General features: G+C 53.6%; 41 protein-coding genes and 1 rRNA gene (1 of these 42 running past the window's edge). 23 read left to right on the top strand and 19 right to left on the bottom strand.

The annotated features are described in order from the left end of the window. Together AYI87_RS12610 and AYI87_RS12605 are read left to right on the top strand one after the other, a co-directional pair. Positions 1–747, top strand: the 3' portion of a protein-coding gene (locus AYI87_RS12610) for an ABC transporter permease (protein WP_144202551.1). Its footprint begins 72 nt before the window's first position; the window shows 747 of its 819 coding nt (coding positions 73–819); the start codon falls outside the window, past its left edge; its stop codon occupies positions 745–747. Continuing rightward, a complete protein-coding gene (locus AYI87_RS12605) occupies positions 747–1,283 on the top strand; it encodes a nitrous oxide reductase accessory protein NosL (protein ID WP_260865135.1) in 537 nt (178 codons plus the stop codon). The genes AYI87_RS12610 and AYI87_RS12605 overlap by 1 nt, the downstream gene beginning before the upstream one ends. 34 nt (positions 1,284–1,317) lie before the next feature. Here AYI87_RS12605 and AYI87_RS12600 read toward each other — a convergent pair whose 3' ends face one another. After that, complete coding sequence (locus tag AYI87_RS12600; protein WP_144202549.1) at positions 1,318–2,934, bottom strand: DHA2 family efflux MFS transporter permease subunit; 1,617 nt, start codon at positions 2,932–2,934, stop codon at positions 1,318–1,320. Beyond that, a complete protein-coding gene (locus AYI87_RS12595; RefSeq protein ID WP_144202547.1) occupies positions 2,931–4,007 on the bottom strand; it encodes an HlyD family secretion protein in 1,077 nt (358 codons plus the stop codon). The genes AYI87_RS12600 and AYI87_RS12595 overlap by 4 nt, the downstream gene beginning before the upstream one ends. Before the next feature lie 110 nt (positions 4,008–4,117). Here AYI87_RS12595 and AYI87_RS12590 point away from each other — a divergent pair, with 110 nt between their 5' ends. The 3 genes from AYI87_RS12590 (at position 4,118) to AYI87_RS12580 (ending at position 7,304) form a co-directional block, all read left to right on the top strand. Then, positions 4,118–5,053, top strand: a complete 936-nt coding sequence (locus AYI87_RS12590) for a LysR family transcriptional regulator (protein WP_144202545.1) — start codon at positions 4,118–4,120, stop codon at positions 5,051–5,053. A 108-nt stretch (positions 5,054–5,161) separates the two neighbouring features. After that, positions 5,162–5,887, top strand: coding sequence for a YebC/PmpR family DNA-binding transcriptional regulator (locus tag AYI87_RS12585; protein ID WP_011867204.1), 726 nt, complete (start codon positions 5,162–5,164; stop codon positions 5,885–5,887). A 385-nt stretch (positions 5,888–6,272) separates the two neighbouring features. Then, positions 6,273–7,304: a DUF4382 domain-containing protein gene (locus AYI87_RS12580; RefSeq protein ID WP_144202543.1), complete on the top strand. Its 1,032-nt coding sequence runs from the start codon at positions 6,273–6,275 to the stop codon at positions 7,302–7,304. Positions 7,305–7,406: 102 nt separating this feature from the next. Here the strand turns inward: AYI87_RS12580 and AYI87_RS12575 are convergent, their stop codons facing one another. Both AYI87_RS12575 and zntR read right to left on the bottom strand, forming a co-directional pair. Continuing rightward, positions 7,407–8,834 carry an SO_0444 family Cu/Zn efflux transporter gene (locus AYI87_RS12575; protein WP_144202541.1) on the bottom strand — a complete coding sequence of 476 codons (1,428 nt, stop codon included), beginning with the start codon at positions 8,832–8,834 and terminating at the stop codon, positions 7,407–7,409. A 3-nt stretch (positions 8,835–8,837) separates the two neighbouring features. Beyond that, on the bottom strand, positions 8,838–9,314 hold the full coding sequence (gene zntR / locus AYI87_RS12570; protein ID WP_011867207.1) for a Zn(2+)-responsive transcriptional regulator: 477 nt from the start codon (positions 9,312–9,314) through the stop codon (positions 8,838–8,840). 296 nt (positions 9,315–9,610) lie between these two features. Between zntR and purH the strand changes: the two genes are divergently transcribed. The 3 genes from purH (at position 9,611) to AYI87_RS12555 (ending at position 15,868) form a co-directional block, all read left to right on the top strand. Further along, on the top strand, positions 9,611–11,224 hold the full coding sequence (purH, locus tag AYI87_RS12565) for a bifunctional phosphoribosylaminoimidazolecarboxamide formyltransferase/IMP cyclohydrolase (RefSeq protein ID WP_144202539.1): 1,614 nt from the start codon (positions 9,611–9,613) through the stop codon (positions 11,222–11,224). A gap of 51 nt (positions 11,225–11,275) precedes the next feature. Then, positions 11,276–12,577, top strand: coding sequence for a phosphoribosylamine--glycine ligase (gene purD, locus AYI87_RS12560; RefSeq protein WP_144202537.1), 1,302 nt, complete (start codon positions 11,276–11,278; stop codon positions 12,575–12,577). A 288-nt stretch (positions 12,578–12,865) separates the two neighbouring features. Continuing rightward, on the top strand, positions 12,866–15,868 hold the full coding sequence (locus AYI87_RS12555) for a hypothetical protein (RefSeq protein WP_144202535.1): 3,003 nt from the start codon (positions 12,866–12,868) through the stop codon (positions 15,866–15,868). A 120-nt stretch (positions 15,869–15,988) separates the two neighbouring features. Here the strand turns inward: AYI87_RS12555 and AYI87_RS12550 are convergent, their stop codons facing one another. Together AYI87_RS12550 and AYI87_RS12545 are read right to left on the bottom strand one after the other, a co-directional pair. After that, entirely contained in the window at positions 15,989–16,795 is an 807-nt protein-coding gene (locus tag AYI87_RS12550; RefSeq protein WP_144202533.1) for an SDR family oxidoreductase, read from the bottom strand. 89 nt (positions 16,796–16,884) lie between these two features. Then, on the bottom strand, positions 16,885–19,458 hold the full coding sequence (locus AYI87_RS12545; RefSeq protein ID WP_144202531.1) for an EAL domain-containing protein: 2,574 nt from the start codon (positions 19,456–19,458) through the stop codon (positions 16,885–16,887). Between the two features lie 323 nt (positions 19,459–19,781). On the opposite strand from AYI87_RS12545, the gene AYI87_RS12540 reads away from it, so the two are divergent. The 4 genes from AYI87_RS12540 to AYI87_RS12525 all read left to right on the top strand — a co-directional run bounded on the left by AYI87_RS12540 (position 19,782) and on the right by AYI87_RS12525 (position 23,537). Then, positions 19,782–20,483: a spondin domain-containing protein gene (locus AYI87_RS12540; protein WP_144202529.1), complete on the top strand. Its 702-nt coding sequence runs from the start codon at positions 19,782–19,784 to the stop codon at positions 20,481–20,483. 6 nt (positions 20,484–20,489) lie between these two features. After that, the gene (locus AYI87_RS12535; protein ID WP_409928973.1) at positions 20,490–21,221 is read left to right on the top strand and encodes a spondin domain-containing protein; all 732 of its coding nucleotides are present in this window, start codon (positions 20,490–20,492) and stop codon (positions 21,219–21,221) included. Between the two features lie 97 nt (positions 21,222–21,318). Then, positions 21,319–22,047 (top strand): response regulator transcription factor, encoded by a 729-nt coding sequence (locus tag AYI87_RS12530; protein ID WP_144202527.1) that lies wholly within the window; start codon positions 21,319–21,321, stop codon positions 22,045–22,047. Between the two features lie 2 nt (positions 22,048–22,049). After that, the gene (locus tag AYI87_RS12525) at positions 22,050–23,537 is read left to right on the top strand and encodes a sensor histidine kinase (RefSeq protein ID WP_144202525.1); all 1,488 of its coding nucleotides are present in this window, start codon (positions 22,050–22,052) and stop codon (positions 23,535–23,537) included. A gap of 8 nt (positions 23,538–23,545) precedes the next feature. On the opposite strand, the gene AYI87_RS12520 is transcribed toward AYI87_RS12525, so the two are convergent. Further along, the gene (locus tag AYI87_RS12520) at positions 23,546–23,761 is read right to left on the bottom strand and encodes a hypothetical protein (protein WP_144202523.1); all 216 of its coding nucleotides are present in this window, start codon (positions 23,759–23,761) and stop codon (positions 23,546–23,548) included. Positions 23,762–23,937: 176 nt separating this feature from the next. After that, positions 23,938–25,002 carry a uroporphyrinogen decarboxylase gene (gene hemE / locus AYI87_RS12515; protein WP_144202521.1) on the bottom strand — a complete coding sequence of 355 codons (1,065 nt, stop codon included), beginning with the start codon at positions 25,000–25,002 and terminating at the stop codon, positions 23,938–23,940. Between the two features lie 477 nt (positions 25,003–25,479). Here hemE and rsd point away from each other — a divergent pair, with 477 nt between their 5' ends. After that, complete coding sequence (gene rsd / locus AYI87_RS12505) at positions 25,480–25,947, top strand: sigma D regulator (RefSeq protein WP_186300617.1); 468 nt, start codon at positions 25,480–25,482, stop codon at positions 25,945–25,947. Positions 25,948–26,040: 93 nt separating this feature from the next. Here the strand turns inward: rsd and acnB are convergent, their stop codons facing one another. Further along, positions 26,041–28,638 carry a bifunctional aconitate hydratase 2/2-methylisocitrate dehydratase gene (gene acnB, locus AYI87_RS12500; protein WP_144202517.1) on the bottom strand — a complete coding sequence of 866 codons (2,598 nt, stop codon included), beginning with the start codon at positions 28,636–28,638 and terminating at the stop codon, positions 26,041–26,043. A gap of 413 nt (positions 28,639–29,051) precedes the next feature. Between acnB and hxpB the strand changes: the two genes are divergently transcribed. After that, the gene (hxpB, locus tag AYI87_RS12495; protein WP_144202515.1) at positions 29,052–29,723 is read left to right on the top strand and encodes a hexitol phosphatase HxpB; all 672 of its coding nucleotides are present in this window, start codon (positions 29,052–29,054) and stop codon (positions 29,721–29,723) included. Between the two features lie 87 nt (positions 29,724–29,810). Here the strand turns inward: hxpB and AYI87_RS12490 are convergent, their stop codons facing one another. The 9 genes from AYI87_RS12490 to ampD form a co-directional block, all read right to left on the bottom strand. After that, complete coding sequence (locus AYI87_RS12490; protein WP_144202514.1) at positions 29,811–31,865, bottom strand: M13 family metallopeptidase; 2,055 nt, start codon at positions 31,863–31,865, stop codon at positions 29,811–29,813. Positions 31,866–31,996: 131 nt separating this feature from the next. Then, positions 31,997–34,210 (bottom strand): patatin-like phospholipase family protein, encoded by a 2,214-nt coding sequence (locus tag AYI87_RS12485; protein ID WP_144202513.1) that lies wholly within the window; start codon positions 34,208–34,210, stop codon positions 31,997–31,999. Positions 34,211–34,305: 95 nt separating this feature from the next. After that, positions 34,306–38,760 (bottom strand): EAL domain-containing protein, encoded by a 4,455-nt coding sequence (locus AYI87_RS12480; protein WP_144202511.1) that lies wholly within the window; start codon positions 38,758–38,760, stop codon positions 34,306–34,308. Between the two features lie 142 nt (positions 38,761–38,902). Beyond that, on the bottom strand, positions 38,903–40,330 hold the full coding sequence (gene lpdA, locus AYI87_RS12475) for a dihydrolipoyl dehydrogenase (RefSeq protein WP_041509825.1): 1,428 nt from the start codon (positions 40,328–40,330) through the stop codon (positions 38,903–38,905). Between the two features lie 153 nt (positions 40,331–40,483). Beyond that, a complete protein-coding gene (aceF, locus tag AYI87_RS12470) occupies positions 40,484–42,436 on the bottom strand; it encodes a pyruvate dehydrogenase complex dihydrolipoyllysine-residue acetyltransferase (RefSeq protein WP_144202509.1) in 1,953 nt (650 codons plus the stop codon). A gap of 11 nt (positions 42,437–42,447) precedes the next feature. Then, positions 42,448–45,114 (bottom strand): pyruvate dehydrogenase (acetyl-transferring), homodimeric type, encoded by a 2,667-nt coding sequence (aceE, locus tag AYI87_RS12465; RefSeq protein ID WP_144202507.1) that lies wholly within the window; start codon positions 45,112–45,114, stop codon positions 42,448–42,450. Between the two features lie 69 nt (positions 45,115–45,183). Continuing rightward, the gene (pdhR, locus tag AYI87_RS12460; RefSeq protein ID WP_011867228.1) at positions 45,184–45,936 is read right to left on the bottom strand and encodes a pyruvate dehydrogenase complex transcriptional repressor PdhR; all 753 of its coding nucleotides are present in this window, start codon (positions 45,934–45,936) and stop codon (positions 45,184–45,186) included. A 238-nt stretch (positions 45,937–46,174) separates the two neighbouring features. Then, positions 46,175–47,026 (bottom strand): beta-lactamase regulator AmpE, encoded by an 852-nt coding sequence (gene ampE, locus AYI87_RS12455; RefSeq protein WP_011867229.1) that lies wholly within the window; start codon positions 47,024–47,026, stop codon positions 46,175–46,177. A gap of 62 nt (positions 47,027–47,088) precedes the next feature. Then, positions 47,089–47,634, bottom strand: a complete 546-nt coding sequence (gene ampD, locus AYI87_RS12450) for a 1,6-anhydro-N-acetylmuramyl-L-alanine amidase AmpD (RefSeq protein WP_144202505.1) — start codon at positions 47,632–47,634, stop codon at positions 47,089–47,091. 285 nt (positions 47,635–47,919) lie between these two features. Here ampD and nadC point away from each other — a divergent pair, with 285 nt between their 5' ends. The 9 genes from nadC (at position 47,920) to mutT (ending at position 56,303) form a co-directional block, all read left to right on the top strand. Continuing rightward, positions 47,920–48,801: a carboxylating nicotinate-nucleotide diphosphorylase gene (gene nadC / locus AYI87_RS12445; protein ID WP_222116778.1), complete on the top strand. Its 882-nt coding sequence runs from the start codon at positions 47,920–47,922 to the stop codon at positions 48,799–48,801. Positions 48,802–49,788: 987 nt separating this feature from the next. Beyond that, a complete protein-coding gene (locus AYI87_RS21505; protein WP_222116777.1) occupies positions 49,789–50,235 on the top strand; it encodes a prepilin-type N-terminal cleavage/methylation domain-containing protein in 447 nt (148 codons plus the stop codon). Positions 50,236–50,321: 86 nt separating this feature from the next. Beyond that, positions 50,322–52,031 carry a type IV-A pilus assembly ATPase PilB gene (gene pilB, locus AYI87_RS12435; RefSeq protein WP_144202503.1) on the top strand — a complete coding sequence of 570 codons (1,710 nt, stop codon included), beginning with the start codon at positions 50,322–50,324 and terminating at the stop codon, positions 52,029–52,031. A gap of 27 nt (positions 52,032–52,058) precedes the next feature. Then, a complete protein-coding gene (locus AYI87_RS12430; protein WP_144202501.1) occupies positions 52,059–53,324 on the top strand; it encodes a type II secretion system F family protein in 1,266 nt (421 codons plus the stop codon). 47 nt (positions 53,325–53,371) lie between these two features. Then, positions 53,372–54,283: a prepilin peptidase gene (locus AYI87_RS12425; protein WP_144202499.1), complete on the top strand. Its 912-nt coding sequence runs from the start codon at positions 53,372–53,374 to the stop codon at positions 54,281–54,283. 20 nt (positions 54,284–54,303) lie between these two features. Then, positions 54,304–54,909: a dephospho-CoA kinase gene (gene coaE, locus AYI87_RS12420; protein ID WP_144202497.1), complete on the top strand. Its 606-nt coding sequence runs from the start codon at positions 54,304–54,306 to the stop codon at positions 54,907–54,909. Between the two features lie 8 nt (positions 54,910–54,917). Next, positions 54,918–55,652, top strand: coding sequence for a cell division protein ZapD (gene zapD / locus AYI87_RS12415; RefSeq protein ID WP_144202495.1), 735 nt, complete (start codon positions 54,918–54,920; stop codon positions 55,650–55,652). A gap of 48 nt (positions 55,653–55,700) precedes the next feature. Further along, positions 55,701–55,913 carry a DNA gyrase inhibitor YacG gene (yacG, locus tag AYI87_RS12410; protein ID WP_041407493.1) on the top strand — a complete coding sequence of 71 codons (213 nt, stop codon included), beginning with the start codon at positions 55,701–55,703 and terminating at the stop codon, positions 55,911–55,913. Further along, positions 55,914–56,303, top strand: a complete 390-nt coding sequence (gene mutT / locus AYI87_RS12405) for an 8-oxo-dGTP diphosphatase MutT (protein ID WP_144202493.1) — start codon at positions 55,914–55,916, stop codon at positions 56,301–56,303. A gap of 1,108 nt (positions 56,304–57,411) precedes the next feature. Here mutT and rrf read toward each other — a convergent pair. After that, a 5S ribosomal RNA gene (rrf, locus tag AYI87_RS12400) occupies positions 57,412–57,527 on the bottom strand. Positions 57,528–57,671: the final 144 nt, after the last annotated feature.

Here is a 57,671-nt window from a genome sequence, read left to right as displayed (position 1 = left end):
ACCCTCATCTTCGCCGTGCTCTCCCTGGGACTCAGCTACTATGGCTCGGTCGCCTCTGGGCAGCTGGGCACGGCGTCGCTGTCGTCCACCATCGCCAGCCTGTCGAGCCTGGCGGTGTTTCTGATCCCGCTGATAGCCCTGCTGCTGGCCTACGACAGCTTCGTCGGCGAGCAGGAGGCCGGCACCCTGCTCTTGCTGCTCACCTATCCTATCAGCCACACCCAGCTCTTGCTGGGCAAGTTTGTCGGCCAGGGCGCCATCATGGCGCTGGCCACCAGCCTGGGCTTCGGTAGCGCAGCTGTGCTACTGGCCAGCCAGTCCGACGCCAGCGCCGTGCTGCAGAGCTTCGGCCTCTTCATCGCCACCGCCATCTTGCTCGGCCTCTGCTTTATCAGCATCGCCTATGTGATCAGCCTGTCGGTGAGCGAGAAGTCCAAGGCCGCCGGGCTGGCGCTGATGCTCTGGTTCTTCTTCGTGCTGGTGTTCGACCTCGCCCTGCTGGCGGTATTGGTCGGCATAGAGGAGGGACTGAGTCAGCAGCAGCTGGTGCAGCTGATGATGCTCAATCCGGCGGATCTCTTCCGCTTGGTGAATCTGGCCAGCCTGGATACCAAGGATATCAACGGTGTGCTGGCGGTGGCCATCAACAGCAGCATGTCGGCCGGCGGCCTATTCTCATTACTACTCGCCTGGGTATTCGCCCCGCTCTCTTTAGCCGCCCTCATCTTTAACAGGAAGACACTCTAATGCGCCAAACCAGAATGCACCAAACCAGAATGCGCCAAACCAAGCTTACCAATTCGCCACTTTTCATGGGTCTCGTCAGTCTCCTCCTGCTGGGGCTGAGCGCCTGCGGGCAAAAGAGTGAGCATAACGCTATTCGTGAGGCGGTGGCCATGGAGCACGGCGACGAGTGTCACCTTTGCGGCATGTTGATCGGTAACTTCCCCGGCCCCAAGGGCGAGCTCTATCTCAAGACAGAAGAGACGGTGAAGAAGTTCTGCTCCACCCGGGATCTGTTCAGCTTCCTTTTGGACCCCGAGTATCGCAAGCAGGTCAAAGAGATCTATGTGCACGACATGGCTAAAAGCCCCTGGCAGGCGCCGCGGGACAGTCACTTCATCGACGCCAGACAGGCCTGGTATGTGGTGGGCTCTAGCCAAACCGGCGCCATGGGCAAGACCCTGGCCAGCTTTGGCAAGCAGCAGGATGCCGAGGCCTTTGCCGCCGAGTTTGGCGGCCAGGTTTACCCCTTCGGGCAGATCAGCCTCTCTATGCTCTAGACTCTCTATGCTCTAGCTGGCAAAGAACTAATGGCTAGGCGGCGTCGGGCTTAGGCTTGCGGATCATCAGCACGGCCACCACGGCCAGCATCAGCAGCACTGAGATGATCAGAAACACATCGTTGTAGGCCTGAATGTAGGCCTGCTGGGTCATGGTTTTGGCCAACATGGCCTTGGCCTGCGCCTGGGCGGTCACGGGATCCGAGCCTGCCTGCACAAACAGCTGACTGGTCTGCTGCAGATATTGATAGGCCTGGCCGCTCACCGCCGCCACCGTCTGTTTCATGTCCGCCAGATGGGTGCGCGACTGATTGTCGACCAGGGTGGCCACCAGGGCGATGCCGAAGGCGCCGCCGAGATTACGGATCACATTGAGCACAGTCGAGGCCGACGGCGTCTGCTGGGCACTGATGTGCATGGTCGCAATGATGCCAATAGGCACCAGTATGAAGGGCTGACCAAGGGCCCTGACCACCTGCGCCGCGATCATCTGCTCGCCGGCAAAATCCAGCGTCATATGGCTGTTCATGTAGTAGCTCAGGGCAAACATGCTAAAGCCAAAGGCGGCCAGGTACCGCCCGTCGAATCTCTGCAGCAATCTCGGCACCAGGGGCAGCACCAACAGCTGAGGAAAGCCCATCCACATGATCACCTCGCCGATCTCCAGCGGACTATAGTCATGGATCTGCGACAGATAGAGGGGGATCATGTAGATGGCCGAAAACAGCGCCATCCCCAGCAAAAAATAGGCCAGGGTCGACAGGGCGAAATCACGCTGCCCCAGTAGCCTGAGGTTCACCAGCGGCGATGACTTTCGCAGCTGAATAAAGACAAACAGGGCTATGTTGATGGCGGCGACGATCGCTAGATTCTGGATCAGCTCTGAGCCAAACCAATCCTTACGATTGCCCTCCTCCAGCACTACCTCGAGGCAACCCATGCCCAGCGCCATGGTGACTATGCCGGAGTAATCGGCGTTCTTCAGCTTATCCCAATCGATAGCCTGAGCTCTCAAACCATAGGCCAACATGACCATCACCAGCAGTCCGGGAGGAATATTGATATAGAAGAGATAGTGCCAGCTAAACTGCTCGGTGAGCCAGCCCCCCAGGGTGGGGCCGATAGATGGCGCGAAGGTAGCGGTGACGCCAAACAGCGCCATGCCCGTGGCGCGTTTCTCCTCGGGGAGCAGCTCCAGGATGAGTCGAAAGGCCAGCGGGATCAGCGCGCCGCCGAAGAAGCCCTGCAGGGCGCGAAAGGCGATCATTGCCTCCAGGTTCCAGGCCAGCGAACAGAGGAAAGAGGCTAAGATGAAGGCCGCCGTGGTCCACAGCAGATAACGTCTCACCGACAGCCCCTGACTCAGCCAGCCCGATAGCGGGATGGCGATCATCTCGGCCACCAGGTAGGCGGTGGCGATCCAGGAACCCTCCTCTAACGTCGCGCCCAGGCTGCCCTGGATCTCCTTCATCGAGGCGTTGGTGATCTGAATATCCAGGATCGCCATGAAGGCGCCCAGCAGACCGGCAAACACGGCGACCCAGGAGCGAAAACTGCCGCGCTCATAGCCCTGGGGGCCAGCGACTTGCGGTGTAGCGACTTGCTCTGCTACCTCAGCAGGACTCTCTTGGGCGACACTCACGCTGCTCATTGGGTGGCCTTAACCGAAACCTGCTTACGATTGCTGGCGATCACTGTGTCTTTCGGCGCACCTCGGGTATCCACCTTCACCACGGCGCTGAGGCCGGGAACTATGTTGGTCTGGTCATCCAGATCCAAACGGATCCGCACCGGAATACGCTGCACTATCTTGGTAAAGTTACCGGTGGCGTTTTCCGCCGGTAACAGGCTGAATTTGGCGCCAGAGGCGGGTGCCAGGCTATCGATCACACCAGTAAAGCTCTGGTTGGGAAACGCGTCGAGATGAACCTGAACCAACTGCCCAGGCTGCATATGCTGGATCTGGGTCTCCTTGAAGTTGGCGGTGATCCACACCGCGCCATCCGGCACCAAACTGTAGAGCGACTGCCCCGGCTGCACATACTGGCCGGTCAGGGCGCCGCGCTTGCCGATCACCCCCGAGAAGGGAGCTCGAATCTGGGTATCGGCCAGCTGGATCTCTGCCAGCTCAAGGCCCGCCTTGGCCTGCGCCACCTGTGACTGACTCTGATTCAGCTGAGCGTTAAGCACCGCCAGCTCAGCCTGCTTGGCCACCAGGGCCGCCTTGGCCTCATCCAGATGGCCCACGGCCGAATCGAAGGCGGCAGTCGCCTGATCCACCTCATCTTGTGAGCTGTAATCTCTGTGCTTTAGCTTGGTGGTGCGTTTGAGCTGCTGCTCGGCGCGGATCTTCTCCGCCTCGGCGCTGGCCACACCGGCGGCCGCCTGGCGTATGATGGCCTGTTGCAGCGTCACCTTGGCCGACAGGGTCTGCAGCTCTGCCAGACTACTCTCCAGGCTCGCCTGACTCTGGCTCACCTTGGCACGGTACTGGTTCGACTCCAGCTCGGCCAGCAGCTGCCCCTGCTCCACATGCTGGTTATCTGTCACCTTAGCGGTCACCACATAACCCGGCACCTTAACACTGATATTAGAGATATCGGCCTCTACATAGGCGTTGTCGGTCGATTCGATAAATCGAACCTGACTCCACCAGTAGTAGCCTCCAACTACCACAGCCAATAACAGCAGTGGTAGCACGATAAATATGCGACGTTTTGACATCCAATCCCCACGGATAAACACCTTGATTAGTATTTGATAGTTTACTACTGTCTTATAATGTTTATTAGTCAGTTAAAAAATTACCAACTGTTTCACAGGTGTAACAATAGATGGATTTGAATCGCATTCAGATGTTCGCCCAGGTGGTGGATAAAGGCAGCTTCACTTCGGCCGCCAAGGCGATGGGACTCACCAAGGCGACGGTGAGCCGTAAGATCGCCGAGCTGGAGACAGATACCGGGGTGCAGCTCTTGTATCGCACCACCCGCGCCCTCAAGCTCACCGAGGCGGGAAGCATCTATTACAACAAGATCCAGCGGATCCTCATGGATCTGCAGAGCGCCGAAGACCAGCTCAGCGCCAGCCAGGAGACCATCAAGGGCAACCTCAAAATCGTCTGCCCGATAGAGCTGGGGCAGCTGTTCTTCGGCCGCATCTTCGCCCGCTTTCTCGAGGCGCATCCCGAGATGACCCTGGACGCCGAACTGACCAACCGTAAGGTCGACATGATAGAGGAAGGGATAGATATTCTGTTTCAGGTCTCAGATGTGCGCGACCCAAGGCTGCAATCCTACCGGGTGCTCAACACAGACAAATCTCTGGTGGCCAGCCCAGACTATCTGGCCCGCCACGGCACGCCAGCCACACCGCAGGATCTGATCGACCACAAGGCGATTCGCCTCAAATCGACCCACATCGACGGTGGCTGGAGATTGTTCGATGGTCAGCAGTGGATCACCATAGAACCCGAGGCCCAGCTGACGGTCAACAACGTCACCCTGGCCCGTGAGGCAGCCATCGAAGGATTGGGGATCGCCACGGCGCCAACCTTGGTGGCCCAGGCTGCCATCGACGAGGGGCAACTTATCCCATTGTTGACCGACTTTCCCATGGCGCAGACCGCCATTACCCTGAGCTTTCCCCGCCGCGCCTACCTGCCGCGCAAGTATCGCGCCTTCATCGAGTATATCTATCTGTCGCTGTTCGACCGCAGGCCCGGCGAGATACTGGAGATCCCAGATTTCATCACCCCGCCCCAGCGTTAGGGAGTTGCCGCGCCACAGTTTTGACAAAATAAGCAGTGGAGTCTGCAAAATCGTCGACAAAGCTGCTAACATTGGGCCAATTTTTTTCGCTTAAAGAGATATCGCAAGATGGGAAGAGCATACCAGAACCGCAAAGAATCTATGGCCAAAACGGCTGGGCAAAAGACGAGACTCTACTCTCGCTACGGCAAAGAACTCTATGTTTGCGCAAAGAACGGTGGCTTCGATCCTGACGGCAACCTGGCACTGCGCCACATGATCACCAAGGCTAAGAAAGATCAGGTTCCTGCTCATGTCATCGAACGCGCCCTGGAGAAAGCCAGAGGCGGCGGCGGTGAAGACTATGAAACGGCGCGTTACGAAGGCTTTGGTCCAGGCGGCACCATGGTGATCGTCGACTGTCTGACCGACAACGGCAAGCGTACCTTTACCGAGGTACGTCAGGCCTTCGTGAAGAACGACGCCAAGCTGGGTAGCCCAGGCACAGTTGGTCACATGTTCGACCATCAAGCGGTATTTGCCTTCAAGGGCGAAGATGAAGAAGCCGTACTGGAAGCCTTGATGATGGCCGACGTCGATGTGGCCGACATCGAGGTAGAAGATGGCATCATCAGCGTGTTCGCGCCAAACACTGAGTTCTACAAGGCCAAGACGGCACTGAACGAAGCCTTCCCTGAGACAGAGCTGGAAGTGGAAGAGATCGCCTTCGTGCCACAGACCATGACAGAACTCACCGACCCGGAAGTGATCGCTCAGTTCGAAAAATTCCAGGCCGCACTGGAAGATTGTGACGACGTACAAAACGTCTACCACAACGCCGACATCAAGGCCTAATTTTACGCACTCGTTTTACGCATAAGCAGAAACCGAGTTAACGCCTTTTCGACCAGCCAATCTGGTCGAAAAAACACCTAGAGCGATTCGTCGAACCCGTTGATGAATCGCTCTTTTTTTAGCCAACCCGATCGTGATTTTCCCGTAGGTTTTTTGACTCTCGCCAAGGCCTTGGCGTTTAGAGTAAGTGCTCACCACCCTGGCAATTAAACTTTATTCATAGTGCACCTTTTAGCCCTGTTTTAGGTGGACTTGGGCGTCTGTTCGCCTATTCTTATAGCTGACTTATAAAAGCAAGAATCAACCCCGCCGAGACTCGCTGCCTCCCCTTAGGGCATCGCGACCTTGGCCACCTTGATTAACCAAGATGATAAACAGGTAACCTATGAAGTATTCAAAATCGATTATCGCCATCGCACTCACCAGCCTACTCGCGGCCTGTGGTGGCAGCGATGACACACCAGAAACACCTAAGACAGGTGTCTTCAGCCTGGGGGTATCGGACAACCCTGCCGATGCTAAAGTGGTAAATATCGCCTTCAAACAGGTGGTACTCAAAGGAAGCGATGGCTCCCTGTCATTCGATGTATCAGAAAATGGTGAGCTGAAACACGTTGACCTGCTGACGGTACAAGGCCAAGAGGTCGAGACGCTGGTAAGCGGCCAGTCTATTCCGGTCGGCGAATACCAGATGTGCATCTATATGCAAAACAGCGAAGTGGCCGACACCAACAGCTCTTACGTGAAAACCATGGATGACATGGACGCGGGTCTGGTCACCAACAGCAACGGTAGCTGTGGCGGCGTAGGCGCCGAAGAGGAAGGCACGGGTCGTCTCTTCTTCAACAAGGCCTTCACCATTGCGGCCGGTGTGAACAACTTCGTCGCCGAGTTTAACCTCTCTCAAGGCCTGCAGGCACCGCACGGCAACAAGGACTACTGGACCCTTAAGCCTACCGCAGTACAGCTGGTTAACAACGCCGAAGTCGGCGCCATTCACGGCATGGTCGACACCAGCGTGATGGAAGAGTGTGAAGCCGCCGCCGGCGGTTCAGAGTTCAGCCCTGCCGTCTACCTCTACCCAACGGCGACCTTGCTGGATAACATGCTGGACTTCCGCCCCGAAGCCGACATTGCCGAGCCGCAAGTGGCACCTATCGCCTCGGCCCGCGTCAACCCAGTCACCGACGAGACAGAAACAGTGGTGGGTTACGAGTATGAGTTTGGCTTCGTCGCCGCCGCCAACTACAGCCTGGGCTACACCTGTCTGGCACAGAATGACGATCCTGAAATGGCCAACGGCGTAGATGACGTCGACGCGCCTTTCTTCATTCATGTGGATGAGCAGGACGTGACCGTTACCCAAGGCACTACCACCGAGCGTGACTTCGACGCTGCCGAAGTACCTGCGCCATAAGCCCTTGGACTAAGCATTTATTTGTGAAGTAACCAATATACAGACAGCAAAAAGGCACTCTCATGAGTGCCTTTTTTATTGGCTTAATGCGCTATCTCGATATTAAGAACAGCAATCCCGGCGCCACCAGTTCTTCGGCAGCTTGGCCAGCAAGACTTTAAGCATCAAAATCGCCAGTATGATCCCCGAGGCATTTACTACCAGGGACGGCAACAGGTTATGCTGCTCACCCACCTGAGGCATCACCTCGAAACCAAAGGTCGCTACCAGATAGTTTACCAAGACGCCCGATACCAAGGCCACACCCAAGACGCCACCCAGGTAGCCATAGAGGGCACGTTTCCCCAGCTCCTTGGTTACCACCCCCAGGGTAGCGATATTGGTCGCCGGCCCCGCCAGCATGAAGACCAGCACGGCGCCTGGCGATACCCCTGCCAGCAATAGACCGGCAGCAATCGGCGTCGACGCCGTGGCGCAGATATACATGGGCACAGAGATCAGTACCATCACCAGCATAGCCAAGATGCCATCGCCCCACTTGGCCATGAAGTCACCCGGTACATAGGTCTGCACCAGGGCCGCGAAAAAGAGGCCGATCAACAGCCAGACTGTGGTGTCACGCACCAAGTCAGTCGCCGCATAGTGCAGGCCCTTGCCCATGCGCGCCAGCACCGAAGTGCCCTTAAGCTCGCTAGCGACATCTTTGGTCGATTCACAGCAACTTTCCCCCTGATCTGAACTCTGCTTATCGGCTTTAACACTCGAGCAGCATGAGCTCGCCGCCTTCACCTCTTGCTTACTGCTACAACATGAGCTGACCGGCTCGGGGGCCACCTTGCTGGCGCAGCATGAACCGCTCGCGGACTTAACCGCCTCAGGTTTAACCAAAGCTACTGACTTAACCACCGAATCTGAGCTCACGGGGCGCATCATCATGGGCGAGGCATCCGCCGTCATGCGCACAGGCGCACTCGGCTTATCACCGCAGCAACTCGATGACTCAGCCTTATCGAGCGACTTTTCATCAGGCTTTTCGGCAGCCTTACTGCTGCAACAACTGCTGCTCGCCTTAACCTTGTCTGCGCCGTTTTGCTTAGAATCGGCCGATCGCGTAACTTCCTCTGCCTTAGCTTCATCATTGTCACGGCCCACCAGCAGACCGGCGACTATGGCACTGGTGACCGCGGCGATGGGTCTGACCACCGCCATGAAGGGACCGAGCAGCACATAGGAGACACTTACAGAGTCGATGCCCGTCTCAGGGGTGGACACCAAGAATGAGGTGGTGGCGGCCTTAGAGGCGCCCGAGCGGCGCAGACCGACGGCGGCAGGGATCACCCCGCAGGAGCACAGCGGCAGGGGCGCGCCTAACACGGCAGCCTTGATAGTGGTCTTCACCCCGTGGCCGCCCAACTGCTTCTGCATCCAGGTCATAGGCACAAACATCTTCAACATACCGGCAAGCACCAGACCCAGCAGCAGCCAGGGCGCGGAATCGAGAAAAAGATCGATAAAATTAGATAACAACATAGGTTAACCCTTTAGCTTACAACTGGTTTTATATTCGGTTTCGCCGTGATCATGGCTGTGGTTCTCACACTTCACCTCGACATTAGACTCGAGCGCCTCCAGGATGGAGCAGTGTTCGGCGCTTTCCGGGCCGCCACAACAGGCATCGGATAGCCGCTGTAGAGAGACTCGAAAATGGTTCAGCTCGGCGATCTTCTCTTCCACATTGGCCAGCTTGATATCCACCATCCCCTTCACGTCGGCGCAGGCCCAGTTGGACTTGTCCAGATCGATAGATAACAGCTCGGTGATCTCCGACAGAGTGAAGCCCACCGCCTTGGCCCGCAGAATGAAGCGCAGACGTTCGGCGTCCTGTTCTGTGTAGAGGCGATAACCCGAGTCGCTGCGCATCGACGGCGACAAAAGGCCATGTTTCTCATAGAAACGCAGGGTATCGGCCTTGACCTCACACTGTTTGGCTAACTCTCCAATACGAAACATCTTGCCTCCACGGCGCCTTTTTCATTGCGATAGTGCCAGTATAAACCTTAGAGTTAAATCTAAGGTCAAGGGTTATTCTGTCGTAAATTACAATCTGTTGCTTGTTCGCCATGGCGTATTGTGAAATCGCACAGAAAAAAACAGCATGGCACACAGTTTTACGGTAAAATACGCGCGCCGCGATGGTCAGTAAAAAATTGAGGGGCTTTTGGAAAGCAATACGCCCGGGTTAGTTGGCACTAACTGTTCTGTTTTCCGAAAGATCCTTAAAATAACCACTGGACCCTGTACCTAAAATGAATAATGCCAGACCTATTCGTCGCGCGCTGTTAAGCGTTTCTGATAAAACCGGAATCCTGGAGTTTGCACAAGCCCTGCACGCTCAAGGTGTTGAACTGCTATCTACCGGCGGCACCGCCCGTCTGCTAGCAGACAACGGTGTGCCTGTCATTGAAGTCTCTGACTACACGGGCCATCCTGAGATCATGGACGGCCGCGTAAAGACCCTGCACCCTAAAGTGCACGGCGGCATCCTCGGCCGTCGCGGTATCGATGAGATAGTGATGGAACAGAACGCCATTAAGCCTATCGATCTGGTTGCCGTTAACCTCTACCCCTTTGCCGAGACAGTGGCCAAAGAAGGCTGCACCCTGGCCGACGCCGTGGAAAACATCGACATCGGCGGCCCAACCATGGTGCGCTCTACCGCGAAGAACCACAAAGACACCACCATTATCGTTAACGCCAAAGACTATGATCGCGTGATCCAAGAGATGCAGGCCAACCAAGGTAGCACCACGCTGGAGACGCGTTTCGACCTGGCTATCGCCGCCTTCGAACACACGGCCGCCTATGATGGCATGATCGCCAACTACTTCGGCACCCAAGTGCCACCGCACGCGGTGAATGGGGTACCGGCTCACAGTCAGGACGAGTGCCACCAGGATTCTAAGTTCCCACGCACCTACAACACTCAGTTGGTGAAGAAGCAAGATCTGCGTTACGGCGAAAACAGCCACCAGAGCGCGGCCTTCTATGTGGATCTCAATATCGATGAAGCCTCGGTTGCCAGCGCGACTCAACTACAGGGTAAGGCACTGTCTTACAACAACATCGCCGATACCGATGCGGCGCTGGAATGCGTCAAAGAGTTCAGCGAGCCAGCCTGTGTTATCGTCAAGCACGCCAACCCTTGTGGCGTCGCCATCGGCAAGGATCTGCTCGAGGCCTACAACCGCGCCTACCAGACCGACCCAACCTCAGCCTTCGGCGGCATCATCGCCTTCAACGGTGAGTTAGATGCCGAGACCGCCAGCGCCATCGTCGAGCGTCAGTTTGTCGAGGTGATCATCGCGCCAGTCGTCAGCCAGGCGGCACGCGACGTAGTGGCGGCCAAGGCCAACGTTCGTCTGCTGGAGTGCGGTCAATGGGCTACCAAGACCCGCAGCCTGGACTACAAGCGCGTCAATGGCGGCCTGCTGATCCAAGACCGAGACCAAGGCATGGTCGAAATGAGCGACATCAAGGTAGTGACCAAGCGTCAGCCTACCGAAGCCGAGATGAAAGATCTTATGTTCTGCTGGAAGGTGGCCAAGTTCGTTAAGTCTAACGCCATCGTCTATGCCAAAGACAGCATGACAATCGGTGTGGGCGCCGGCCAGATGAGCCGCGTCTACAGCGCCAAGGTGGCCGGTATCAAGGCTGCCGATGAGAATCTGGAAGTCGTAGGTTCGGTCATGGCATCCGATGCCTTCTTCCCGTTCCGCGATGGCATAGATGCCGCGGCGGCCGCCGGTATCAGCTGCATCATCCAGCCGGGCGGTTCGATTCGCGATGAAGAGATCATCGCAGCCGCCGATGAGCATGGCATGGCCATGGTCTTCACCGGCATGCGTCACTTCCGTCATTAATTTGCTTTCGCGCCTGGGTCACAAGCCCGGGCGCCGTTTTAAGGATATAGCATGAACGTATTAGTAATAGGTAGCGGCGGACGCGAACACGCCCTGGCCTGGAAGGCCGCCAAGTCACCGCTGGTCGAGAAAGTCTTTGTGGCGCCAGGCAACGCCGGCACAGCACTGGAGCCTAAGCTTGAGAACGTGGCCATCGCGGTCGAAGCCATCTCTGAGCTGGTAAGCTTCGCCAAGGAGCAGGCGATCGAGCTGACTATCGTCGGCCCGGAAGTGCCGCTGTCATTGGGCGTGGTCGATGCCTTCAACGAAGCTAAGCTACCTATCTTCGGTCCAACCCAAGGTGCGGCGCAGCTAGAGTCTTCTAAAGCGTTCACCAAGGACTTCCTGGCCCGTCACAACATTCCGACGGCGGCCTACTCGAACTTCACCGAGATCGAGCCTGCCAAGGCCTACGTTACAGAAGTCACTGCCAACACTGGCTTTCCTATCGTCATCAAGGCCGACGGCCTGGCGGCGGGTAAAGGGGTGATCATCGCTCAGGATCAGGCCGAAGCAGATGCGGCTATCGAAGATATGCTGGCCGGTAACAAGTTTGGCGAGGCCGGTTCCCGCGTGGTGATCGAGGAGTTCCTCAAGGGCGAAGAAGCCAGCTTCATCGTCATGGTCGATGGCAAAAACATTCTGGCCATGGCCAGCAGCCAGGACCATAAGGCCAGAGACAATGGCGACAACGGCCCAAACACGGGCGGCATGGGCGCCTACTCTCCTGCTCCAGTGGTGACACAAGCTGTTCACGACTGGACCGTTGAAAACGTCATTCGTCCAACCGTAGATGGCATGGCTGCTGAAGGTAATGTCTACACAGGTTTCCTCTACGCCGGTCTGATGATTGCGCCAGATGGCAGCGCCAAGGTACTGGAATACAACTGCCGCTTCGGCGACCCAGAGACCCAGCCTATCATGATGCGTCTTCAGTCAGATCTGGTCGAGCTCTGCCTGGCCGCCACCCGTGGCGAGCTGGACAAGGTGACCGCCGAGTTCGACAGCCGCGCCGCCGTAGGCGTGGTGATGGCTGCCGGTGGCTACCCAGATGCCTATCGCAAGCACGATGTGATAGAGGGACTCAGCCTGGGCGGCGATGATGCCAAGGTGTTCCACGCGGGCACCAGCATGAAAGATGGCCATGTGGTCACCAACGGCGGCCGCGTCTTGTGTGCCACCGCCCTGGGCCAAGATGTGACTCAGGCGCAGCAGCGTGCCTATCAACTGGTCAATGAGATCCACTGGGATGACGTCTATTTCCGTACCGATATCGCCTATCGCGCCATCGCCCGGGAAAACGAGCAGGCCTAATACCCATAAAGGGATATTCATGGAAAGTTGAGATCTACATCACGCTCAGTTTTCATGCAATAAAATCGCATAAAAGCACCTATACTCCATAAGGGTATTAGGTGCTTTTTTATACGACTCAATAAGTTAACTGCGAATTCCGAATCATGTATTAAAAATAGCCTGAATACATTATTTCTATACAACAAAAACCACAATATTAGCATAATTCAATATTTTACCCTCATATTGCAGCAGAATATTCACATCTGTATACTCGCCGCCTCTGTTTTTTAAGCTGGAGGCTTAATGAGATACTTTATCCTGTTGTTCACCCTTTTACTTACCGCTTGTGGCGGAGGCGACTCGGACAGTCCTGCACCGCAAGCCGAAAAACTAGCGCACCCTGGCATTCAAATTCAAGAACTGGTGCAAACCTATGCGCCAGATCAGCGCCTCACCCCGGCCATCACGGGCAAGTTAGGCAGCATCAGCTATCAATTGGTTAACGGCGCTCCTGCCGATGTGGTCAAGATCTCTGCCGACAAGCAGTATCTCACTATCCTCAATGCCGGCAGCACAGAACTGATCGCCACAGATAGTGGCAACAGCCAAACCAAGCCGGTCAGCCAACGTTTTAGCATCAGCATCAATAAGGCACCTCGCACGCCGCTACTGACTAACGATATCAGCCAGGGCTATGTCGCCGGCGCCCAGCTCTCTCCTAGCATCAGCGGTGTCAAAGGCAGCCTCAGCCTGATGCTGGCCGAGGGTCAGCCCACAAACGTAGTGACAGTCGACGCCCAGGGTAAGATCACTGTGCTAGGCAGCGGCAGCGTCAAACTGCTGGCCAAAGATGATGGCGGTCGTAACTTCCAGGCCGACTCGCGCGAATTTCAGATCAACATCTCGCCTGCCGAGACCGCCTACGCCACTTATCAGAATATCGCAGGTAAGCCACTGATCTTTGGCGGTAAGCTACTGCCCGTCTACAGCGGCACGCCCACCACAGAGGCTCACTACCAGCTGGTTGCTGGCGCCAATACTCAGGTGGTTCAGGTGCATCCCACCACAGGGGCAATGAACATACTTGGCGCCGGTGAGACCCAGGTTGAAGTGCAGCAAGTCGCGCCGGCCAACCATACACAGGTGCCGGTCCAACGCTTTAGCGTTCAGGTCGACAAGGCGCAGAACCTGGCCTTCAAGGCAAGCGATGTCACCACACGTTTCGACGCCGATAAGACGGCGAGCTTCGATGTCACAGGCGTCCAGGGCAAGCTACGTTACGCCATCAAGGCGGGCGCGGCCGAGGATGTCATCAGCATCACTGATGCCGAGCAAGGTGAGTTTAGCTTCCAGGGCGTCGGCGAAACTGAGGTCGAGGTAACCGACGCCGGTAACCACAACTATCTGAGTACCAGTCGCACCATTAAGGTCAAGGTCGAGGCCATGATCGCCGGCTCACTGCAGGCTATCGATATCAACACCCAATATCAGACCAATCAAACCCTGACGCCGCAAGTTGTCGGTGCCAAGGGTAGCCTTAGCTACAGCCTGACCGCCAGCAGTGCCACAGATGTAGTCACACTGGACAGCAAAACCGGCCAGATGCAGGTGTTGAAGCCAGGCACGGTAGCGGTGATCGTTAAAGATGATGGCGGCGAGCTGTGGACGGCGCAAGAGAAACAGTTTAGCGTCACCATAGACAAGCAGGATAACAGCCTGTTTGTGGTGGAAAATAGCCGTGTGGACTTTGCCGCTAACGCGCCCTTCGTCCCTCAACCTAGCCATAATCAGGGCCTGGTCAGCTATCTGGTGGAAAATGGCGGCGACGGCGTCTTAAGCCAGGATGCCGATACCAAGGCAATCACTATCGTCGGCGCAGGCCGCGGCTGGATCACCGCAACCGATGCGGGCAATGACTTCTATCATCCCGCCAGCAGCCGTTTCTTCGTCGATGTGGCACCGCTAAACGGTAGCCTGCAGATATCCTCCGTGCGCAGCCAATATGCGCCGGGCAAGACGATCGCTATCCCCATGTCGGGCACCATCGGCAGCCTGAGCCTGGCACTGAAGAGTGGCCAGGACGATGTGGTCGGTGTCGACCTGGCCAACAAGACCCTGACGGTTAAGAACGCCGGCAGCGTCACCTACATAGTGACAGACAGCGGCGATGCCGGTCACCTGTCACAGAAGGCCGAGCTAAATGTGGTGATCGACAAGGGAGCCGAAAACCCTGAACTGGCACTCTCAAGCACCTTGGTCAGCAGTGCCTATAGCCCTGATGCCAGCCTCAAGGCTCCTGTCGTCAGCGGTCGCGGCATCGACAGCGAGATCAGCTACTATACGGATACGGCATCCAGTAAGGTGGTAAGCCTGAACGACACGACAGGTGAGATGAAAGTGCTGGCGGCCGGCACGGCTAAGGTCACGGTTATCGAGCAGAGCCGCAACTACGAGCGCACCCTGCGCGACTTCAACGTCAGCGTCGCCAAGGCGGCTCACCCTGGCCTCAGCCTGGATGAGATCAGCCAGTCCGTGGTTTACTATCCAGATCGCAAGGTGCTACCGCCAGAGTTTACCAACGCCTTTGGTAAACTCACCTATGCCTTCGGCCTACAGGTATCACCCGAATATGCCGAGCTCACCTCGACGGGCGAGCTCACCCTACATGCCTATCCACGTTCTGGCGATAACGACTACTTCGACATCATAGTCACCGACGATGGGGGCAACAATTATCAGAGCACCAGCCTGAACTACAAGCTGTTCCTCAAGGATATCGAGCCAGGCCTTGGCGAAGAGGCCAGCCTGACCTTCGATGGCAGCGAGCTGCAGCTAGTCTCACCGGCAGAGGTTGCTGCGGGTGATGTCTCCTACTTCACCGCCATAGGTGGACGAGGTGATGCCCTCAGCAAGGATGACGACGATGAACTAGACGGCGGCTACACCAATATGGTGACTCAGGTGTGTACCGATCCCGACAATTATAAGGGCTGCACGCTGATCACCCTCAGGCTGCAAAATACCAGCCTGTGCAGTGATGGCAGTAGAATCGCCTATCCGATCGCCTCTGATAGCCGTTACACCTGCCCGGGCATGAGCCAGCCGGTCAGCTCCGAGGTTAGCGTCAGCATGCATAGCGAAGATCCTTACAACGCCTGGTTCGTCAACCCTGGGCGTTTTAAGACCCTCAAGCCTATTGTGGTGACACATTTTGCCAAGCCATATCGCAGCGGCGACGTGGTCGAGGCGGGTGACATTCAGGCCAGAGCCTGGTGGCTGATCAACTTGGATATCACCAAGAAGTAAGCTCGTCTTTACCCCTTACAAAAAAGCCCAGTTTAAACTGGGCTTTTTTTATTGCTCTACCGCTTCTGCTTTACCAGAGATTTTAAGCCTGCCAGCTAGGACAGTCCTTAGCGAATCTAATCAATGTCCTGAGGCGATCGCCTTGCGGGCGATCTTGTCGATAAGGCCTGGGGCGATGATCTTAAACCAGCGGCCCAAGCGCCCCCGTGTCGAGGTGATAAGCAGCCGCTTACGCCCTGCGATGGCCGGCAGCATCATCTGCGCGCACTGCTCGGCGGTGATGATCTTGGCCTCCTGCATCGGGCTCTTACCGAGGGGCTTACCCTGACCATCCAGGGCACGCTTATGGATCTCTGACACCACGAAATCGGGACAGATATGGGTGACGGCCACATCATGTTCCACCAGCTCGATGCGCAGTGAGTCAAAGAACCCCATCACAGCATGCTTAGAGGCGCTGTAACCACTGCGGGTAGGCACACCGGTGAGTCCTGCCACCGAGGCCACCACCACTATCTGACCACGACTGGCCTTGAGATGCGGCAGGGCAAAATGGGTCAGCATGGCCGGGGCTAGGTAGTTAACCTGCATCACACGTTCGAGAATGGAGAGGTCTTCGAGCTCATCGAAGCGCGACCACATGGTCATACCGGCATTATTGACCAGAATATCCAGGCGGCCGAAATGGGCCACACAGGCATCGATGAGGCCTTGGCAGGCAGCGGCGTCGGTGACATCGGCGGGGATCACTAAGGGCGGCACGCTGGCGATGGACGAGAGCTCCTGCTGCAGGGAGTGCAGTCGCCCCTGACTGCGGGCGGTGAGCACCAGGCGACATCCCAGGGGCGCCATTGCCTTGGCCAGGGCGCGGCCAATTCCCTCGGAGGCACCCGTGATGATAACGACCTTGTCGGCTAAAGTTTGCATCGAAAACCTAAGGTGTGAATGGATGGATAAGCCACAAATTCACACACTTAAGCCCAAAGTACAAGCCTTAAAACGGGTCGATTATGGGGTTAGGCCATCAGCCGATGCACATTGTCGGTCGGCGCGGTGAGGTATTGATCCAAGCTCTTGGGGCGGCCGATGGCATAGCCCTGGGCATAGTTGATGCCGATCGACTTGAGGCGCTCGAAGATCTCCTGATTCTCCACGAACTCGGCCACCGTCTCTATGCCCATCACGCGGCAGACGTCGTGTATCGATTTAACGATGGCATAGTCCTTGGCGTTGCTGGCCAGGGACTTGATGAAGCAGCCATCGATCTTCACATAGTTCACCGGCAGCTCGCGCAGGTAACCGTAGGAGGCAAACCCGGTGCCGAAGTCGTCCAGGGCGAAGGAGAAGCCCTGCTTCTTCAGCTGATTGAGCATCTCCATCGCCCGGTTACGATTCTGAATCGCACTGGTCTCGGTGATCTCGAAACAGATGCACTGACTGGGGATGGCGAAACGCTCCAACTGGGCGATGATATAGTCCACCATGCCCTCGGCCCCCAGGCTATTGGCCGAGAGGTTGATCGACAGACAGTGATCCGCCCACAGCTCCTCATGCAGAGAGAGCCAGAGGAAGGTCTTACGTATCACCTCCTTATCCACATCTGTCATCAGCTTGAAGCGTTCGGCAGCGGCGATAAACTGCGCCGGCGCCAGGATGCGCCCACAGGGCTCCAGAATCCTCAGCAGAACCTCCATGCGCTGTTTACCCTGGGGCCCCAACGCCTTGATGGGCTGATAGTAGAGCAGCAACTCGTTGTGTTCGATCGCCTGGGCGATACGCACCGCCCATTTGGGGGCGTTACGCTGATAGGTGAGCTCCTTGTCCTTATCATCATAGAAATGCACCTGATTGCTGCCCTTACGCTTGGCGGCGATACAGGCGATATCGGCATCTTTGAGTAGCTCCAGCGCATTGATATAGGGCGCCCTCGCCAGTGCCACTCCAGCGCTGATCCCCACATGATAATGACAGCCGTGATGCTCCATCACCTGTTTGCCGACGGCATTGATGATCTGTTTCACTTGCTGAGCCAGTGCCACCACGCCTAAGTCTTTCAGCGCCAGGCCAAACTCGTCGCCACCCAGGCGGGCCAACAAGCCCTGCCCCTCCAAGCTGGCCTGAATCGCCTTGGCCACCATCTTTAACATGGCATCGCCGGCGTTGTGACCGCAGGAGTCGTTGATAAGCTTAAACTGCTCCAGGTCGAAATAGCAGATAGCCAGAGTCTGGGCGTCCTCGGCAAAGGCTTGTAATCGCTCCTCGAAGGCGCAGCGATTGAGCAAGCCGGTGACATTATCAAAGTTTGCCCTGCGTCTGAGCTGATGCTTGAGCAGCTCCTCCTGGGTGATGTCCCTCAGCACGATCACAGTGCCGATGATCTTGTTGTTCGGCCCCTTTAGGTTACTGATGCTGCGCTCCATCAGCCTGGGAGTATGGCTGGTAAACTTGACCTTACTCAGCATGGGCGTCGGCGTGCCACTCGCCATGAAGGCAAACAGCGACTGATTCAGCTCGGGCTCGCTGCGAAACACCTTGTCCAGATTCATCCCCACCGCAGATTCGGCCTTCACCTTGAGCAGCCGCTCGGCCTGGGGATTGAGGTAGATCACCTTGACCCAGCTGTCGGTGAGGATCACCGCCTCGGCAATCGCCTCCAGGGTGATCTTAGAGCGCTCCTTTTGCTGGAAAATACGCGCCAGCAGGCTGTTGACCTGCTCGGAGATCACCATAAATTCCGAGGTGCCCTTGGCCCGGATCGGTTGATAGGTCTTCGCCGTCGGATCCACCCGCGAGAGCTGACGCAATAGCTGCTTGAGGGGATCGACCACCCCATGGCGCAGCCAGAGGTAGCCCAGTAACAACAGCAACAGGCTGATGCCACCGATGAGATAGACCAGGGTCGCCGGACCGCTCTGCACCAGGCTGTCTCTCTGTGTCAGCTCGATATCTAATAGCAGCGAATGGTCACCGAGCAGGCTGGGCACCTCCAGAGTCACCCGCTGTGGCGAAGTCTGCGCCAGCAGGCTCGGCGTGGTGGTCGCCAGCCTCAGTCCCGCCAGCGACGAATAAGCCTGATAGTGTTCGAATAATTGATTGTCGACCCGGCGCACCATCAGCAGGCGCCTGTTGTCAGACAGAGGGATCACGCAGGCCAGAAAACCTTGCTTGCCCTGGAGCAGAAAACCGGTGCGAATGCCATCCAGAGCCAGGAGATCGGGCCAGAGCGCATCGAGATCCAATACCTGGGTTTCCGGGCTGGGCTCTGCAAAAGCGCGAATGCCATCGTCCTCTACGCCATAGAGGCTGACATGGGCAGACAGGGCCATGGCATGCCAGGTCGCCGATAGGGTCTGACGCTGCTCTACAGGCAAGAGCGCCATGGGCACGCCGTAGAGCTGGGCCAACATCTCAAACTGCCCCAGATCTTCCTCGAGATGGTGGGCGATATTCTGCTGCGCCCGCTGACTCATCTCCTGGCGAAGATCGCTCAGGCGCAGTTCGTACCAGGCGTTTAACCCATAGGAGATGGCCATGATGGCGGGCAGGCAGAAGCCGGCCACAAAAACCACAATTTTCTTGCTAATGCGCATCTTGTCTCTGAGCCATCCTATCGGTATCGCTTTTTGGGGCTAGGTTTGAATCGGCGAGGAAAATACCCTATTTGCCCTAGGGTTTAAACCGCCGGGCGACTGCCCGTTGCAAAACTAGCCAATAGCCTGCCTGCGGCGAACGGCCGCTGCATTGACTTAGCGCAGGAATTGACGATTGAGGGGCAATTCTAAGGACAAATTGAGAGCCAGTTCACCGCCAAGGGGCAGTTGTGAAACTTTTGTGATAATTTGGCGATACTTAAGTGAACTCCAAACGCCATGCTTGAAGCTAGGATTCGATCATGTCAATCAGGAGAACACCCATGACCCTACGCAAAATCAGCGCCGGCCTAATTCTAGCCGGTTTAGTCGCCACCCCAATCAGCGCAGCCGAACTCACCATCAGCATCAGCAACCTCACCCATGGCAACCACTTCACCCCAGTCCTCATCGCCGCCCATGATGCACAGATGCATCTGTTCCAGGCGGGCGAACCTGCCACCAGCGCACTGCAGAAGATGGCGGAAGGGGGGGATATCGCCGATCTCGCCGCCATGGTTGACGGCGCCAGCGGCGTCACCCTATCTAATCCGGCCGGCGGCCTGATGGCACCGGGGCAGAATGTCGCCAGCATTAGCTTTGACTCCCAGGCGATGACTCATCTGTCCCTGGTCGCCATGATACTGCCTACCAACGACGCCTTCGTCGGCCTGGACAGCTGGGAGATCCCAACCACGCCCGGCACCTATACCCTGAACCTCAACGCCTACGACGCAGGTACCGAGGCCAACGATGAGATCATTAATGGCGGCGGCATGCCAGGCGTGCCGGGGATCCCTGCGGCGCCGGGCGGCGATGGCGGCAGCAATGCTAGCGGCGTGGCCGACACCAGTCCCAACGACAAGGTGCATATCCACCCCGGCATTCTGGGTGACACAGACCCTGCGGGCGGCATGAGCGATCTCGACAGCCGGGTGCACCGCTGGCTCAACCCGGTTGCCCGCGTCACCATCACAGTTAAGTAGGAGGCCATGATGAAACTGCAACAGCTTAAGAATGGCCTCCCCTTGACGGCGGTGGCACTGAGCGTGGGGCTGCTGCTCAGCGCCTGCTCGGACAACGACCATGACACTAACATGTCAGAGCCGCCAACAGCGCCTGTGGAGCGCAGCTTTACCCTGACGGTGACCAACCTGACGGCAAATCAACCTATGTCTCCCCTGGCGCTGCTGGCAACCTCCAACGGCTATCATGCCTGGCAAAACGGCGAGCCTGCCAGCCTGGCGCTGGAGCAACTGGCCGAGGGCGGCGATCAGTCGGGCTATAGCGCCGAGATGGACGGCATAGATATGGTCGTAAGCGGCGCCGGCATACTCCCTCCCGGGGCGAGTGAAAGCCTGACCCTGACCCAAACCGAGGCGGCAACTGCCTCCCTGTCACTGCTGACCATGCTGGTCAACACCAACGACGCCTTTAGCGGCCTTGACGCCATTGATATCAGTCAGATGGCTGTGGATCAGAGCCAGAGCTTCTACACGCCCGCCTATGATGCCGGCACAGAGGCCAACAGCGAGATCAAGGGAAGCATCCCTGGGCCGGCGGATGGCGGTGAAGGCTTTAACGCGGCCCGCGATGATGTGGATCGCGTGCACCTGCACCCAGGGGTGATCAGCCAGGACGATGGCCTAAGCGACTCTGTGCTCAAGGCCAGTCACAGGTTTGACAACCCTGTTCTCAAGGTGACCATTCAGCGCACCCGCTAGCACACCAAGCTAACCGACAAGCTATATTTAGCATCGACGAAATAAATTCCCTCTGGGCTGGGTCTACTGGATGTAGGCCAACTAGAGGGAGTTTGCTATGTCTGTGTTAAACGGTGACAGGACGCTAGGTGAAGGGCGACGCATCTTGCTGGTCGAGGATGAGCCAGACCTCGCCCGTCTGATCCGTCTCAACTTGGAATCTCTGCAACATGAGGTGACTCAGGTCAGCACTCTGAACCAAGCCAGGCAACAGCTGCGCAGCAAGTGTTTCGATCTCCTGCTGCTGGATCGCATGCTGAGCGACGGCGATGGCCTGACCCTGTGCCAGCAACTCCGACAGGAGGGCAAGAGCTTACCCTGCATGATGATCACCGCCAGAGACAGCGAGGCAGACATAGTCCTCGGCCTGGAGTCCGGCGCCGACGACTATTTAGTCAAACCCTTCAGCGTGTTGGAACTCAGGGCCAGGGTCAAGGCGCTACTCAGACGCTCCGCCCAGCAGGCCGCCGACCAGTATGCCCTCACCTTCGACGAGCTGGTGATCGATAGCAAGACGCGTGAGGTCACCGCCGCCAATCAGCCCCTGACTCTCACCGCCAGGGAATTCGATCTCCTCTACTACCTGGCCCAACATCCACGTCAGGTATTCAGCCGCATGCAGCTGCTGGAAGCCGTGTGGGGATACTCCTATGCGGGTTACGAACACACGGTCAACAGCCACATCAATCGCCTCAGGGCCAAGCTGGCCTGCTGTCCCAGTAGCAACGAGCTGGTGCAAACGGTATGGGGCGTGGGCTATAAGTTCGCTCCACCGGCGGCGCACTAGCCATGGTTAATAGCCTGTTTGGCCGCATCCTGCTGCTTGCCAGTGCCTGTGTCTTGCTGTTGTTTCTCGGCTTCTGGCAGTGGTCTAGCCTGAGTCAGCAACACAGCCAACGCCTGGTACAGCAGTCCCTGCACAGAGAGCTGGCAACCCACATGGCCGAGATCAACCCGCTTTTGTCCCAGGGGATCACCTCGGACGCCGCCCTCAAGGAGGCCTTTCACGACCTCATGTTGCTGGGGCCCAGCTTCGAGATCTACACCTTAGATACTCAAGGCAAGGTGATCGCCTTCGACGCCAGGGAGGAGCAGATCAAGACCCACAGGGTAGACACAACCAAGATACATTCCTTCCTCAAGGGTGACACCCTGCCAATCCTGGGCACAGATCCCAGGAGTGACGACCAGCAAAAGATCTTCTCCGTCAGCCCACTTATAGGCCCGAGCGGCAGCCTCAGCGGCTACCTCTATGTGATCATCGGCGGTGAAGCCTTCGATAGTTGGCAGTCGCTTATCCAGGCCAAAGACCTGCCCGAGCGCTGGGGCGTCGCCCTGGGCGGCTGGGCCCTGTTTACCCTGATCTTATTTGCCCTGCTGCTGCGCTACCTGACCCGGCCGCTCAATCGCCTCACCCAGGCGCTGGGCGAGCTGGAACACAAACCGATAGATCAGCCCCTCGCCCTGCCCCTGGCGCCAAGCCGCAGCCAGGAGATGGCCCAGCTCAATGGACAGATCAATCGTCTGCTAGAAGAGGTAGCCCAGAAACAGCGCCAGGTGACGGCGCAGCAGGCGGCCAAGCAGGAGTTTCTATTGCACCTGTCACACGATCTCAAGACACCGCTCACTACCCTGCTGGGATACCTGGATACCTGGCTGCTAAGTCCAGCCGATGAACGCGACGACAGTCTACTGCAGTACGCAGCGGCCTCGGGGCAGAGACTACAGCAGCTACTGGCGCAGATGCTCGAGTTGGCGGCGCTGGAGAACGGTCAGATCAAGGCGAATATGCGCCGCGTCTCGCTGCAGTCGATTCTCGATGAACTCACCCAGACCTTCGCCCCTAAGGCTAAGCGGGCCGAGGTCAGCCTCCGCCTAGACCAGGGTGACGGTGAGGGTCAGGGCAAGAGTGAGTTTCTCTACACGGATCCCCAACTCATGAGCCGGGTGCTCAATAACCTGCTGGACAACGCCCTACGCTACACGCCGCCGGGCGGCGAGATAGCCGTCTATCCCAAGACGTTGGCCTCGGGCTCTTATCTGGTGATCCAGGACTCAGGCAGCGGCATGCAACCCGAAGCCATTGCCGCCCTGCAGCATACTCCTAGTCCAAGCCAGCCCGAGCTCTACTATTGCCGGGGCGAGGCGCTACCACAGCTGGGCGTTGGCCTGGCAATCGTCAGGCAGCTATTGGCCAGACTCGGCTGTCGTATCGAGGTACAGAGTGCAACCGATCGGGGCAGCCGATTCATGATCGCACTGCCCCGATATCGATGAGGCGGGGGTTATTGCGGGGAGATCACCAGATGGCGACGGAGGAAGGGGTACGCCAGGCTAGCCAGCGAGGCGAAGAGGCTGGCCCACATGACCACCACCAGCGCGGCAACCATATATTGGCCCAGAATAGTGTCTGCGTTAGCAACATAGATGTGGTGAATACCATTAAGCAGACCGAAGAAAACTGCGAAACATATCACGCTGATTGCTATAAACTTTTTCATATCGAAATCCTTGTTTTTCCCTGACTGAATTCAGGTTAGCAGATGTTCCCCGACAATTCACACTAGTTACTATTCGATTTATTAATAGGTTAAGGGGGAAGAATTGACAGAGAATCGCGGGCAAAAAAATAGCCAGCCGGGTTGCCCCTGGCTGGCTATCTCAATCTGGATGTTTGTTACTTGTGGTATTGCGCCGACAGTTCGTGAACTGACTTGATGAAGGCGCCCGCATGCTCTGGGTCCACATGCTGATGAATACCATGACCCAGGTTGAATACATGGCCCGAACCTTCGCCGTAACCGGCCAGGATCTGACGCACTTCTTCATGGATGCGCTCAGGTGAGGCGTAAAGCATAGATGGATCCATGTTACCCTGCAGGGCAACCTTGTGACCCACGCGACGACGTGCATCGGCAATGTCCACTGTCCAGTCAAGACCTAGTGCATCACAGCCAGTCTCGGCCATCGCCTCTAGCCAGAGTCCGCCACCCTTAGTGAACAGCGTCACTGGCACCTGACGGCCATCGGCATGACGAGTCAGACCATCAACGATCTTCTGCATGTAGCGCAGCGAGAACTCACGATAAGCAGTGTGCGACAGTGCGCCACCCCATGAATCGAAAATCATCAACGACTGAGCACCGTTCGCTACCTGAGCGTTCAGGTACAGAGTCACAGAATCGGCCAGCTTGTCTAACAGCATGTGCAGCGCCGCAGGCTCGGCATAGGCCATCTTCTTGATCTTCTCGAAGGTCTTGCTTGAACCGCCCTCAACCATGTAGGTCGCCAGTGTCCAAGGTGAACCAGAGAAACCGATCAGCGGCACTTCGCCTTTCAGCTCGCGGCGAATGGTGCTAACGGCCTTCATCACATAGCCAAGCTCATCTTCTGGATCCGGTACGGCCAGCTTCTTGATGGCATCTAGCGTATCGGTTGGACGCTCGAAACGAGGACCCTCACCGGTTTCGAAATAGAGACCCAGGCCCATGGCATCTGGCACAGTCAAAATATCAGAGAATAAGATCGCAGCATCGAGATCGTAACGACGAAGTGGTTGCAACGTCACCTCACAGGCCAACTCGGCATTGCGGCACAGTGACATGAAGTCGCCGGCTTGTGCGCGGGTTGCTTTGTATTCAGGAAGGTAACGACCCGCCTGACGCATCATCCACACAGGAGTCACATCAACAGGCTGTTTTAGTAAGGCACGTAAATAACGATCATTTTTTAGTTCTGCCATAAGGCTCTATTCCTACGCTTATTGATTTTCGCTGGGACAGTAGTTTAGCATTTACGCGAGTAAAGTAACCTCCATCGGCGCATTTATGTGACAAACGCCGCTTGATTATTTTTTTATCCCCGCGCGCTTTCACTCAGGGTTTGGCCTGGGGCGCAAATTGCTCGCCTCAGCCCGCAATTCGTTAGAAAAAAGTTGCACCCCCTCTTTGCCTTTGGTATAAAAAGTCTGCGCTAGCAAGAACAATCAAGAAGCTCGTCGCATCGAGCCCGCAAAAACTTTACTCGCCCAGCGATAGATTTCTATCGCTGGGCATTTTATTTCCGGCCCTCTCAATAGTGCCTCCCCCGTCATTTTGTATACAAAACAAGCAGATTCGACCAGCTGAAAGATCGCCCGGATCGACTAAAAAATGGTTGATCAAAGCAGTGTTTCTCACCTACATTAGAAGTCATAGAATAACTTGCGATGGGGACCATCATGCTAAAGCAATTGGAACGGGCCGAACAGAAATGGGGTGGCGCCAATACCCTGATTGATCAATGGCTAAACCACCGTCGTAAGTTGCTGATTAACTACTGCCAAATCGCCGGGCTGCCGCCCTACGAGGCGATAGACAAGTCACTTCCCGCCTTCAAATCGGTGAAAGAGTTCTGTGATCTCTTGGTCGATTATGTCTCCGAAGGCCATTTCGAAGTCTACGACCGAGTGATGACAGCCTGCGAGCAAAACGGTGAATCAAGCCATTCGCTGGCACAGACCATAGTGCCTAAGATCAGCGAAACCACAGATATGGCCCTGGACTTCAACGACAAATACACCAGCGCCAGCGACGATAAGATCCTCTATCAGCTGGACAAAGATCTCTCCTCACTCGGCGATGCCATGGAAACCCGCTTCCAGCTGGAAGATCAGCTATTAGAAGCCTTACACGCTAAATATTCATAACCGAGAACAAGCCGCTCACTTTGCAAAGTTAACGGCAAAGCCCAATAAAAAAGGCCAGCTAATCAGCTGGCCTTTTCGCGTTATCAATCCTGATTACACGGCAGACTGGAAGATCACTTCGCCCGCTTTTTGTGTGTATGAATCGATCTGGTCGAAGTTCAGGTAACGGTAAGTATCGGCTGCAGTCGCATCGATCTCTTTCGCGTACTCTTGATATTCTTCAACGCTTGGCAGACGACCCAGCAGTGCGGCAACCGCGGCCAGCTCGGCAGAGGCCAGATAAACGTTTGCACCTGTACCCAGACGGTTCGGGAAGTTACGGGTAGAAGTCGATACTACCGTCGCGCCCTCGGCAACACGTGCCTGGTTACCCATACACAGAGAACAACCTGGGATCTCGATGCGGGCACCGACACGACCGAAGATGGCGTAGTAACCCTCTTCTGTCAGTTGATCACGGTCCATCTTAGTTGGTGGTGCGATCCACAGACGAGTTGGTAGCGTCTTGGCGAACTTGTCCAGCATCTTACCAGTTGCACGGAAGTGACCAATGTTAGTCATACAAGAACCAACGAACACCTCGTCGATCTGAGTGTCTTTCACCTGAGACAGGAGAACGGCATCATCTGGATCGTTTGGCGCACACAGAATAGGCTCTTTGATCTCGTTCAGATCGATCTCGATCACTTCGGCGTACTCTGCATCAGCATCCGCTTCCATCAGCTCTGGGTTAGCCAACCACTCTTCCATCGCAGTGATACGACGCTCGATGGTGCGACGGTCACCGTAACCTTCGGCGATCATCCACTTCAACATCACTATGTTAGAGTTGAGGTATTCGATGATAGGCTCTTTGTCCAGCTTAATGGTACAACCTGCAGCACTACGCTCGGCAGAGGCATCAGACAGTTCAAATGCCTGCTCAACCTTCAGCTTCTCCAGACCTTCGATCTCCAGGATACGACCAGAGAAGGCGTTGATCTTACCCTTCTTCTCAACGGTCAGCAGACCCATCTCGATCGCCTTGTGCGGAATCGCATGTACCAGGTCACGTAGCGTGATACCAGGCTGCATTTCGCCCTTGAAGCGAACCAATACCGACTCAGGCATATCCAGTGGCATCACACCGGTCGCTGCGGCGAAAGCCACCAGACCAGAGCCCGCAGGGAAAGAGATACCGATTGGGAAACGAGTATGCGAGTCACCACCCGTACCTACGGTATCAGGCAGCAGCATACGGTTTAGCCAAGAGTGGATAACACCATCACCTGGACGCAGCGACACACCGCCACGGTTCATGATGAAGTCAGGTAGCGTGTGGTGAGTGTTCACGTCAACTGGCTTAGGATAAGCGGCAGTGTGACAGAATGACTGCATGGTCAAGTCGGCACTGAAGCCAAGACATGCCAAGTCTTTCAACTCGTCACGCGTCATAGGACCTGTGGTGTCTTGTGAACCCACAGAAGTCATCTTAGGCTCACAGTATTGGCCAGGACGCACACCGGCTACGCCGCATGCCTTACCCACCATCTTCTGCGCCAGGGTGTAACCCTTGCCAGAATCGGCCACATCTTGTGGACGTACGAATACGTCAGAGGCTGGTAGACCCAGGGTCTCACGGGCGCGATCTGTCAGACCACGACCGATGATCAGCGGAATACGGCCACCGGCACGTACTTCGTCAAGCAGCACGTCAGTCTTGAGCTTGAACTCAGAGATCACTTCGTCGCTGCCGTGTAGCTTAACCACACCTTCGTATGGGTAGATGTCGATCACATCGCCCATGTTCATCTTGCTTACATCTAGCTCGATTGGCAGTGCACCGGCATCTTCCATAGTGTTGAAGAAGATAGGCGCGATCTTGCCACCTAGACAGAAACCACCGGCACGCTTGTTAGGTACGAATGGGATATCGTCGCCCATGAACCAAAGCACTGAGTTGGTCGCAGACTTACGTGAAGAACCTGTACCCACAACGTCGCCCACATAAACCAGTGGATGACCCTTCTGTTTCAGGGCTTCGATCTCATTGATTGGACCTTTCACGCCCGCTTCGTCTGGTACTATGCCATCGCGCGCGTTTTTCAGCATCGCTAGGGCGTGCAGTGGGATATCTGGACGAGACCAGGCATCAGGAGCTGGTGACAGATCGTCTGTGTTGGTTTCACCCGTCACCTTGAATACGGTCAGGGTAACCTTGTCGGCCAGCTTAGGACGGCTGAGGAACCACTCGGCGTTCGCCCAAGACTCAACCACTTGCTTAGCGTGAGCGTTGCCCGCTTGCATCTTCTCAACCACATCGTGGTAGGCATCGAACATCAGCAGGGTATTTGATAGTGCCTTAACCGCCAATGGCGCCTGAGCGTCATTGTCGAGTTGCGCAATCAGCGGCTCGATGTTGTAACCGCCCTGCATGGTACCCAGTAGCTCAACGGCACGCGCCGCAGACAGGATAGGAGATGTTGCCTCACCTTTGGCAACCGCGTCGAGGAAACCGGCTTTCACATAGGCCGCTTCGTCAACACCTGGTGGAATTCTGTTTTCCAGCAGGTCGAGGATGAACTCCTCTTCACCCGCAGGTGGATTCTTTACTAATTCGACTAATTCGGCCACTTGATGGGCATCTAGTGGCTTAGGGACTACGCCCTCTGCAGCACGTTCTGCGACGTGTTTACGATATGCTTCTAGCACGGCAACATTCCTCTTTGTTTGGCGTTCTAACAGCGAAACTGCACGTCTTCAATTCTGAAGCTCACAGTCAAGCAGGCTCAACCCGTATTTCCGGCCGCATTATACTACAGCTTTGCAAAAGTATGAATCAGATCACACTCTTAGAAGTGAGAAATTACCGGGATTTCCTAGGGTGCCCAGCAAATTAGCGCAGCCCTGAAACAAATGAAATTAGACAATAGTTTGAATAACAAACTAAGCGTTTGAAATACAATACTTTTCAAAGACTACACAAATTCATTCCAAACGCATAAACCTGGCTCTCTCCGGAGAAAAAATCGCGCAAAAAAATTGCCTGGAGACTCGTAAATACCCGAAGAATCCGCATAATATTCCACTTTCTCAATCAATATGAAGCAGCAAGAGCCATAACCATGAGCCAAATAAATTTAGCGGCAGTCATCTTCGATATGGATGGCGTGCTTATCGATTCCGAGCCGAGTTGGCAGGCCGCCGAATACAAGGTGCTAAGCCAGCTGGGGCTGCCCATCAGCCTCAGCGATACCGAGCAGACCACAGGGCTGCGCATCGACCAAGTAGTCGAGTACTGGTATCGACGCCACCCTTGGGAAGGCTATGACAATGCGGCGACCGCCGAGGCCATAGTCACTCAGGTGGCGGGAGAGATCCTGAGTCACGGCGAGGCGATGTCCGGCGTCAAGGAAGCCCTCGAGGCCTGCAAACAAAGGGGACTCAAGCTTGGCCTGGCGACCTCATCGCCGACGCTTCTAATCGATGCCGTGATGCAAAAGCTGGCCATCAGAGAGCTGTTCGACGTCATCGAGAGCGCCGAGGCGCTGGCCCTGGGCAAGCCCCACCCAGAGGTGTACCTCAACTGCGCCAAGGCCCTAGGCGTTGAACCTTCGCAATGCCTAGCGATAGAGGACTCCTTCAACGGCCTGATTGCCGCCAGGGCCGCCAACATGCATACGGTCGTCATTCCGGTGCCCCATGAGGCAAACCAGGCCAGATGGGCAGCCGCCCACCAGCAGCTCACCAGTCTCAAGGAGTTTGCCGACTACCTGGCACTATGCGCCGCTAAATAGCAGTAAGCCACTCGATTTTGACAACAAAAAGCCCATCCTAGGATGGGCTTTCGTTTGTTTAGATTGCGCCTTTCGCTAAGGTCTGGCTTACCAGATCTTCACACGCTCTTCTTCGCTCAGGTACATCTTGTCGCCTGCCTTAACATCGAACGCCTCGTAGAAGGCTGGGATGTTACGCGGCGTGCCCATGGCGCGGAAATGGCTTGGTGAATGCGGATCGGTCAACAGACGACGTCCCAGCTCTTCGTCGCGATAGTTACGACGCCATACCTGTGACCAGCCGATGAACAGACGCTGCTCGCCGGTCAGGCCATCGATCACTGGCGCCTCTTTACCGTTGAGGCTCAGCTGATAAGAGCGTGCCGCGACAGTCAGACCGCCCAGGTCACCGATGTTCTCACCCAGGGTGAGGTCACCGTTTACAAACTTACCCGGCAGGGCTTCATAGCCAGAGTATTGGGCGCTGAGCTGAGCACCGCGCTTCTTGAACTCTTCTCTGTCTTTGTCAGACCACCAGTCTCTCAGGTTGCCGTCACCGTCATACTTGGCGCCCTGGTCATCGAAACCATGGCTGATCTCGTGGCCGATCACCGCGCCGATACCACCATAGTTGATCGCATCGTCGGCATCCATGTTGAAGAATGGCGGCTGCAGAATCGCGGCCGGGAAGACGATCTCGTTCATCACAGGGCTGTAGTAAGCATTAACCGTCTGCGGCGTCATGTGCCACTCGGTGCGATCGATTGGCTTACCTAGCTTGTCCAGCATGGTCTTGTATTCAAAGTGAGCATAACGCTGATAGTTACCCACAAGGTCATCGGCCTTGATGCTCAGATCTGTGTAGTCTTTCCACTTATCTGGGTAGCCGATCTTGTAGTTAAACTTAGACAGCTTCTCTTGCGCCGCCACCTTAGTCTCAGGCGTCATCCACTCGAGTTCATTGATGCTGACCTCGAAGCCCTTGATCAGGTTATGGATCATCTTCTCCATGCGGGCCTTGGCTTCTGGCTTAAAGTGACGCTTAACGTACTCTTTACCCACCAGCTCACCGATCACCTGATCCGCGGCATCGACCGCCTTCTTCCAGCGCGGCTTCTGCTCTTCGATGCCCATCAGCGTCTTGCTGTGGAAGGCAAAGTGAAGATCGACCATCTCTTTGTTCAGCAGCTCGGCATAGCTATCCACCAGGTGGAACATCAAGTAGTCTTGCCACTGCTCGACGCTGAACTGGTTAAATTGCTTACCAAACTTCTCGAAGAAGGAGGGCTGACGCACGATCACCTCGGTGACCTTGTTCATGTCGGCGCCATTGGCAAACTGTGAATAATCGAAGTTGCTGACTGTCTTCTGCAGGCCAGCGACATCCATCTTGTTGTAGCTCTTGTTGGCGTCACGAGACTCAGTGCGCGTCCACTGGCTCTCGGCCAGGAAGCGCTCGATCTCGGCAACGTTGTTCGCGGCGCGCTTGGCATTCGCGTAACCGGCAGCAGCCAACAGATCCGTCACATAGCTCTGCAGCGCGGCGCGGTTGGCCACGAACTTAGCATCGTCTTTCAGGTAGTAGTCGCGATCCGGCAGGGTCAAACCAGACTGGTAGAAGTAGACGCCATACTGGGTCGACTTCTTGGCATCGTTGTTCACATAGAAGCCCAGTGGCATCTGCACGCCAGAGACCAGCAGCTTACCCATCTGGTTGGCAACGTCTTGATGGCTCTTGAGGCCGGCGATCTCCGCCATAGGCGCCTTAATCGGCGTCACACCAAGCTGCTCAGCCAGGTCGGTATTCATGTAACTGGCGTAGAAGTCACCCACCTTCTGCTCGTTAGAGCCTTCGGCCTTGTTTGGCATGGCTGCCACTTCGTCGATGATCTCTTTCAGGGCATTCTGGCTCTGCTCATACAGCACAGAGAAGGCGCCGTAGTTAGACTTGTCGGCAGGGATCGGCGTGTTCGCCAACCAGTGACCGTTAACGCTGTAATAGAAATCGTCCTGATGACGCACCTGAGTGTCGAAGTTTTCCTTCTCAACGCCCGACACCTTTGTCGCTTGTACACTCTCTACCTGAGTGGTGTCATGGCTACCACAGGCGCCTAGGCCCAAGCCCAACGCCACGGCTAATGCCAAATGACTGACTTTTTTCATCTCGAATTCCCCGGTTTTTACGCTTTATTGTTTATCTTCAGGTTGGTTAAACCATTGCGAATGACACACTAACACCCCAGCCTGCTCGACTGTAGGGCGATTTTGTAACTTTGTATGACGCCTTAACCTGCCTACCAGTTCTTACCTAGGAAGAGGAAGACGGTATTTTCGCCATCGTCTGTCCAGCCATAACCGATAGCCGCCGGTCCAATGGCGGTATCAGTCCCCAGATAGAGGCTGCCGCCATAGATGAGATCATTCAGGCTGACGCTGTCGCGGATCGACCAGACGTTACCCGCCTCGAGACTGGCCCCCAGATAGAGGGGATAGTCAGTCATGCCCAGCACGTCCCGGCCCAGATCGTATTGATAGATGAAGGCGCCGAACACCTTGTGAGGCCCGACCAAGGCATTTCTGTGATAGCCAGAAAGATTGAGGAAGCCCCCCAATTCGGAGACGTTGACGCTGAAGCCACGCTCCTTATCCACAGTCGCCAGCGAGGCCTTACCCACGAAGGCATGGTTGCCGACACTCAGGGCGCCACGCCAATCTGCCGTGATCTGGAATGAGGTATCGGACGGATCTTCCCCAAAAATTTCGGGCGAGTGCTCACGGCGATAGTACATGTTGACCGTGACGCGGTTACCCGAGGTCGGAAAGCTGATACTGTCCAGGTCATCGAAGCCAAATTTCAGATAGGCGCCGTAGGAGCTAAAATCGGCACGGCCATCTAGAATGGCATTCTCTAGGTAGCCGGTGTCGCCCACCAGACCCAGTTCCACCAGCCCTTCCTTGACGTAGTTGAAGCCAATGCCCATCTCCGCATGATACTTGACCTGATTGAGCTCCAAGAAAAAGTTGTTGCCCTCATACAGGGTCCAGTCTTTCTTCTCATAGCCCACCTCGGCGCGGGTGAAATAGTTCTGGTCGGAATCCAGCGGCACATACAGCTCAGAGGAGAGCAGCTTCTCATAGCCCAGACGCAGCTCGTTTCGCCACTCGCCACCATAGGCGGTGATATCTGTCATGGTGTAGGCCAGATCAAGCGCAACCGCCGTATGCAAGGCAAGATCGTCTTCCCAGCTGAAGCCGAGCTGGAAATAGTTAGGCCCCCAGGACTTGGCCCGGGTCTGCAATATCAGTATCCGCCCCTCTTCGGTATCGACAAACTCGGCGTTAACCCGCTCGAACTTATCCAAGGCATAGACATTGTTGATCCCCTTCTCCAGCTTCGCCTTATCGACCACCTCACCCGGCTCTATGCCCAGGGTCTCTGCCAGCAGCTTCTCGCTCACCTTAGAGTTGTTGTCGAAACGTATGGCAACCACGGGGCGCGACAGGTTGTAGAGCCAGCCGACGCTGGCGGCATCCTTGTGGGCCTGGTAGGCGGTGTATTGCTCGGGAGTCACGGCCAGTTGCTTGAGTCTGCCCAGCTGCTCAGTGACGGCCACCTCGCCCAGGCGGTAGGCCTCGGGCATGATGGCAAAGTCAGTGGTGCTGAGCTCGCCCACCTCGGGGCGGATCAAAATATCTTGCTCCGTCAGCAGCTGTTTCTGCCGCTCAGTGCTGGCATTGGTCAGCATGGTCGACAGCTGATTGAGTACCGCCACCGTGCTCTCCAGCTGATCCCGCTTTACCAATGAGGAGCCGATATCTACGGCGATGACGATGTCGGCGCCCATGGCCTTGACCACATCCACCGGCATGTTGTTGGCGATACCGCCATCGACAATAATACGCCCCTTGTACTGGGCCGCCTGCAGCGCGCCAGGAACCGTAGCCGAGGCCTGCATGGCATCTACCAGGCTGCCGTTGTCGATCACCACGGCGCCGCTGGTCTCGAGGTCGGTCGCCACCGCACGATAGGGAATCGGCAGCTCATCGAAGTGTTCGAACTTATGCACCAGATCCGTCGAGTGTTGCAGCAAGATAGACATAGACTGGCCACGCAGCAGACCGTTAGGTACCTTCACCTCTTTGTCGCTGTAGCCGACATTGATAGGGATATTGAATCTGTCCCGTTGCTGCTTGCCGCGATAGCTGAGGGCGGCGCGGGGAATGGTATCGGAATAGCCGGCGTTCCAGTTGGACCCCATCATGATCTCTTCTATCTCTTCGGCGCTATAGCCCAAGGCATACATGCCGCCCACATAGGCGCCTATGCTGGTCCCGGCAATGTAGTCGACGGGAATATGCTCCGCCTCCAGCGCCTTAAGCACGGCGATATGGGCCGCCCCCTTGGCACCGCCACCGCTGAGCGCCAGACCTATCTTGGGGCGTTCTTCGCTCAGGACTGGGGCTGAGAGGCTTGCCAGCAGCAAAGAGAATAGAAAAGGTTTCATCATCGGCGGTGCATCTTCCTTTGAAAATAGGGACAAGATATTCTAGCAAACCTTTTAAAAAACAAGAAAGTTTGCACTATCACGCGATGAAAATGCCGCTACTGAGACTTGATGTAGAGGTATTTCTCAAACTCATCTATGGTCATCGGCTTGGCAAAATAGTAGCCCTGAATGATGTAACAGCCACGGCTAAAGACCTGCTCTAGCTGTTCCTGGGTCTCGACCCCTTCGGCCACCACCTTGAGCTTAAGGTTACGGGCCAGCTCTATGATACTGCTGGCGATCGCCTGATCCGCCTCGTTAGTGGCGATATCGATCAGGAAGGAGCGGTCGATCTTCAGCGTGCTGACATCGAAGCTGCGCAGATAGGCGAGCGATGAGTAGCCGGTACCGAAATCGTCGATGGCCACCTCTATGCCGATCTCCCGCAGCGCTTTAAGATGATCCTTGGCCACATGCAGCTCTTTCATCAAGACGCCCTCGGTGATCTCCAGCCCCAGCATCTTAGCCGGCATGCCAGACTCCTTGAGCGCCTGCTGCACGTCTTGAATAAAGTCGGGTTGCCTGAAGTGCACCGCCGAGACGTTGACCGACAGTTTCAGCTCGTCGCCAAAATGTTCGGCCCACTTGGCGCCCTGCAGACAGGCCTGCTTGATCACCCAACGGTCAATTTCGATGATCAGGCCGCATGACTCCGCCACCCGGATAAAGATATCGGGACGGATATAACCTTCCTTGGGGTGATGCCAGCGCAGCAGCGCCTCCATGCCCACCACCTTATCGTCTCTGAGGATATCGATCTGCGGCTGGAAATAGAGCTCAAACTCCTGCCTGTCCATCGCTTTACGCAGCTCTGCCTCTAACTTGAGGTGATACAGGGCCTCGGCATTACGCTCGGCCGAGAAGTATTGGAAGTTACCGCGCCCCTCTTCCTTGGCGTGGTACATGGCCTGGTCGGCGTTCTTGATCAACACCTCTGGCTGTTTGGCATCATCCGGCCACAGGCTGACCCCGATACTGGTGGAGATGAAGAACTCACGACCATAGAGCTCGAACGGCTTCTCTATCTGGCGGATCAGCGCCTCACACAGATGATTAACCTCGTCGATATCCACCATGTCACGCATCAGGATCACAAACTCATCGCCACCGAAGCGGCAGAGGGTGTGATTTTCGCTCACGCAGGCTTGCAAGCGGCTGGCGGCCTCCACCAGCAGGGCATCGCCCATGCTGTGGCCATAGGAGTCGTTGACGTTCTTGAAGCGATCCAGGTCGAGGAAGATCAGCGCCAACTTATCTTCGGTCTGCTCGGCGCGATGGATACACTTAGCCAGGCGCGCGGCGAACAGGGAGCGATTGGGCAAGCCGGTCAGCACGTCGTAGTTAGCCAGGCGGCGCAGATCCGCTTCGGTCTGCTTACGCTCAGTGATATCTGAGAAGACCGCCACATAATGGCTGATGTTGCCGCGATCATCTTTCATGGTGGACAGGTTCAGCCACACGGGGCAGATAAGGCCCTCGGCGCACTGAAACTCGTGCTCGCCGGTCCAGGTTATCCCCTGCTCCAACAAGATGTTGATCTCATCACTCCTGTCTTCGCTGCTGTGAACCAGCTGGGCAAAGTATCTGTCGATAAGATCATCGGCGCTCATCCCCAGAATCGATTGGGCCGCCTTGTTAGAGACCCTCACCCGTTCATCGGCATCTAAGATCAACACCCCTTCCGAGGTGTTGGCAAAGGCCTGGGCCAGCAGTTTAACGTCATCCTCCAGTCGTCGCTGGGTGGTGATGTCGGTATAGATACCGGCAACCTTCTTCACCCGGCCGCTAACCGGGTCGAACTCTAATGCGCGGCCACGCACCCGGGTCCAGCCCCAAGACTCGTCGGGGCGACGGTAACGATAATCCACATCCAATCTGTCATCCTGCTTCGAGAGCAGGCGTTTCCAGGCGGTAAATACCTTTTCCTGATCATCGGCGTAGATGGGAAATTCATCCATCTTAAGCTCGAAGGCATCCCCCCTGTCGGGGAAATAGCGACCACGGTTTTCCAACAGGAAGGTTTCGCTCTCGCTGTGCCACTCCCATAGCTCGGAATCACTTCCCCGCAGCGATTGTCGCAGCCTATCCTCGCTCTCCTTGAGCTTCTTGTTGACCCGTCTGAAAGCGCCTATCTGCTTCTGACGCAGCAGCAGGAAGTAGAGTCCCACCAGCAATAGCGATATCAGCAGCAAGCCTCTGAACCAGTCATAGTTCCACCAGTAATCCTCAACCACGAAGTTGAACGAATAAGGGGTCTGCGACCAGACGCCGTTTTGCTCACTGAGAATGTCTAAGGTGTAGTGGCCATCCTTGAGGCCCGAAACGTTGACCTGGGACTGACCCATCAGCTGTAAGTACTTGCTCTCCTCTGGCGCCTTACCGCGGCGCAGACGATACTGCAGCTGAAACGGAATATCGGTCAGATAGTCGAGACTCGTCAGCTGGAAACTGATCAGGCGCGCGCCGGGTTTTATCAGCATACCCGCCTCGGGCACCAGTTTGGTTTCCGTGTTGTCCTCGTAGAATACGGAGACAGATTCCATCATGATGCCATCTTCCGCTAGGCGGTTACGCATCTGGGGCACATCCACCAGGGCAACCCCATCTGGGCTACCGACATACAGGCCGACGCCTGGCTCATAGAAGGCGGCGCCGTCGTTGAGCTCGTGACTGATCAGTCCGTCCTGCTTCTCGATAACCGTGATCCCGCCGGTGGTGAGATCTTGCCTCACCAGGGAGTTGGCACAGCCGAGCACCCGATAGCCCGGCAACTGCTCGATGAAATAGACGGAGCTACACTCCACCTGCCAGTTGTCGGTGAGAAAATAGGTCAGGCCTGTCTTGGGGTGATACTCCACCAGTCCCTTGGGTGAGGTGCCCAGCCAGAGCACGCCTGAATCCACTTCTTTGATATAACTGACATCTACTGAGATGTTCTCATCGGCAAACAGATCGACGCGCGAATAGAAGAGCCCCTTGCTATCGATATAGCCAAACAGATTCTCGCCACCGATCCATAACTTGCCGTCGGCCGCCCGGTAGATAGAGCGCAGCGGGATCTGATGCAGGGTACCGTCGACGCCTTTGACCTGCATTCGAGTCGGCTCCAGGCTCCCCTTGTCCCAGTAGAACAGGCCCGTGGCGGTGACGAACCACCAGCGCGAGGTGATCAGAGGGTCCTTGTAGCTGAAGTAGATCATCTTATTTTCGAGCGAGGTGCGCCCACCGCTGATCTCGGCGAAACGCATGGTCTTGCGCGCCTGCTTGTCGTAGATGAACAGGCCATTGGTTGTGCCCAGCAGCAGACGCTGCTTGTCGAACTCGCTCACCGTATAGACACTGTCGTTGACCTCCATCTCGTCGGGCAGGTAGGTCTCACTCTTCTTGGCGTCACGATCGACCTCGATAAGTCCCTTGTCTGTGCCCAACCACAGCTTATTTTGCTCTGCAAAGATGCTCCAAACCATCTCATTACTAATCTGATAAGGGGCGTTGCGGGTAAAGTTGTCCAGCACGAAATCGGGATCGTCGGCGATGATCGCCAGGCCGTCACCCGAGCCACCAACCCAGACCAGGTCATTATCGTCCACCGCCAGGTCATAGATGTAGTCGAGATCCGCCGCCAGCTTCAGCTCATTGCTAAAGTGCTTTATCTCCAGGGTGTCCGGGTGCCACTTGATCAACCCCTCACGACCCGAGAGCCAGAGAAAGCCGAGCTTATCCTGGGCCATCTGGGTCACATAGAAGGGGATCTGCTCTACCTTCTCGAGGGTTAATGAGTCGGGGTAGACGCGATACAGACCATTGCTCGAGCCTAGCCACAAACGCCCCGCCCTGTCTTCGAACAGATTCTTTATCTGGCCCTGCTCTTCGGTCCAGGGAAAGATACCTCTGAGCATCCCCAGACTGTCTCTAAGCTGCAGCTCGTAACTCTTGCCAACGATTAACTGGGCATCGCCAAATTGCGACAGCACGAACCAGGGCATATCCGGGTCGCTCGGCAAGGCGCTGATGAAGGTGAGCGTCATCGCCTTGTAGTCGAGTCGGTACAGCTCGCCGACATAGCTGAGCAGCACATAGCTACCATCTTTCTGGCGGGTGATCGCCTGTAGCCCATTTTGATGAAACTCGGGAAACAGCTTGTCGCTGCCCAGCTGGACAAACTCATCTTTGACTATGTCGTACAGATAGGTGTTGGCATAACTGCTGACCAACAGGTGCTGTTTGCTCAGGGATTCGGCGAGATAGATATACTCGTCGGAGAGGCGGATATGGTTGGCGTCCTTGTCGATACGCCGCGCCTTGGTATCGCTGATACGATACAGCCCCTGCTCGGTGGAGAGCCAGGTATAGCCATACTCATCGAAGCTGATGTCGTTTACCGTGGCATTGTTGAGGCCGTCCCGCGCGCTAAAGACCCTCTGCACCAGATCGCCCGCCATACTTGGCGCGGTAAAGCCAATCATGAAAAGCAAACAGCCTAATAAGCGTAACGCCTGGGTAAAACTCATAGAGGATCCCATCTCAGACAGACAGCACAACGGGGTTGGGGCATAGCGCGATAAACTTATAATTGTTACAAAAATATAATATATAAGTTAGCCAGCCAAAAAAAAAGCGCTCAGTGAGCGCTTTTTCCGATTTCAGAAGCAATTACTTTTTCTTCTTTGCCTTAGGGTTAGGCAAATCGGTAATTGAACCTTCGTAGATCTCGGCCGCCAGACCGACAGACTCATGCAGTGTTGGGTGAGCGTGGATAGTCAATGCCAGATCTTCGGCATCACAACCCATCTCGATAGCCAGACCGATCTCGCCCAGCAGTTCGCCACCGTTAACACCCACGATAGCACCACCGATCACGCGATGAGTTTCCTTATCGAAGATCAGCTTAGTCATACCGTCTGAGCAATCAGAGGCGATTGCACGACCACTCGCCGCCCATGGGAAGCTTGCTGTCTCGTAGGCGATGCCTTGCTCTTTAGCTTCTTTCTCGGTCAGACCAACCCAAGCCACTTCAGGATCTGTGTAGGCAATTGATGGAATCACCTTAGGATCGAAGTAGTGCTTCATGCCAGCAATCACCTCGGCAGCGACGTGGCCTTCATGCACACCTTTGTGTGCCAGCATTGGCTGACCCACGATGTCACCGATAGCATAGATGTGTGGCACGTTGGTGCGCATCTGCTTGTCGACATTGATGAAGCCACGCTCATCGATGTTCACGCCAGCCTTGTCGGCGTCGATCAGCTTGCCATTAGGTGTACGGCCGATAGCTACCAATACTGCGTCGTAGCGAACTGGCTCGGTCGGTGCCTTCTTGCCTTCCATAGAGACATAGATACCGTCTTCTTTCGCTTCAACGGCAGTCACCTTGGTCTCAAGGATCAGGTTGAACTTGTTCTTAATCTTCTTGGTGTAGACGCGAACGATATCTTTATCGGCAGCAGGGATCACCTGGTCGAACATCTCAACCACGTCGATTTCACTACCCAGTGATGAGTAAACTGTACCCATCTCAAGACCGATAATACCGCCGCCCATTACCAGCAGCTTGCCAGGAACTTCTTTCAGCTCAAGCGCATCGGTCGAATCCCAGATGCGTGGATCTTCATGAGGAATGAAAGGCAGTTGAATTGGACGAGAACCCGCAGCGATGATCGCTTGTTCGAAGTGAACCACTTTCACGCCATCTTCACCGGCAACTTCGATGGTGTTAGGACCGGTGAACTTACCCAGGCCGTTAACCACGTTGACTTTACGCATCTTAGACATGCCGCCAAGACCGCCAGTCAGCTGGCTGATAACACTCTGCTTAAACTCACGTAGCTTATCGAGATCGATCTGTGGCTCGCCAAATACCACACCGTGGTTTGAGATGGCCTTAGCTTCCTCGATCACTTTTGAAACGTGCAGCAGTGCCTTAGATGGGATACAACCCACGTTCAGACACACACCACCTAGGGTGCTGAAACGTTCTACGATAACAGTCTCCAGGCCTAAGTCGGCAGCACGGAATGCTGCTGAATAACCTGCAGGGCCTGCACCTAAAACCACTACCTGAGTTTTGATTTCGTTACTCATGTTTTCCTCTATTCTTTCTCATTGTGTTGGGAGGAATTCCGGCCCAACCCATTATGACGCCAGCTTTTTGAACGTTAGTTCTTGTAAGGTGGCCGCATTTTAACCTTTCAAGGAGTTAAACAAAAGGCTACTCATGGTGAGTAGCCTTCATCATTACAAAATAAGTGTGCGTATGTCGGACAGCATACTTGACAGGGTCACGCTGAAGCGTGCCGCCATGGCGCCGTCGATCACACGGTGGTCGTAAGATAAAGAGAGCGGCAACATTAACTTAGGCTCGAACTCTTTACCATTCCACTTAGGTTTAATTTCAGACTTAGAAACCCCTAAGATCGCCACGTCAGGATAGTTAACGATAGGCGTAAATGCCGTACCGCCGATGCCACCCAGGCTAGAGATGGTGAAACAGCTACCCTGCATGTCGGCTGCCTTAAGCTTGCCGTCACGGGCCTTAACCGAGATCTCCATCAGCTCGGCCGACAGTTCTATGATACCTTTCTTGTCGACATCACGAACCACAGGCACAACCAAGCCATTTGGCGTATCGACCGCCACACCTATGTGGTAGTACTTCTTCTTGATCAGCGACTCACCGTCGGCACTCAGGCTGGCGTTAAACACCGGGAACTGCTGCAGTGTCTTGGCGACCGCCTTCATCATGAAGACCAGCGGCGTGATCTTAACACCAGTCTTCTGCTTAGCGGCAATCTCGTTTTGCTGCTTACGGAAGGCTTCCATCTCTGTGATGTCGGCTTCGTCGAACTGAGTCACGTGTGGAATGGTGACCCAGTTACGGTGCAGGTTAGGTCCAGAGATCTTCTGGATACGGCTCAGCGGCACTTCTTCCACTTCACCAAACTTAGCGAAATCAACCTTAGGTGCTGCAATCACCTGCAGACCGCCCTCACCGGCGCCCACACTAGTGGCCGCAGAGGCTTTAGGACGAGACAGCTCATACTTGATAAAGGCCTGAACGTCTTCCTTCAGAATACGTCCCTTAGGACCAGTACCAGTTACCTGAGTCAGGTCTGCACCAAACTCACGTGCCAGACGGCGAACCGCTGGCGAGGCGTGTACGGCACCTGTTACCGGCTTGCTACCGGCACTCGGGTGATGCGGCACAGGCGGCTTGCTCGCCGCCGGCGCTGGTGCGCTTGCTTGTGGCGCTGGCGCAGCTGCAGCTGCCGGAGCAGGAACCGCCGCAGGGGCACTTGACTGTGTCTCAATAGTCGCGATGACGCTACCCTGAGAAACCTTGTCACCCACCTTAACGGTCACAGACACCAGCTTACCGGCGAACGGTGCAGGTACTTCCATGGTGGCCTTGTCGGTTTCCAGAGTGATCAGGCCTTGGTCGACCTCAATCACATCACCGGCAGCGACCAATACCTCGATAACATCGACGTCAGACGCGTCGCCGATATCGGGTACGGCTATCTCTTTCACTTCGATGCTGGCATCGGCCGCTGGCGCAGCCTCTGCGCTTGGTGCTGGAGCCGCGCTCACAGCAGGAGCCGCAGCTTCGCCACCGCTCACCTCAAGCATCAGGACCAGAGTGCCTTGAGAGACCTTGTCGCCAACGGCCACTTTCATCTCTTTCACGACACCTGCAGCCGGCGCTGGTACTTCCATGGTCGCCTTGTCGGTTTCCAGGGTAATAAGCCCTGTGTCGACATCTATGCTGTCGCCCACGGCCACCAGCACTTCAATCACGTCGACATCTGAGGCATCGCCAATATCCGGCACTGTCACTTCAATCACTTGTGCAGAGACTGGCGCCGCAGCAACAGGCGCTGCCGGAGCAGGCGTAGCCGGTGCTGCTGGAGTCACTTCGGCGGCCGCTGGTACAGGCTCGGCGGCCTGCGCCTCACCCGCTTCCATCATGGCGATAAGTGTACCTTCTGAGACGGTATCGCCCACGGCGACCTTAATCTCGGCAAGTTTACCGGCGAAAGGCGCAGGAATATCCATGGTCGCCTTGTCACTTTCTACGGTAATGATCGATTCTTCGGCGGCGAGGGTATCGCCTACCGCAGCACAGATCTCGATAACCTGTACTTCATCCCCACCGATATCGGGGACTAAAACTTCTTTTAATTCAGCCATGCTCTATCCCCTTACGCGAACTGTGGGTTGATCTTGTCAACATCGATGCCGTACTCGGCAATTGCTTGCGAGAGTACTTCAACTGGCAACTCGTTGCGGTCAACCAGCGACTTCAGTGCGGCGATCACGATGAACTTGGCATCCACTTCGAAGTGGTGACGCAGGTTCTCGCGGCTGTCACTGCGGCCGAAACCGTCGGTACCCAGCACCTTATAGTCGGTAGGAACATAGGCGCGTAGCTGCTCGCCATATATCTTCATATAGTCGGTGGCAACAACGGCTGGTGAATCGCTAGATAGCACCTTGCTGATATAAGCCTGCTTCGGCGTCTCGGTTGGGTGCAGCATGTTGTAACGCTCTGCCGCCTGACCGTCACGAGTCAGCTCGTTGAAGCTGGTCACGCTGAATACGTCTGACGAGATGCCGAAGTCTTTCGCCAGCGCCTGCGCCGCCTTGCGAACTTGTTCAAGGATGGTGCCACAGCCCATGAGCTGTACCTTACCCTTACCGCTACCAGACACCGATTCCAGCTTGTAGATACCCTTGACGATACCTTCCTCGGCGCCCTCTGGCATCTCAGGCTGAACATAGTTTTCGTTCATCGTGGTCAGGTAGTAGAAGATATCTTCCTGGTTTTCGCCGTACATGCGACGGATACCGTCTTGAACGATAACCGCGATCTCATAACCATAAGTTGGGTCGTAAGAGATACAGTTAGGGATAGTGTTAGCCAATACGTGGCTGTGACCGTCCTGATGCTGCAGACCTTCGCCGTTCAGGGTAGTACGACCTGACGTACCACCAACCATGAAGCCACGAGCACGCATATCACCTGCCGCCCATGCCATGTCGCCAATACGTTGGAAACCAAACATAGAGTAGTAGATGTAGAATGGGATCATTGGCATATCGTTAACCGAGTAGCTGGTCGCCGCAGACACCCAAGAAGACATGGCGCCTAGCTCGTTGATACCCTCTTGAAGTACCTGGCCTGACTTATCTTCGCGGTAGTAAGCCACCTGATCCGAGTCTTGTGGTACGTACTTTTGTCCTTCGTGAGCATAGATACCCACCTGGCGGAACAGACCTTCCATACCGAAGGTACGCGCCTCATCCGGGATGATAGGAACAATATTCTTACCTATCTTCTTATCTTTCAGCAGCGCAGTCAGAATACGGACGAACGCCATGGTGCTTGAGATCTCACGACCGTTAGACCCCTTGAGGATAGAATCGAAGATCTTCAGTGATGGTACTTCTAGGTCTTCAGAGAACTTCTGACGGCGAGCCGGCATAGAACCGTGCAGCGCGGCGCGGCGTTCCTGAAGGTACTTCACCTCTTCCGAATCTGGACCTGGGTGATAGAAAGGGATCTCTTCTAGCTTGTCGTCAGGGATCGGGATATTGAAGCGGTCACGGAAGTAACGAACGGCGCTGATATCCATCTTCTTAACGTTGTGCGCGATGTTCTTACCTTCACCTGCATCACCAAGACCATAACCTTTAACTGTCTTAGCCAGGATAACGGTTGGACGGCCCTTGGTGTTCTTAGCGTGTTGCAGCGCGGCATAGATCTTCACTGGATCGTGACCACCACGGTTGAGGCGCCAGATGTCATCATCAGACATGTTAGCAACCATCTCGGCGGTTTCAGGGTACTTACCAAAGAAGTGCTCACGGGTATAAGCGCCACCTTTGGCCTTACAGTTTTGGTATTCGCCATCGACGGTTTCTTCCATCAACTGCAGCAGCTTACCGCTGGTGTCGCGCGCCAATAGCGGATCCCAATAGCGACCCCAAATGACCTTAGCCACTTCCCAGCCAGCGCCGCGGAATTCGCCTTCAAGCTCTTGAATGATCTTGCCGTTACCACGTACAGGGCCATCAAGACGCTGCAGGTTACAGTTAACGATAAAGACCAGGTTGTCCAGCTCTTCACGAGCGGCCAGACCGATAGCACCTAGCGTTTCTGGCTCGTCACACTCGCCGTCACCCAGGAAGCAGTATACGGTTTGCTCAGAACAATCTTTCAGACCACGATCGGTCAGATACTTCAGGAAACGCGCCTGATAAATCGCCTGGATAGGACCCAGACCCATAGAAACTGTTGGGAACTGCCAGTAGTCAGGCATCAACTTAGGGTGTGGGTAAGATGATAGACCCTTGCCGTCCACTTCCTGACGGAAGTTAGCCAGTTGATCTTCGGTCAGGCGACCTTCGAGGAAAGAGCGCGCATAGATGCCTGGTGCGATATGGCCCTGGAAGTAAACCAGGTCACCACCATCCTTCTCGTTTGGTGCACGGAAGAAGTGGTTGAAGCAAACATCGTAAATGGTTGCACTAGAGGCGAAACTGGAAATGTGACCACCCAGCTCAAGATCTTTCTTCGAACCACGCAGTACCATGGCCAGGGCGTTCCAACGAATGATGGCGCGAATGCGACGCTCCATCTCTTGGTTACCTGGCATATGAGGTTCCTGACCGGCAGGAATCGTGTTGAGGTAGGCGGTGGTCGCCTTATAAGGCAGATGTGTACCGTTACGACGAGCCTTGTCGATTAGCTTCTCAAGAAGAAAATGAGCACGTTCCGGACCTTCTTGCTCTAATACGGCTTGTAATGAATCGACCCACTCTTGAGTCTCTAACGGATCTAAATCTTGCAGCATATGTTCAGACATTTCGCAGTCCTTCCCTATATACATTAATTGTATGAATTGAATAATAAAAAGTGGCAGCTAGACCTAAGCCTACGCGCCACTCTTCAAACGGCGCAGACTACGCTGCAACCGGCTATCTTCTTCCCTCACAGACAACATCACTTCCTCAATGTAGCTTAGATGCTCGTTTGAGGCTTCTCTTGCGGCTTCGGGATCACGGCGCACGATGGCGGCAAGAAGATCTTGCCTATGCTCGTTCGCCATTTTAGAGGCATCAGCTCTGCGCTTTAGCAACTCTAGGTTTTGCGCCACATTCTTATGCAGCACGGGAGATAAACTCAGTACCAAGTGCAACATAGCCACGTTGTGTGAGGCCTCGGCAATGGCGCGATAAAAACACACGATCGCCTCTGCCTTCGCCTCGATGTCAGACGCAGCTTCTACCGCTTGGATTTTTTCTTTGATGTTTTGCATGTCCGCATCGGTACCCCGAAGCGCCGCAAAATAGGCCATCATGCCTTCAGTGGCGTGACGAAACTCGAGAAGATCATACTGACTCTCGGAATCGCTGTGCATCAGTTCCACAATAGGATCGGCAAGACTCTGCCAAAGTTGCTCTTTGACATAGGTTCCACCGCCTTGACGACGCAGCAGCAGGCCTTTTGCTTCTAACTTTTGAATTGCTTCACGAAGAGATGGTCGAGAGACTTCGAATTGCAGTGCCAATTCACGCTCTGGTGGTAACTTCTGACCCGGTTGCAGACTCCCCTCTAGGATCATCTGCTCCAGCTGATTCATGATCACGTCAGAAATTTTTGGCTGGTTGATTTTGCTATAAGCCATATGGCCCTCAGCTCCTATTGTAAATTGGTCTTACCAATTTAATTGACTGAGCGCACTTTATCAAATCACATTTCAGATGTCCAGTTCGTGATCTGCTTCATGTAAACTCACGATTTGTGAGAATAGCTTATATTTATGATTAAGGGGTCTGACCATTGCTCCAAGCACCTAGGGTTGGTATTAAGTAGAAGCAACGAAGCGAGTCAGGCACTAGTTTGCCGCCGGTCTCGCCCAGTCCCTACACTACCACCCCGAAGATCGTCAGCAAAGAGAGACCGATCACGAGTAAGATAAAGTTTCGCTTACTCAACTGTAGCAAAGAGATGGTCGATTGGACGCAAATAGGTGTAGGTGAATTAAATTCAACTGTCTCTGCCGCCAGGGCAACCTCGGAGATCACATCTCGCGCCGGACATCGCCAGCACAATGCCTGCTGGCGCCAACGGCTAAATGCAAGCGAAAAGTGGCCGCTGAGCACATAGCCCAGGGCGATCAGGCGGCTCGGCAGCCAGTCCAACAACATCAAGGCGGTATCCACTAAGGGAAGATCCGCGCCTCGGCTCTTGGCATCGTCAGAGAAATAACGCACGGTACAGTAGAGCACGGCACCGGCCGGTCCAAAGAAGATAAGGTATAAGGCTACGGCGCCATAGAAGCGATAGTTAAGCCAGGCAACCGTTTGCCCGACCTTCTCGCCAAGATCCTGCTCGGAAACGGCATTAAGTGACACATAGGGATCGAGCTCATCGGCAAAATGGTAACAGGCCTGGGCATCGCCGCGGCAGGCTGCCTGTATATATTGCTTGAACACCTGTCGCTGCTTGAGATGACTGAAACAGAGAATCGACACCCCGACCCAGAGCCCGAGGCTCAATAGCCCCCAAAACATGCCGGCCACAAACCAGGCCAGCACTTGGACGGCTATCGCTGGCAAAATCAACGCAATCGCCATCATAAGATCATTGGTTAGCTGCTTGCGACCAAAGAAACTCTTGGCATACAAGGCTAATAGGGTTTCTAGCTGCCATGCCTGGGGTAATAGCTTGAGGCGCTCAATCATGATCGCCAACAATAAGGAAAACAGTGCCATCTTACTCCCCTCTCCCTTCCATCTGATTATTTTACTTTTGGTCAATGAAACTATTGAGTAGCTTAGCCAGTCACTAGGCTGGCGCGATATCTGTGCCAGTCGAAACTCTCGCCCGGATCTGTCTTACGCCCTGGGGCAATGTCGCTGTGCCCGACGATAAGATTTCTATTGAGCATAGGATATGCGTCAAACAAGACCAAGGTTAATTGCGAGAGCCGCTCATACTGCTCGTCGGTATAGGCAAGGCTATCTGTTCCTTCGAGCTCAATACCTATGGCAAAGTCGTTACAACCGGTACGCCCTGCAAATGAGGAGACGCCGGCATGCCAGGCGCGGTCATCACAGCTGACATACTGCACCAACTCGCCGTCTCGCCGTACAAGAAAATGCGCCGACACTTCTAATCCTTGTAGGTCGCAAAAACTCTCATCAGCTTGAATATCCAAACAACCTTGAAAAAGCTGGTCGATATAGGGCAAGCCAAACCGGCCAGCAGGCAGGCTGATATTGTGGATCACCAACAGGCTCACTTCATTATCTGGACGGGCATTAAAATGTGGCGAAACACACTGTCGACACTCTCGAATCCAACCTTTGTGCAATGTCATGTTAGCCACAGACCAATCTACCTCCAAACAATATCAAGCCGTTAGCACTTTAACCCAATTCGGATGATAGCCGCCAGTCACACGAGACCAATGATTACAAATCGGCACAAATTGCGTCTATCTTCACCGTGTAGCACTAAATATCCCTGCTTTTTCAATCAGGGATTTGTTACTATTAACGGCATATAGCTAAGTGCTCGCAGCCATTGAATCAACAGAGATAACCCATTCGAGCCACAAATGATGCGCTCAGGGAGTGCGGCGAGCCGCCATGAGGAAAGAAAGATGCTGGAAAATGACATTAGATTAGCCGTCAAAGTCGCACTCGAAGAAGATTTAGGTTTTCAGGCCGATTCAAATCTTACCGCCGAAGAAAAGTTAAGCCTGGATATCACGGCTCAACTTATTCCAAGCGATAAGTATGCGCAGGCCACCTTGATCACCCGCGAAGAAGGGGTCTTTTGTGGTAAGGCCTGGGCAGAACAAGTCTTTAACCAGTTAGGTGGTGAAGTTGCCCTGCACTGGCATGTGGACGATGGCGATCTCGTCTTACCGAATCAAGTGTTATGTGAAATGTCAGGTTCGGCCCGCGCTATTCTTACCGGTGAGCGCACCGCGATGAACTTCATCCAGACACTATCTGGCGTTGCCACCCTAACCAAACTCTATGTCGACAGACTGGCGGGCACCCACTGCAAGCTATTAGATACCCGCAAGACCATTCCAGGTCTACGCACGGCACAAAAATATGCCGTCACCTGCGGCGGTGGCAAGAACCATCGAATAGGCTTGTTCGACGCCTTCCTTATCAAGGAAAATCACATCATGGCCAGTGGCTCAATTGCCTCTGCCATTAATGCCGCCCATAGGCTTGCCAGCGACAAGCTAGTGGAGGTCGAAGTCGAAAGCATTGATGAACTCAAGCAGGCACTCGATGCAGGTGCCGATATCGTCATGCTCGACAATTTTGACGTCACCATGATGATAGAGGCGGTAGAGCTAAATAATAGCTATAACGAAAACCAGCGGGTAAAACTCGAGGTATCGGGCAACGTGACGCTAGACACCATCTCAGACTATGCCAAGACAGGAATCGACTACATTTCAGTCGGCGCCCTCACTAAACACGTCAAGGCTCTGGATCTGTCGCTACGACTCAAAGACTAATTTTTCGTAATAAGAAAGTAGATGGCAAACCGAATGCTCAGCTTGGTTCTACTCCCGACCAAGCTGAGCAACATTTGCGCAACAAACCCTGTTTCACCAAATCTTGTACGTATAATGAGCGGGTCAAATGCGGTGTTTTAACCGCTATAAAATTGACACTATTGTCTCGATCGCCAATTTTTCAGCCAAAGTCATAATTACGCTATAACTTTTTTTACAAAAAAAAACTTTATTAGACAAATTCACCATTAAATTAGTACTTTGATGCGATTTACGGTTCCCTTTTTATTAACTTTGTACTAACTTTGGCTTTAGGCGAGATGGCCCTTTCGGCCAGCTTACCATGAAGGTAAACCGACTTAGTTAGTCGAAAGCATTAATTATCGTTAATTGAGGATTTTCTAGGCTGGCGACAAGTTCAATGAAACATTCCCTTAACATTTACATGTTATCTGGAAGCGTTATGCGAGAGTGCCACTGAATGAGTAGCAGCAAATTAGCTGTGCTGGGTCAGAAGAGAAACATTAATTTTAACATAATGATTTTGATGAACTAAATTGCCAAATGGTGCAGTTTGCCGAATGAAGATTAATCAAACTTAGAGTGAAAACCTCGATTGGCGTCGGAACATGGTGGCTGCCCACTGACATAATCAGTGGCATTCACTAGCGACAGACCTCAATCAGGAATTCATAAAGACAAGTTGATAGCAATAACGATTTGATCAGGGACGACATCTTAAGTGACGCAGGAGCGCACAGAGTAGAACAGCTTTAGCCCTTATTTTAGGCTTATATTAAACATCGCCCTTAACCGTGGTAAATATAACCCGGTAAGTAGCAGTAATTAGTAGTGTTTCATAAGAAACATGTCTATAACTACAAGGTCGGTGCTAGATCAAGTCGATGCTGGAAAATGGGCTATCATTGTATCTACGTCAGTAAGAGATGAATCGAGTCAGAGTTCTGTCAAACGGAGAGAGAAAAAATGAAAGGTATCAAAATGTCTCGTAACATGAGCAATGCTAAGGGTTTCACCCTGATTGAATTAATGATCGTTGTTGCAATCATCGGTATTCTCGCCGCAATTGCACTGCCTGCTTATAAAGATTATGTAGCGAAAGCAAACGCAACAAATGCTGTAGCATCAATGAGTGGTTCTAAAATAAAAGTAGCTGAAAGATATTCAGTAGAAGGTACATTAGACTGCAATTCACGTGCTGCGAATGCTACAACTGGTGTAACAGCATTAGCAGCTATACCTTATTGTAAAACGGGTACAACTGGCGCTCTAACAAACACTGTAGGTGGAGTGACAGCAACTTTAACACCTTCTGCAGCAACCACTGGGGCAGTAGGTGAACTTGAGTGGGCGTGTGCATTAACCGGAACAGGTTCAGCATCGGTCACCATTAAAAACTGTACTGCTAGCTAGTTAGAGTTAGTTATCACCATGCTAAACAAGAGGTTGATTCACGCAGTCAACCTCTTGCTTTGAAAAGCTTAAGGTACAAATCTTATATGCCTACAACAGGGTTACATTTAGGCCTCTCAACCCTATTTCTTCGCAAACAACTGCTAAGCGAAGAACAGATCGCATCGGTAATAACAGAATCTCGACAATCCAAACTTTCTCTTGTTTCAACAATCGTGTCAGGAAAGCTATTATCCGCCAGAGAGATAGCTGAACTTTGTTATGAGGAATATGGCACCCCTCTGCTCGATCTTAATGAGTTCGATATCAGTAGCATTCCCGAAGACTTCCTCAACAAAAAGCTGATCGAAAAACATAAGTGCTTGCCCCTGTTTAAGCGCGGCAACCGTCTCTATATCGGCACCTCAGATCCAACAAATATCGCCGCCTTAGAAGATTTCCAGTTCAGCGCCGGCCTGCACGCCGAAGCCATTCTCGTAGAAGATGACAAACTCACACTAGCCCTTGAAAAAGTGCTAGAAGAAGATATCTCGGCGCTCGACTTAGACGGCATTGACGAAGAATCATTATCTGGAATAGAAATTTCTGAAACAGATAAACGCCAGGAAGATCAACAGGGCGATGCCAGCGATGACGCCCCAATCGTTATCTATATCAACAAAATTCTAACTGATGCCATACGCAAGGGGGCTTCTGACCTACACTTCGAGCCATATGAGAAACGCTATCGCATACGCTTTCGAATCGACGGCATCTTACATGAAGTATCCGAACCCCCTGTTAATCTATCTGGCCGCATTTCCGCGCGTCTCAAGGTAATGTCTAAGCTGGATATCGCCGAGCGCCGCGTTCCCCAAGATGGCCGCATCAAGATGAAGCTGTCTCGAACCAAGTCTATCGATTTTCGTGTCAGTACCTTGCCAACAATCTGGGGCGAAAAGATCGTAATGCGTATCTTGGACTCCTCATCGGCACAGCTCGGCATCGAAAAACTGGGGTATGAGGATGATCAGCGCGCCCTCTACGAGGAGATGCTGGCCAAGCCCCAAGGCATGATCTTAGTCACGGGCCCGACTGGTTCGGGTAAAACCGTTTCCCTGTATACAGGCCTTAATATTCTCAATACCGAAGAGCGCAATATCTCAACCGCAGAAGACCCAGTCGAAATTAACTTAGAAGGGGTCAACCAGGTTCATATTAACTTAAAGGCGGGCCTTACTTTTGCCTCGGCCCTACGCTCATTCCTGCGTCAAGATCCTGATGTTGTCATGGTGGGCGAGATACGTGACTTGGAAACTGCCGAAATTGCCATTAAAGCAGCACAAACCGGTCACTTGGTACTGTCAACACTCCACACTAACTCAGCTGCCGAAACCCTAACCCGTCTCATCAATATGGGCGTCCCTGGATATAATATAGCCAGTTCAGTTAACCTGATTATTGCTCAACGTCTTGCACGGCGACTCTGCACCGAATGCCGTCAGCCGGAAGACGTGCCCGAACATGAATTGTTAAAGCTCGGTTTTACCCAAAGCCAAATAGATGAAGGCTTTACCGTCTATAAGCCTGTTGGCTGCGATCTCTGCTCTGGCGGTTATAAGGGGCGTGTCGGTATTTATGAGGTGATGAAGATGTCAGATGAGATTGCCCGTACTATTATGGAAGGCGGCAACTCATTGCAAATCGCCAATCAAGCAAAAGAACAAGGCATGCGCGATCTGCGTGATTCAGGGCTACGTAAGGTCATTGCCGGAGTAACTAGCATTACAGAAATTAACCGCGTCACAAGCTTCTAATAAATACATACTCTTCGAGGATTTTCCATGGCTAGCGCAACACTCGCAAAAACAACGACCAAAAAGCAAAAAGCAGCCAAATCTCAACCTAAAGTGTTTACTTTCGAATGGAAAGGCACCAACCGAGATGGAAAAAAAACCTCAGGGGAACTTCGTGGCACATCTTCAGCCGAAATCAAAGCTCAACTGAAATCTCAAGGCGTTAATCCCAAGGTCGTTAAGAGAAAGCCTGAATCCCTGTTCAAGCGAGATCCTAAGATAAAACCTATGGATATCGCCATGATCACCCGCCAGATAGCGACTATGCTGGCAGCGGGCGTTCCTATTGTCACAACACTTGAAATGCTAGGTCGCGGCCACGAAAAGCCTAGAATGCGCGAGTTACTTGGAACAATTGTGGCTGATGTGCAGTCCGGTATTCCACTCTCAGATTCATTAAGACCTCACAAGCAATATTTCGACGATCTCTATGTCGATCTCGTCGCAGCAGGCGAACACTCAGGTTCCCTCGATGCAGTATTCGACCGTATCGCCACCTATAGAGAAAAAGCAGAAGCCCTAAAATCTAAAATCAAGAAGGCGATGTTCTATCCTGCTGCCGTAGTGGTCGTAGCAATTGCTGTTACGACGTTACTGCTTCTTTTTGTTGTCCCTCAATTTGAAAGTATTTTTGCAGGCTTTGGGGCAGAGTTACCGGCATTTACACAGATGATAGTGGGAATTTCAAGGTGGCTACAATCCTCTTGGTACTTATTTGTTATCGCCATCATTTTAGGTGTTTGGTCATTTAGACGTGCCCACCTTACATCGCAAACCTTTCGAAACAGAGTAGATGAAGCGATTTTAAAAATCCCTGTCATCGGGGACATTCTACATAAAGCAGCTATGGCACGCTTTGCGCGAACACTTGCAACAACTTTTGCAGCAGGTGTACCACTTATTGATGGCCTAGAGTCCGCAGCAGGAGCATCAGGAAACTATGTCTACCGCAGCGCACTCATTAAAGTCAGAACCGAAGTTATGTCAGGTATGCAGATGAATGTTGCCATGCGAACCACAGGCCTATTTCCCGATATGCTTATACAGATGGTGATGATCGGTGAAGAATCTGGCGGACTAGACGAGATGCTCAATAAAGTTGCCAACATCTATGAAATGCAAGTCGATGATGCGGTTGACGGGCTCTCTAGCCTTATCGAGCCTATCATGATGGTTGTGATCGGTACCTTAGTAGGCGGCCTGATCGTCGGTATGTATCTACCTATCTTCCAGATGGGCAATGTGGTCGGCTAAGACAACTTTTATACATTTACTTTTAAAATAAAAAATAAGCTTTCTCAATGACTGAAATTACTCAATTATTGGCTCAGTATCCTTTACTGTTTGCCGCAATTTCCTTTGTCTTCGCTGCAATCATTGGCAGTTTTTTAAATGTAGTGATTCATCGGCTTCCCGTAATGATGAAAAGAGAGTGGCAACTAGAATGTAACCAATATCTCGATGAATATCACAACGCAACCGTTGCGGAAATTAAAGATAAATTAGCTCAGCCAATCGATGACTATCCAGAAAAATACAATCTTGTTGTACCAGGCTCTGCCTGCCCAAAATGTAAAACAAGCATAAAGCCTTGGCATAATCTACCAGTATTAGGCTGGTTAATGCTTGGTGGAAAATGCGCTCATTGTAAAACACCTATCTCAGCAAGATATCCTGTCATGGAAGCCTTAACTGGATTAGCTGTTGCCTATCTGGCATACCGTTTTGGCCCAACGTGGCAATTTGTCTTTGCCACCATTCTGACCTTTGGCCTGGTAGCCTTAACAGGAATAGATCTCGATGAGATGCTGCTGCCGGATCAGATCACTTTGCCACTCTTATGGATTGGCCTACTTATAAATCTAAATGCCACCTTTGCCTCGATTACAGATGCGGTCATTGGCGCTTCTGCGGGCTATATGAGCCTTTGGAGCGTGTTCTGGGGATTCAAAGTATTAACCGGCAAGGAAGGTATGGGTTATGGCGACTTTAAGCTATTAGCCGTGTTCGGTGCCTGGTTTGGCTGGCAATTACTGCCCCTCATCATCCTGTTATCCTCCATTGTTGGCGCACTAGTTGGCTTGCTACTTATCGTCAATAAGAAGATCAATTCTGGCAATCCCATACCGTTTGGCCCTTATATCGCCTTAGCAGGCTGGATAGCCATGATTTGGGGTGAGAATATTGTAAATTGGTACCTATCTACCTTATAGCCTTTAGCTAAGAAAACATCATGTCAAAATTTGTTGTAGGCCTCACCGGCGGTATAGGAAGCGGCAAGACGACTGTCGCCAACTTGTTTTGTGATATGGGTATTGATCTTGTTGACGCAGATGTTGTCAGTAGAGAGGTTGTCGCCAAGGGGACGAAAGGGCTAACCGAAATTGCTCACCATTTTGGCCCTAGCGTCCTCCTCGAAGATGGCGAGCTCAATCGCGCCGCCTTAAGAGAGAAAATTTTTAACGACCCATCTGCAAGAGAGTGGTTGAATAACCTTCTGCACCCGTTAATCCGGACGGAAATGTTAACACAATTGCAAAATGCGACCTCAGCCTACGCAATTTTAGTTGTCCCCTTGCTATTTGAGAACGGTTTAGATAGGTTAGTCAATTGCACTTTAGTGGTTGATATTTCGCCAGAGTTACAAATAAAGCGGACCACTGAAAGGGATGCTGTCGATGCGCAGCAAGTAAAAAATATAATAGCTAGCCAGGCGAGCAGAGACGAAAAACTATCTAAAGCCGATGATGTTATCGATAATCGAGGTGATATCTCGGCATTAAAAGAAAAAGTCGCTGTATTACATAATAAATACATAAAATTAGCCGCTCAGACTTGATAATCGTCATGAATGAATTGATCTATGAACAACCGCTAAACGAGAAGACTCGAAGCTACCTTAGGCTAGAGTACCTCGCTAATCAGGTGCAAAGTAATTTAGATCAAGATCATCAACATCGTTGTTTCTATCCGTTATTTTCTCTTTGTGAACTCACCGAACGTTGTGACTATCGCAGTGAAATTATAAAAGACATCGATAAGCAGCTAATAAACCTCAAAAAATGGCAGCACCTCCCCCACATCGATGAGCAGCAGGTAGAAGGCTATATCGATCAGATGCAAGAGGCGAGAGTTAAGCTAATCCGCTGCGAACGACCCGGACAAAAACTAAAACAAGACAGGTTTCTCTCAGCGTTACGCCAGCGATTCGGCATGCCAGGTGCCTGCTGTAACTTCGATCTCCCCCAGCTACATTACTGGTTAGCCAAACCCTGGGAAGTACGCCAGCAAGAGTACAAGAACTGGACAGAACATTTCGAATGCCTGTTAACACCAATCAAACTACTGCTTGAGCTCACCCGTAAAACAACCGTTTATAACCCTGCAACGGCCACAGCAGGCTTTTATCAAGGGTCGAGCACTCAAGCCCTCTCACTTATCCGAGTGAAGATAGATCCCGCTCAGGGATGCTATCCCACCATCAGTGGCAACCGTAACCGCTACGCCATACATTTCGTCTTATTTGACCAACAAAAACACTCAGACAGATCGATAGACTTTATGTTGGCAACCTGCACCTAAAGTGGTTTACCATAGCCGACTGTTACAAACCGGCCAATGGGAATGATTATGCCAACCACAGTTAAATGCCCTACCTGCCAGAAAGAGGTGCTTTGGTCCAAAGAGTCGCAATTTAAACCCTTCTGCAGTGAAAGATGTAAGCTGATCGACCTTGGCGACTGGGCATCAGAAAAGCACGCCATCCCAGTAAAGCCCGAGTTTGATCCCGAAGCCCTAGATTCACTAGGCTATGAAGAAGCAGACTTTTTTAAGGACCACTAAATGAAACGTGTGCACGTCGCGGTAGGCATAGTATTCGATGAACAAGAGCAGATCTTACTTGCCAAACGTCCAGCTCATCTACACCAAGGTGGAAAGTGGGAATTTCCTGGTGGCAAGGTCGAATCTGGTGAGACAACCTCCGAAGCGCTGATAAGAGAGTTAAGGGAGGAAGTTGCAATAAAAGTTACCTCCACAAGCCCCTTAATGGCAATTTCCCACGATTATCCAGATAAGCAAGTATATCTTGATATCCATACAGTAAAATCCTTTTCTGGTGAAGCTCAGGGACTTGAAGGCCAAGAAGTTAAATGGGCTAGACTCGACGAGCTCAAAGACTTTGACTTTCCAGAAGCCAATACGCTCATCATAGAAAAACTCCTCTCTTTATAGCAACGAATCCGAAAGCCCGAAAATCAGTTCGGGCTTTTACACTTCCTTCCTAGCAAATCGCAATCGCTTTCAACGTACCACTTCCTGAAGATGGATATTCTCGAATAAGTACGATCGATATGAGGTAAACGACTTATTACACCTATTTTTGATTAAAGATGTCCACCACTCACCAAACAAGTAGCCGCGACTCTAAGTAAACAGGCCTAATAATAATGGCTTAAATGTCAGGCAGACATTTTAAAGTCCCACATAGACTCTAATACTTATACTGCAAACGTTTTCGCTAAGAGCTTCAGGCCCTTATTCGCGTGAGTAAACCTCACGAATGCAAAATACTTTCGACTTCATCAAGTTAATCATTCTGTCGTCTCTCACTTGTGAGCAACAACAACCACGTATCAAGCAATAGCTATAGGCTTCAAGCTAGAAGCTACACCGTGTTTAATTAAGAAATTAAGGCTCTCATATAAGGGCGTATGACATCCGCTTGTCAAGCGCAGCTTAATGGATGACTGGAGCGCGAAGCCGCTAGGCTGCGAGCCGGGGACAAGGCACATGAATGTGCCGAATGCCATAAACGCAGTATGCAGTTTATGGCCAAGCTCAACGGAGAGCGACCGCCATGGATGGCGGAAGTGTCGATATAGAAGGAGCATTTATCGACCGACGTCGGGAGTAAGTGCCTGTCATGGCCAGCTTCGAGCCAGACATCAACACTAACTCCCTTCTCTCTCACATGGGGACGTAAGACATCCGATTAGAACTGAACAGAGGGAATCAACATTCCAGTTACTTTGTCAAAAGCAAAAGAACGGTAGCAACTGGAAATGACCTACTCGGTTCGCGCAGCGAACACATGGGGGTGAAAGTGAGGCGCTTTAAATACTCAGTATTTAGCCTCACTTGAACGCGGAGAAGCAATGCTTCGTAGCCGGAGACCCCGCTCAGCGGTGGGACGACATCGGGAGTAGGCATTCATGCCTACATAAGTGAATAAGCCACCTGACTTTAATTAAGGTGGTTTCGAGAAGGTATGCCGACAATTTCATAAACCCCAAACGCAAAAAAGCCACCTTATTCAGGTGGCTTCTTCACTTAATTAGGCGCCTGGAAATGACCTACTCTCACATGGGGAGACCCCACACTACCATCGGCGCGATTGCGTTTCACTTCTGAGTTCGGGATGGGATCAGGTGGGACCACAATGCTATGGTTTCCAGACAAATTCTTACTGGTTAATTCTTCGTCTGACGGCATTGTTTCCTCGCTGCAGTGCTCATGTACGCTAGTACACTCCGCGCTTCGCTTCGTTACGGCTTTGTCAGCCAAACAATTACCTGCGTAATTAACCAAAATAGTAAATTT

This window comes from Shewanella sp. KCT (assembly GCF_007636505.1).
GTDB lineage: Bacteria > Pseudomonadota > Gammaproteobacteria > Enterobacterales > Shewanellaceae > Shewanella > Shewanella halotolerans.
The sequence above is the reverse complement of the archived record's forward strand: the minus strand, read 5'-3'. Positions and strand labels throughout refer to the sequence as shown.

Coding starts and splice junctions, on each gene's coding strand:
- zapD (WP_144202495.1), top strand. CDS start 54,918: ATGAATGAATTGATCTATGAACAACCGCTAAACGAGAAGACTCGAAGC.
- AYI87_RS12585 (WP_011867204.1), top strand. CDS start 5,162: ATGGGAAGAGCATACCAGAACCGCAAAGAATCTATGGCCAAAACGGCT.
- AYI87_RS12490 (WP_144202514.1), bottom strand. CDS start 31,865: ATGAAAAAAGTCAGTCATTTGGCATTAGCCGTGGCGTTGGGCTTGGGC.
- pdhR (WP_011867228.1), bottom strand. CDS start 45,936: ATGGCTTATAGCAAAATCAACCAGCCAAAAATTTCTGACGTGATCATG.
- mutT (WP_144202493.1), top strand. CDS start 55,914: ATGAAACGTGTGCACGTCGCGGTAGGCATAGTATTCGATGAACAAGAG.
- AYI87_RS12590 (WP_144202545.1), top strand. CDS start 4,118: ATGGATTTGAATCGCATTCAGATGTTCGCCCAGGTGGTGGATAAAGGC.
- purD (WP_144202537.1), top strand. CDS start 11,276: ATGAACGTATTAGTAATAGGTAGCGGCGGACGCGAACACGCCCTGGCC.
- purH (WP_144202539.1), top strand. CDS start 9,611: ATGAATAATGCCAGACCTATTCGTCGCGCGCTGTTAAGCGTTTCTGAT.
- pilB (WP_144202503.1), top strand. CDS start 50,322: ATGCCTACAACAGGGTTACATTTAGGCCTCTCAACCCTATTTCTTCGC.
- AYI87_RS21505 (WP_222116777.1), top strand. CDS start 49,789: ATGAAAGGTATCAAAATGTCTCGTAACATGAGCAATGCTAAGGGTTTC.
- hxpB (WP_144202515.1), top strand. CDS start 29,052: ATGAGCCAAATAAATTTAGCGGCAGTCATCTTCGATATGGATGGCGTG.
- AYI87_RS12555 (WP_144202535.1), top strand. CDS start 12,866: ATGAGATACTTTATCCTGTTGTTCACCCTTTTACTTACCGCTTGTGGC.
- AYI87_RS12540 (WP_144202529.1), top strand. CDS start 19,782: ATGACCCTACGCAAAATCAGCGCCGGCCTAATTCTAGCCGGTTTAGTC.
- AYI87_RS12530 (WP_144202527.1), top strand. CDS start 21,319: ATGTCTGTGTTAAACGGTGACAGGACGCTAGGTGAAGGGCGACGCATC.
- AYI87_RS12605 (WP_260865135.1), top strand. CDS start 747: ATGCGCCAAACCAGAATGCACCAAACCAGAATGCGCCAAACCAAGCTT.
- AYI87_RS12595 (WP_144202547.1), bottom strand. CDS start 4,007: ATGTCAAAACGTCGCATATTTATCGTGCTACCACTGCTGTTATTGGCT.
- lpdA (WP_041509825.1), bottom strand. CDS start 40,330: ATGAGTAACGAAATCAAAACTCAGGTAGTGGTTTTAGGTGCAGGCCCT.
- AYI87_RS12545 (WP_144202531.1), bottom strand. CDS start 19,458: ATGCGCATTAGCAAGAAAATTGTGGTTTTTGTGGCCGGCTTCTGCCTG.
- AYI87_RS12535 (WP_409928973.1), top strand. CDS start 20,490: ATGATGAAACTGCAACAGCTTAAGAATGGCCTCCCCTTGACGGCGGTG.
- coaE (WP_144202497.1), top strand. CDS start 54,304: ATGTCAAAATTTGTTGTAGGCCTCACCGGCGGTATAGGAAGCGGCAAG.
- AYI87_RS12600 (WP_144202549.1), bottom strand. CDS start 2,934: ATGAGCAGCGTGAGTGTCGCCCAAGAGAGTCCTGCTGAGGTAGCAGAG.
- ampD (WP_144202505.1), bottom strand. CDS start 47,634: ATGACATTGCACAAAGGTTGGATTCGAGAGTGTCGACAGTGTGTTTCG.
- AYI87_RS12425 (WP_144202499.1), top strand. CDS start 53,372: ATGACTGAAATTACTCAATTATTGGCTCAGTATCCTTTACTGTTTGCC.
- aceF (WP_144202509.1), bottom strand. CDS start 42,436: ATGGCTGAATTAAAAGAAGTTTTAGTCCCCGATATCGGTGGGGATGAA.
- yacG (WP_041407493.1), top strand. CDS start 55,701: ATGCCAACCACAGTTAAATGCCCTACCTGCCAGAAAGAGGTGCTTTGG.
- AYI87_RS12520 (WP_144202523.1), bottom strand. CDS start 23,761: ATGAAAAAGTTTATAGCAATCAGCGTGATATGTTTCGCAGTTTTCTTC.
- ampE (WP_011867229.1), bottom strand. CDS start 47,026: ATGGCACTGTTTTCCTTATTGTTGGCGATCATGATTGAGCGCCTCAAG.
- hemE (WP_144202521.1), bottom strand. CDS start 25,002: ATGGCAGAACTAAAAAATGATCGTTATTTACGTGCCTTACTAAAACAG.
- nadC (WP_222116778.1), top strand. CDS start 47,920: ATGCTGGAAAATGACATTAGATTAGCCGTCAAAGTCGCACTCGAAGAA.
- AYI87_RS12430 (WP_144202501.1), top strand. CDS start 52,059: ATGGCTAGCGCAACACTCGCAAAAACAACGACCAAAAAGCAAAAAGCA.
- AYI87_RS12575 (WP_144202541.1), bottom strand. CDS start 8,834: ATGTTGTTATCTAATTTTATCGATCTTTTTCTCGATTCCGCGCCCTGG.
- rsd (WP_186300617.1), top strand. CDS start 25,480: ATGCTAAAGCAATTGGAACGGGCCGAACAGAAATGGGGTGGCGCCAAT.
- AYI87_RS12580 (WP_144202543.1), top strand. CDS start 6,273: ATGAAGTATTCAAAATCGATTATCGCCATCGCACTCACCAGCCTACTC.
- aceE (WP_144202507.1), bottom strand. CDS start 45,114: ATGTCTGAACATATGCTGCAAGATTTAGATCCGTTAGAGACTCAAGAG.
- AYI87_RS12485 (WP_144202513.1), bottom strand. CDS start 34,210: ATGATGAAACCTTTTCTATTCTCTTTGCTGCTGGCAAGCCTCTCAGCC.
- AYI87_RS12480 (WP_144202511.1), bottom strand. CDS start 38,760: ATGAGTTTTACCCAGGCGTTACGCTTATTAGGCTGTTTGCTTTTCATG.
- AYI87_RS12525 (WP_144202525.1), top strand. CDS start 22,050: ATGGTTAATAGCCTGTTTGGCCGCATCCTGCTGCTTGCCAGTGCCTGT.
- zntR (WP_011867207.1), bottom strand. CDS start 9,314: ATGTTTCGTATTGGAGAGTTAGCCAAACAGTGTGAGGTCAAGGCCGAT.
- AYI87_RS12550 (WP_144202533.1), bottom strand. CDS start 16,795: ATGCAAACTTTAGCCGACAAGGTCGTTATCATCACGGGTGCCTCCGAG.